The following is a 53,646-nucleotide window of genomic DNA, read 5'->3' as shown; positions in this document are numbered from 1 at the left end:
CTTAAGATCCTGTCTATGAGAACGGTTTAGCTCTATTTCCACGACTTCCAAATAAGTACGCTCTTGTACATACGCATCACGAAGCTTGTTTTGTTCTGCTGAAGATTCAGTGACATTGTCGTCCAATTCTTCGTTTTCCAATTGTTGTTGATTCATTTCACATTTCGTATCAATGCAGTATCTACATGGGATACTAACTTGAACGGTAAGATAAAAACAATCACACATCAGCGAGAGTGACGAATAATTAAACAACCTTACTTTTGCTTTGATCTAAAGACTGTTACATCATCAATTGATGTGCTTTAATCAGAAGCAGACAACGTATTTGACGAATAGGAAAAGGAATCTATGAGCAGCGTATTTGAAATTGTTAACCAAGCACGACGTAAGAACAAACTTAAGCGTGAACTTTTAGACAACGAAAAGAAAGTTCGTGACAACCGTAAGCGTGTCGACCTTCTTGATAACCTACTTGATTACATCAAGCCAGAGATGACTCACGACGAGATCCTAGGCATTATCAAAAATATGAAAGCTGACTACGAAGACCGTGTTGATGACCACATCATCAAGAGCGCTGAGATTTCTAAAGCTCGCCGTGACATCAGCCGTCGCATTCGTGAACTGACAGAAGAAGACAAGCAAATCCAAGGTAAGAAGTAATCTAACCTCGCTAATTTACTTGTAACAATGTTAGTAACCCACTCTTAGTAGTGGGTTTTTTTTACCTAAACTCCAGCGTCTATACTTAAGCATCTAAACCTAACCGTCTAGGCTTAAGCGTACCTAAGCAAAATGAATGAAACTCAACAGCAGTATCAAACTAAATAACGAGTGTACACTAGCGATGGAGAGACTTTATGTACGGAAGTATTCTGATTACCTTGGCGTTATCAACGACACAACCTTACCCTGAAAAATTTGAGAAACTTTATACCGAACAAACCGAAATCACTTATGACGATCTCGTGGTGGATGTTCATGGCTACAAGGTACCGACTCGCTCGGCATTTCGTGGCTGGATGTTGCTTAATCACGCCGAAGACCAAGTAAGAGAGATCGGACAACAGCTCAAAGATGCGGGAATCACACAAAGCATGCCTTTACATCTGGTGTTGTTGCAAGGGACAGACTGGGCAATGAGTAACACCACCTTGTTTACCCTCCCCAACAAAAAACATGTACACAACATGATCAACACCTTGAAGTACATTCAAGAATACATCGAGCCTGAAATCGGTGTGGTTATTCCTGTTTCTGGTGAACGTTCAAAACTCTACAATCAACAAGCTGGCGGTGCCCTGCAAAGTAAACACTTAGAGTTCTGCGCCTTAGATCTTGTCCCAGCCAACGGTATTTCTCGAGCAGATTTGCACGTTAAACTCAAAAAAATTCACGCTGAATACGGGCAGAAGAATAACGTAGGGTTAGGCCTGTACGCCGGCGTTCGATTCCATATCGACACTTGCGGCTTCAGAAACTGGTAACTTAAAAAGACACCAAAAAGTCAAATAGACACATCAATTGATCATGTCCTTTTGACACCACCCATGTCTGGATTTTGATTAAACCATTGATATTTATTTAAAGTTAAATATGGAACGCTAATTGCTATTACTAAGTATCAAAAGAAAATAATAGCAATTAGGAATTCAATATGAAGACGATGACTCAACGCTTTCAAACTCTGCTTTCTGTTTCAAACTTCAGTCTAGCTATCACAACCTTGCTTATGCTTCTCAGTATTATAGTTGCTTATCCAATGGCCAATCACTTCTCACTGCCGATTCAAATTGTCGCCCACATCAGCACCATCTTAGTCGCAGCCTTGTTGAAAATCAGTTATGTAGGTCGCTGTCTTGCACAATACAACCTTGGCTTAGAAGTCCGCTAGACGATATCAAGACTACTGAAAAGATCGTACAACTGGTGAGATTTATAAGGTTTGGGCAAGTAGGCGTTCATGCCCGCTTCAAAACAATCTTTGATGTCTTCTTCCAGGACACTAGCGGTCAAAGCAATAATGGGTAGTGGCGCAGCTTGTTGAGTGGTTTCCCACTGTCGAATCGCACGAGTCGCCGTTATACCATCCATAACAGGCATCATGCAGTCCATTAAGATGGCATCAAACTGAGCACCTTGAGTGATGACGTCCACCGCTTCTTGGCCATTACTGGCAATCAAATATTCATAACCCGCTTGCTCAAGGAAGAAGCTCGCTATTTTTTGATTCATCAGATTGTCTTCAACGATCAAAATGCGTCGATTCAGAGAGCGAACTTCTTCATCTTTTGCTTCCACTTGAGGCGTTTGCTCTTCGCCCACATCGAGAGATTGTAAGCTGGTTAAGAAACGTCGGCCCAAGAATGGCAAGGTATGAGTCGAGTGGACCGTTTCTCTGATTAGGTTGGTTTTAAATAGGTGATGCTGACAAACGATGACGCGAGCAAGAGGATATATCACCTTCAACGTCGCAAGATCTTTTTCCATAGAGTGGTGCAAGGTATGACAATAAAGTATGAAGTCACTTTCTTTTACACTTTCACTAAGGGCAGCAATGGATGACACCACATTGGCTCGAACATTCAAACGCTCACACTCTTTAACGAGCTGATCGAGGTAATTGAAAGAGTTCGAGATGATGGTCGCTCGGCTCAGGTTATCGAAAGTTTGAACAGGCGCTTCTACAACATCGACATACAAACAAAAAGTGAATGTAGAGCCCTCTCCTTTCACTGAACGCGCGGTAATGTAACCACCCATCAAATCAACAAGCTGTCGACAAATCGCAAGCCCTAACCCCGTACCGCCAAATTGACGGGTAATGCTGCCATCTTCTTGAGTGAAAGGTTCAAATATGGACTCTAACTTCTCGGTCTCAATCCCAATCCCGGTATCAGACACGCTGCATTCAAGCTTGCCCCTGCCCATAGATATGGGTGTATAAGCAATGTCAGTTGTAATTGTGCCCTTAGACGTAAATTTGATGGCATTAGAAAGCAGATTGGTCAGCACCTGTCTCACGCGGTACTCATCGAAAAACAGTTGTGACGGCGTTTGATAATCGATATTGATGTCGATCTCAATATCCTTACTTATCGCTTTCGACTGAATCACACTCACAGAGTCATAAACCGCTTCTCGCAAATCAGCATTGTGTGGTGACAACATCAAGTTACCCGACTCGATTTTAGACAGGTCGAGTATGTCATTCAGCAGCACCAGTAAAGAGTGAGAGGACGATTCGATATCCCCCAGTACTTCTTGTTGATTTGGGCTCAGTTGGCTTTGAGATAAGATCTCAGCCATGCCAATGATCCCGTTAAGTGGCGTGCGTATTTCATGTGACATATTTGCTAAGAATGCGCTTTTGGCTTTGTTAGCCGAAATCGCGTCTTCTTTTGCTGTTATCAACTCTTTGTTGTGCAGATAGTTGCGTTCCATCACTCGATTTAGGGTTTCAGTGAACTCGGCAAGCTCATCGTTCCCTTGGATACGAATCACCTTTGGCTGGCCGTAGCTATCAGCGCATTCCGACACACCTTTCAAGATAATCGACAGGTTTCTGTTTAAGCGCAGAGATGTCGCAACCCCAAGCCACATCAAAACACCAGAAGCGATGAGTATAAGCAACGTCATGACCAAGGTTTGCCTTTTCTGCAACGCGATATTCTTGGTCAGTTCAAACTGTATTTGATTGGTGTAAGCGCCAATCGCGTCTGAAATAGCCCGTTTTTTAACCTCTAAGCTTTTCAAGTGTTGATATATTTCGGGTGATGAAAAGTCCCCTTTGAGGATTCGAGATATAAATTTGTCTTGAAAATCATCTTTGGCGACCGCGTTTAGCAGTTGCCTAATTTCAGGTGAACGAGTATCAGAGCGGAAAAATGTATCAAGCAACTGTTGCTGCCTCTCTAGCGCACCTACATAGCTCAATAAATATTGATTTCTTAGCTCGGGCGAGCGATACAAACTGAAGCTTAACCACGCTTCTCTCTGAGTCCAAAACACATAATGCGTAAGATTGATAAACATCGCGTCAGCTTGACTGATCTTTTCGTCCACGATGTTAATGCGATATTCAGATAGCTCCATTAACACGCCTTTTAGCAAGTCGAAAGCATGCTCTGCCAGTTGCGTGTTGTTGTCCGTAATCTGTGTTGCGTCGTTGTTCATACTGGAGGTTACGCGAGCGAGTTTCGCTAACACACTCTTAAGCTCAACCAACTGTGGTTCAACAGTCCAATTGCTGTCGAACTGTCGAAGCTGTTTCTCGTACTGAGCGAGTCTAGCTAAATCAGCTTGCAGCTTTAAAAGCAGCAGCTCTTTCTCTGGAGAGTCATTAGACAGAACCAACCATCGATAAGCATCGCTGGAAACGGTATTAAAAGATTGAAGCGCTTCAACCTTAATACGCGTTGTTTCAAGGTGATTCATCTTCTCATCGTTCTTAAGCACTTCATTCACTGTAAACCCGAACATAATGAGTACCGAAACCGTGGAAAGAAAAATAAGACGCCATCTAATTGACATATTTATCATTTTTATAACGACTCCCTTCCCGAAAGTAATTTACCTAGCCCAAATTAAGAATAGGACATTAACAGGGGGTTATTGATCAAATTGGATATGAACAAATGATACTCTGAGCCCAGAACGAAAAATTAGAATCAACAGGCATCCAAAACAGGGCTTTAAAGCGGAGGAGTCTGCTTTACTAAGTGAGATTGAGACAAGCCGATTTTAGACAAGTGAACGTTACGTGAGAGAGGTCTACTCGAGGAGGTTTCTACAAATGAGATGTAAGCAAGCGAGGTTTTAGTGAGCAAAATGTAAACAAAAGACGTTTTCTCCAGTTATTATCACCGGCATAACAAGTACACATCCACATTCTGCGGCTCAACTAGACTGTGAATAATGACTCTGCGTGCTAACAAAGTGGATAGTTAGGTTAAAATTGTGACATCCAATCGTTTGCGTGATGCACTTTTCACACTCAAGCTAGGCTTATTCAAAGGTCAAACATCAATACTCGTTAATTCCCTTATTTATCGTTTACTGTTTACGTGTAACTTGAGTTAGCGATCACACCTTTAATGTTCAATATGACCTGTATTACATATTATCCTTTGAATTGAGTATTTTTTGACGAAAAATAAGTGCTACAGATTATTAAAGTCAATAGTCTTTATCGACGTTCAAATCTTGATTTATGGCTAATATAAAGCCAATTTACAGACATTTTGTCTGCATTTATTTTTCCTAGCAGAATAACCCGTCGTACCTTACAATCCTGCCACATAAAAATTACAAGTTACACACAAGGTATATCAGCACATTTAAGTGGCAATAAAGACCACAGACTGATGCCTCAAATCCCCTATGCTGATTGGCTTCCCTACAACCGCCATGAATGCAGAAACTTAACGTGAAAGGTCCCGAGTAAAGATGAGTCCCGAAAAGCACCTCCTAGATTGGCAAACTAGTCAAACCATTGCTGAATCCATCGCTCCAACTTTAGGTCAGTTATACCGTCAAAAAGGCGTAGAAGTTATCCTCTTTGGTAAGACCTTAGTTAACGCGACAACTATCGACATCATCAAAGCTCACCGCATCGCAAAACGTTACACTGGTTCTCCTCTTACAGCAGAACAGACTCAACCTATTATTCAACACCTTCTCTCTATGGACTTATCTCCATGTCGTATTGATGTTGGTCGCCTTGCGCATTCATTCTGGCAAGATCGCGAACACACACATGGGTTGGATGATTTCCTACAAACTGCACTTATCGAATCGCTTGAAGGCGATGCAATGACAGAACCTCGTGACGTTGTATTGTACGGTTTTGGTCGTATTGGCCGACTGCTCACTCGTCTGTTGATCGAGAAAAGTGGCCCGGGGTACCCACTGCGTTTACGTGCAATCGTTGTACGCGGCGGCAAAGATGGCGACCTAGAAAAACGTGCAAGCCTGCTTCGTCGTGACTCTGTACACGGCCAATTCAACGGCAGCATTGTTGTAGACCAAGAACGCAAAGCGATCATCGTTAACGGTAACTTCATCCAAGTTATCTACGCAAACAAACCAGAAGAAGTGGATTACACGGCTTACGGTGTTGAAAATGCACTTGTGGTTGATAACACAGGCGTATGGCGTGACGTGGAAGGCCTGAGCCAACACGTTGCGTGTAACGGTGCGAAGAAAGTGCTACTGACTGCACCTGGTAAAGGCGACATCAAGAACGTGGTATTTGGTGTGAATGAAAATGTTATTCAGCCAGAAGACACCATCATCTCTGCAGCAAGCTGTACTACTAACGCAATCACGCCAGTATTGAAAGCGGTTCACGACAAGTTTGGCGTGCTGTCTGGTCACATCGAAACGGTGCACTCATTTACCAATGATCAAAACCTAATCGATAACTTCCACTCGGGTGATCGTCGTGGTCGTGCTGCATCATTGAACATGGTACTGACATCGACTGGCGCTGCTAAAGCAGTATCAAAAGCGATGCCGGAAATGGAAGGTAAGCTAACAGGTAATGCGATTCGCGTTCCTACGCCAAACGTTTCAATGGCAGTTGCGAACCTAAACCTTGAGAAAGGCACAAACAAAGAAGAGTTGAACGAGTACCTGCGTGAAATGGCGCTGTCTTCTGCTTTGTCTGCACAAATTGATTACACAGACTCGACTGAGATTGTATCTACCGACTTGGTTGGCTCTCGTCACCCAGGTGTGGTTGACGGTGTGGCGACTATCGCACAAGACAACCGTGCCGTGCTGTACATTTGGTACGATAACGAGTTTGGCTACAGCTGCCAAGTTGTTCACTGTATGGAACAGATGATGGGTGTACGCTACAAGACATACCCAGAAGTTTAATTAACTTCGCTCTTGTAGATACGTCCATCGCAACAAGCTCCACAACATAATAACTATATCTGCGAAGTCTGTATGGACTTCGCAACCCCTTTTGTTTTACTCCCCCGTATAAACAGGAAGGTTGCCACTTAGATCTGCTCTCTCTATCTGATCTAAGTGGCCTTTTTACATCTGGCAAGCTAACTTTTATCGCTATGATAAGAACTTTATCCTCGTCACTCTTGGAAAGCTTCACTTCACGTCTGTTACAGCTCAACCTCAACATCTGACTGAATCGCACTCGAACACGCGAGTACATAACCTTGCTCAATCTGTTCTGGCGTCAAAGTCTCTTGGCTGCTTGATTCCACCGAACCTTTGGTTACTTTACACTTACACGAACCACAAATCCCACTGCGACAAGCAATAATAATCGGAACACCAGCTTTCTCTAATGAATCAGCGAGTGGTGTGCCAGTTTCCGCTTCAACTTCAGCGCCGAACGCAGGCAAAAATACCTTAACAGCACTATTCGTATCGTCAGCAATTTCAGCGTTTGACGCTTCTGATTGAGCATCCTGAGTAGCAGGAGTAAAGCTTTCTTGGTAGAAGTTATCCATGTTGAACTCAAGTTCTTTCAGGTAGTTCTCTATGTCTTGCATAAAGCTAACCGGCCCACACAAGTATACGGTTCTGTCTAAAATATCTGGGCTGAGTGTTACCAACCAGCTCTTGTCTAGACGACCTTGGGGAGCAGTTGTTCCTTCACTGTCTTTCAGAAGCAACTTAAGGTTAAAGTTAGCGTGTGTCTCATCGAGTTGGTTGAGCTCTTCAAAGTAGATGGTCTCGCGTCGATTACGTGCCATGTGAACAAAATCGATTTCAATATCACTGCCTTGAGCCAACCAATACTTTGCCATCGCCATCACAGGAGTGATACCGCAACCCGCACTCACTAACGTTACTTTTTTTGTCGTCGTTGGCATGCAATCAATACAGTTAAACGCACCAGCAGGCTTCAATACAGAAACCTCATCACCTTCATCAAGTTCATCAACAATAAAGTTCGAAACCAAACCACCTTCCACACGCTTTACCGTCAGCTTCAGGCGGTTATCTTCAGGACAAGACGCTACAGAATAAGCACGGTAATCCGTTTTCGCCGGCATATCCAAACCCAGAGTAATAAATTGCCCCGGCTTAAAGTTGAAATGTAAGTCTTGTGGAACGCTGCCAAGCTCAAAGCTGACCGTATCTGGCGTCTCGTGCCATTTCTTTAAACACACTAAATTGATTGAATCGCTATCCGACCATGCATACATAGTTCGTGTACCTTGCTAATGACTAGATGATTAAATGACTAAAGATTTAAATCGAAAAAGCCCCGCCGTCGTCTGTTTTAGAAAAACGTCACAACAACGGGGCTTAGAGCTGGCTTAAATTAAGCCGCTAAGATTGTTTTAAGATCTTGCTCTGGCGTTGAGATAGAACGCATATCGAACTCGTCTTGCATAATCTTTAATAGGTTTTCTGTTAGGAAAGCTGGCGCTGTTGGGCCCGTGTAAATACCTTTCACACCAAGAGCGAACAGGGTAAGCAGGATAACGATCGCTTTTTGCTCGAACCAAGATAGAACCAGCGTTAACGGAAGTTCGTTGATACCACAATCAAACTCTTGAGACAGTGCGATAGCAAGCTGAATCGCAGAGTAAGCATCGTTACATTGGCCAACATCTAACAGACGTGGGATACCGTTAATGTCGCCGAATTGGTTTTTGTTGAAACGGAATTTACCACATGCAAGTGTCAGAATTACTGAATCTTCTGGCGCTTGAGCTGTGAAGTCTGTGTAGTAGCTACGTTCAGATTTGTCACCGTCACAACCACCGACTAGGAAGAAGTGTTTGATGTTGCCTTCTTTTACTTGCTCGATAACAGCCGGAGCCGCTTCCATCAGTGCGTTACGACCAAAACCGACAGTGATCATTTGCTCGATCTCGTCGTGTTTGAAGCCTTCTTGCGCAAGAGCACAATCGATTACTGCGCTGAAATCGTCGCCTTCAAGGTGATCAACACCCGGCCAGCCTACGATGCTACGTGTAAATAGACGGTCTGCGTAAGAACCTACATCAGGGTTAAGCAGGCAGTTAGATGTCATTACGATGGCACCAGGGAAGTTAGCGAATTCTTTTTGCTGGTTCTGCCAAGCGCTGCCGTAGTTACCCGCAAGGTGTGGGTACTTGTTCAGTTCAGGGTAACCGTGTGCAGGTAGCATCTCACCGTTGGTGTAAACGTTGATGCCCTTGCCTTCAGTTTGTTGAAGGATCTTTTCTAGATCATGCAAGTCGTGACCAGAAACAAGAATACAGTGGCCTTTCTTAGTTTTCACGTTCACGGTTGTTGGTTGAGGGTGACCAAATGTATCAGTCTCACCTTTATCCAGCATTTCCATGACTTTGTAGTTCATCAAGCCGATCTGCATAGACGTATCTAGCAGTTGTTTTAGGTCAGATGGGTCTGTACCTAAGAAAGCCATGATTTCATGGTATTCAGCAAAGATAGCATTGTCAGTTTGACCAAGAACACGCGCGTGCTCCATGTAGGCTGCCGCACCTTTTAGACCGTATAGGCAAAGAAGGCGAAGACCAATCACATCTTCATGTTGAGAGTCGTGACCACGGTTTACCGCAGCTTGAGGGGCAAGTGCCAATAGCTCTGAAGAATCTGTAGGAAGATCGAATTGCGCAGCAGCCGAAAGTGCTGGGATTTCAAAACCGATCAACGTAGCAGCCGCACGTACCTGTTGCTCTAAACGCTGCTTAAACTCGTGAGATTGTTGTGCAAACTCGATAATACGAGCAGGGTCGAAGTTAACGTTAGTCAGTGTTGCGAAGAACGCTTTTGGTGCCCATTCGTCAATTTCAGTATCAATAACATCGCAAGCGCGGCCTAAATTGGCCCAGAAAGAAACACCTTGAAGAGAATGCACCAACACGTCTTGAAGGTCGGATACTTCCGATGTTTTACCACACATACCTTGTGCGAAAGAACAGCCTTTTACGGTTGGGGTTTGAATTGTTTGTTCACATTGAATACAGAACATAAGGGCTCCAGTAATATTTTAGTTAACTGTAAGTACTTTGCTTACAGTGACTTATTCCAAACCCTATAGAGCATCAACCGTGCCAACTTTTAACCCATTGATTTTATTGATCTTGCCTTTATTCCCTTATTTTAGTGCGTGATTATGACTACATATAAACTCTCAATCCACACACACCTGTGTCATAGTGACTCTCTAGAATTATTTGGTGGTGTTCATGTTTCGTTCAGAATAGAAGCGATATAGTAACAACATAGAAAAAGAGGAATGAATATGAAAAATATATTAGTTACGATTGTTGCGTTGTTTACTGGCCTATTGGCGTTATTCACTAGCTTGATCCTTGCTATTCCTTTAGCTATTGCAGCTTTAATCACTGGCAAACGCATTCAGAATCAAATGAAGAAACAGGGTTTCGCAGCTCACATGAACACACGTCAATCATCAACCAGTGATGCCGGTGTTATTGAAGGTGAATACGAAGACCTTTCAAGCAAAAAGTAATCTAAACTTAAGTTTCAAACACAGTGAAAGCACAACAGAGACAACATTAAAAAATGCATAGAAATACCATTCTAACGCTGCTCGCCTTAACGACTTTAAGTCTCGTTGGTTGTTCCAACGAGACAACTATACCCGCTTACGAAACATCTCCAGACTTGCCTAGCTATCAGCAAGATAGCTTTGATGCCTACGTCAATGACACCCAAGATTGGCTGCTGAAAAACCGCGTGTTCATGACAAAAGACAAGCAGCTTGAGATTCAACTGAACTCCCCGACTGAATACAAACCTACCGAACCTAATGGCAAGGCAGTGTTATTGGTCCATGGACTAGGTGATTCACCCTATTCGTTTAAAGACATCGCTACCCATTTGGCCGAACAAGGTTATTTGGTAAGAACGGTTTTACTTCCTGGTCACGGCAGTCGTGTGGGTGACCTAATGCAACCGAGCTTAGAAGATTGGCAAGGTGTGGTCGCTCACCATACCAAGTTACTTAAGCAAGAGTATGATTCTGTTTGGCTAGGCGGCTATTCAACCGGCGCGAACCTCGTGACTTCACAGGCGATGAACGATCCAAAGATCTCTGGGTTACTGCTGTTCTCACCTGCGTTTCAACCGAGCTCGTCTGCCGTTCAATACGCGGGACTAGCAAGCTACTTTGTCACTTGGGCGGATCAAGATCCTGAAGACAATGTGTTGCGTTACAACTCGTTGCCAATGAATGGTGCATCGGTTTACTACGAGACATCAGAAGTCGTACGTGGTGACTTACAAGATAAACACTTCGATAAACCAGTTTTTATTATGATGAGTGAAGGCGACAGCGTGATTGACACCAACTACGTTCAGCAAGCCTTTACTGAATCTATGCCGAATCCAAACAATGTGTTGGTTTGGCAAGGAGAGACGACTCTCGAGGATCCTCGCGCTGTTCAGTACAGCATGAAGATCCCAGAGCAACGCATCTCGAACGGCTCTCACATGGGCTTACTGTTCTCACCAAACAACCCTTATTACGGAATCAATGGTAGCGAGAAGATTTGCTCCAATGGTCAGGCAGAAGGGTTTGAAGAACAATGCAATGCAACCAGTGAGGTTTGGTACTCAGCTTGGGGCTATCGTGAAGAAGGGAAGAACCATGCGCGTTTGACCTACAACCCCTACTTCTCAGACTCGATGGCGAAGCTAGATACCGTACTGAACTCTGAAGGCTAATAAGCTCAAGTCTTCCAAAAGCTAATCCAGAGAAATCAAAAAGGCTCACTAGATAACGTCTAGTGAGCCTTTTTTAATGAGTGTCGTTTCTGGTGAACGTCTAGGGTCTGTTGACCTTTAGAGCTGATTTTTGCAGCACTTTGTGGGGAATTTCTACAAGGCAGAGGCTTTGAAGTGTAGCTAGCCTACATGAGAAGCCGATAACGCAGTAGAAATGAACCACAAAGGCTGCCCGAAGGGTTCGGCTAGAATCGTTTTATGCTTTGTTAAGAAGTATTAACTTAGAATGACTAGGCTACATACTCCTTGCCGCGCCTAAAACGATTCTATCTCGAACAAAATTTAACCACTAAAAGTTAACAGACCCTAGTTACTTATTCTTATCGTTTACTGCTATATCGTCCACACCACGCGAACAGCAAGCAGGATCAGCACCACGCCAGATAGTCGATCAATCAACTGAGCTTTCGAGCGAATACGTTCAACAATCAACGGGCTAGACAGTACCAAGGTGATAAAGGTGTACCAAAGGCCGTCGACAATCAGCGGCGTTGAGACAATAATCACTTGATTGGTCAGTTCATTACCTAGCGCTACAAATTGGCTAAACAGAGCGATGAAGAACAATGCGATCTTTGGGCTCAAGATAGAGATCAAGAAAGCCTCACGAGCAGACTGCATGTAACTCATCTTTTCACCCGCTTCTAATTTCGCGGCAACACCACCTTTCGAACGTAACGCATTAACGCCAAGATAAAGCAGATAAGCAGCCCCCGCTAAGCTAATACCTTTAAATAACATTGGGGATTGCTCAAGCACAACGGCTAAACCAACAATGGTTGCGAACGCATAAATACCGATACCAGCAGCGTGTGACCAAGCTGCGATAAGCCCGTTCATACGGCCACCAGCCAAACTGTGTTTAGCGATCATCGCCAAGCTTGGGCCCGGAGACATTGCACCCAACAAGCAAATCGCTAATAAAGAAAACCAAATTGTTACTGTCATCATTCCATTCCTAATAAAATAAAGCGTTCCAGCTGAACGCTCTACGCTTAATACTCAATACTTGGCACTTACCATAATTCGCAGGAGGTATTATTTGAAATCAAAGATTATCATCACACCTATGATTTCAAGTCATACTGATATTGTAACTCGACTTTTGCATGGCTTGGAATGCTTTTTCTCGCGCCCATTTGTGGGCAGAGTCGTTGTCATATTTAGGATGCCACATTAACCAATAGGTATGCATTTCCGTATCAAATGGCAACGAAAAGTAGGTAGTATCGAGGTGTCGACCTAGGTTATAGGCGATATGTTCTGGCACGATCATCAGATAGTCGTCTTGCAATAACACAGTACCAGCAGATGAAAAGAACGGAACCTGTAAAGCCACTCTTCGCTTCAGCCCTCGCTTCTTCAATGCTATGTCCGCGTAACTGTCTTTATCTCCACCACCCGTCACTTTGATGTGAGAGTAGTGAACAATATCTTCTGCACTCAAAACCGCTTGTTGAGCCAGCGGGTGCGACTTTCGCATCAAACACACCGACTTATCTTCACCAAGTTTGATACTTGAGACATGTTCTGGCTTTATGGGAAACATACTGGAAGCCAAATGAATCCCAGACTCGTTCAGTGCTTCAAGGTAGTTTGGCTGCCACAATCGATAAGCCAAATTAATGTTCGGCGCTTCAGCAGACACCTCTGCCACAATCACAGGAAGAATATACTGAGCGACATAATCACTCGAAGACAACACCAATTCACCCTGCCAGTCTTGCGGCTCGAAGGGTTTATCATCTAACAGGTGGTCAAACTCGCCAAGCAGGTCGTCGAGTTTACCTTTGAGTAGCAATGCACGGTTGGTCGGCACCAGTTTGTTGCCGTCACGGACCAGCAAAGGGTCGCCACACAAATCACGTAACTGGCTGAGCTGACGGCTCACCGCGGATTGTGTGATATGCAAACGTTGGGCGGCACGGCTCACATGACACTCTTCAAGAAGTACATGCAGTGAACGCAGTAGGTTTAAGTTGATATTGCCTAACATGAATGCACCGTCGCATTCTGTTTGTTGAAAAACTCGGTCAAAACCGTATGAGTCATTAAGTGGCGAAGATCCGGGTAACTTTGCAGCTGATCGCGAACTCGGTTCAAGCTCTCCATGCTTTCCACTTCCACGTACAACATCATATCTGTCTCACCGCTAATAGAGTGGCACCATTGCACCTCATCAATACTCTGGATTTGTTTCGCGTAAGACTCACAACTATGGTCACTACTCGACATGTCGAACTTCAACAAGATATAAGCGCACACATTCTTCGTTTGGTTGGGTTCTGCCACTTGAGCGCAGTAGCCCGTAATCACTTTGTCGCTTTCCAGTTTCTTGATTCTGGCGTTCACCGCTGAGCGCGAGAGGCTGACATCTCGGGCGATATCGCTCACTGAGCATCGTGCATTGGTTTTGAGAATATCCAAAATCTGGCGATCAAATTTATCCATGCTTCTGATTCTTTTCATTTATTGTTCTATTTATAACGCCTAATTTGACACAACTTTCCTACTTATAACAGCCATTCTGACAGCCGACACTTTCACTCTGAATCGGATTAATACCGTTAAAATGACGGTGTCTTACGACGTTTCGCTAGCTGTATTATTGATGTCAACAATGTATGCTCTCAATCATAACTTCTCACACACCAGAAGAAAGTTACTGGAAGACCGTGACCAGAATCAAATAGCTAGGAGAGCGAATGACACAACTCAAACAAGAAATCACGCTTATTTCAGGAATCGGACAACTCTCGACGACCTTGCTAGGCACTGGATTATTTATGATCCCTGCGATCGCAGCAGGCATTGCAGGACAGTTGTCTCTTCTCGCTTGGTTAATCCTGTTTATCGCTATTTGCCCGATTGCACTGACCTTCGCATCATTAGGAAAACGCTACCCGAATGCAGGTGGTACTGCCTATTTTGTGCGCCAGGCGTTTAGCGAGCGATTAGAAACAAGCGTGGCGTGGTTGTTTGTGAGTGTTATTCCTGTCGGTATTCCAGCGGCCATTGCACTGGCTGGTGGTTTTGCTCAACAATTGTTACCCGCACCTCTCGATACACCACTTGGTGCTCAATCCTTTACCGTCGCCCTGCTTATTGCCGTCAATTTGATGGGCAGTAAATCTTCTGGCCGACTGCAAACCGTGATCGCATTGTCGATTTTTGCCTTAGTCAGCGCTTTTGTTTGGAAAGCCGACATCACGGCAACCGATGTTGCTCTTCCTGCCATCTCATCCAATTCAATGTGGTCTATCGGCGCTGCTTTAGCTGTCATGTTTTGGTGCTTTGTCGGAATAGAAGCTTTTGCTCACATGGGAGAGGAATTCAAAAATCCACAACGTGACTTCCCAATCGCCATCATTGCAGGCTGTTTTGTTGCGGGGCTAGTGTACTGGGCTTGTTCAGTAGTGATTCTTAAGCTGGGTGCTTTCGGTTCATCTGAATTCGATGCCGCATCCATCCCTTGGGTAACAGAACAACTGTTTGGTAATGGCTTCAAAACCGTCATCAGCGTGCTGGGGTTCTTTGCTTGTTTTGCTAGCCTAAACCTTTACACACAAAGCTTGTCTCGTATGATCTGGGCTCAAGCTCGCCAACACACTCCTACCAGTAAAATGGCGCAGCTCAACAGCCGTGGCGTACCACTTTATCCAACCTTAGCAATCGGCTTTATTGCGCTTATTTCATGTGTGATTGGTGAGTTGTCTAATCTCGATCTCGAATTCTTTCTTAAACTCGCCAACGGTATTTTCGTTCTGGTTTATCTGCTTGCAATGTTAGCGGCTTGCCGATTACTGACTGGCGCATCGAGATACACCGCCATGCTCTCACTGGTCATCTGTACCTTGGTGTTTATCTGTTTAAGCTGGTCGATGCTCTATGCCGTCACTATTTTTGTGACATTGTCACTCCCTTGGCGTAAGTGGCTAGGTAAAGGTAAAACCGTTTCTGTCGACAAGTTATAACTCGATTAATGATGAATCGACACACTGTAAGCAAGCCCTACCAATATTACTGATAAAAAAGCCGAGCGATCTGTTTGATCTTCGGCTTTATCTCAACCAAACGGATATTTCCAAACCCCAACACCGCCCCACTCCAATCACGAGCATCACTTGACCCATATTCATAAAAGTCAAAAGGACGAATGATGATATTTTCAAGCTCTGCTCTACGGCTCCACTCATGTTCAGATATGCCTTGATACCACTTTACGGTCACGTGTAGCCCTGCCGCTTGACTGATCACTTCAAGATCGCCATGGAACTCACTTTTAATCGCTTCTATCATCGCTTCATGCTTGAGTTTGTATGAACGACGCATCTTTCTAATATGACGCAATAAATCGCCTTCGCGAACAAAATCCGCCAAAGCTTCTTGTGTATGAGACGCCGTGTCTCCCGTGAGCGCGTCTTTAATCTCAAGACACTTCGCCACCAGACTTTCTGGCACTACTAAATAACCTAATCGGAGGCCATTGAACATCACCTTACTCAGAGAGCCGACATAGATGATGCGATCATCGAACCCTAACTTACCCGCCAAACCTTGCATGCTGGTATAAGGGCGATGAGCAAACTGGAACTCACTGTCGTAGTCATCTTCAATGATCCATGACTGATGTTTGTTAGCCCAATCGATCAACTTGAGGCGTTGCTCAGTATTGAGGGTCGTGCCCATTGGGTATTGATTACTCGGCGTGACATAGAGAGCTTTAGCATTACTGGACAACACTTTTTCAATATCTAACCCAACCTTTTCACCCACACTCACACCGTCTAGCTCTAGCCTCAATAGATCGATAATTTTATGCACTTGTCGATAGCCGGGCTCTTCCACAAGGATTTTGTCGCCCATCTCTAACGTTGCCATCAAACCAATTGAGATGGCTTGCTGCGCACCAGCGGTGATGATGATTCTATCGGCACTGCAATGAACGGAACGACTGCTTGCCAGATACCCGCTCAGCGCTTCCCTCAAGACCAAGCTTCCCTGAACCTCTTGATTGCCTGCAATGTTCTGACGTGTAGAGTGGCGTTGCAGCAACCTCTGCCATTTCGCATAAGGGAATGCATCTAAGTCAGGCACTCCGGGGGCAAAACTGCGGTTAATGTCGTTAGGTGTCACTATGTTTGCACTCGGCTTACTTATTACGTGCCTAACCTGTGCATCCTGAACACTGTTTGGCTGAGACAAACTTAGGAAGTGCTCGGGCTGTTCAACCGACACATAAAACCCTGAACCTTGCTTGCTCTCGATATAACCTTCGGTAACCAGTTGTTCGTACGCGTAGATCACCGTATTTCGACTCACCGATAACTCGACGGCCAACTTACGTGTTGAAGGTAACTTACTGCCCTTACTCCATAAATCGTGAACGATCTTCTCTCTGATCGCGTGAAACAAGGCGGTTTGGCGCGTGTCGTGTTGTTCGTCTAACTGTAGATCACCGACATCAATAGGCTGCATAACTGGATCCAAATAGCGTTTAAAAGTGGCTCTATTTAAGAGACCAGTTAATCGCTACATTAATCAAAAGGCAATGATTAAGGAGCGATTATGTTATCTAACACGAAAAGAACCACGATTAAAAAAGGGGCTCACAAAGCCGTATTTGAACAAGAGAAACTGCACCAAATTATTGATGAGAGCTTAATCGCACACATTGCATTGCAGGGCGAACAAGGGCCAATGGTTATCCCGATGCTCGCGTGGCGAGTCGATGACATGGTCTACATTCATGGGGCCAAAAACAGTCGCTTATTGAGAGGTCTGAAAAAGGGAGATCCAACCTGCTTGACGTTCACTTTGTTCGATGGTTGGGTGTTGGCCCGTTCGGCATTTCATCACAGTGCGCATTATCGTTCTGCTGTGGTATTGGGGTCATTTTCAGTCATCGATGACAACCAAGAAAAGGATCGCTTGTTAAATATCTTTATTGAGCAAATCGCGCCGGGCAGAACCGATGAAGTAAGGCTCAGTAATGAGAAAGAGCTCACCGCAACCGAGCTATTGGCGATACCTTTAACGGAAGCCTCCGTGAAGATTGGTAAACATGGCGTGAATGATGATAAGACTGATATGGATATCCCAGTATGGGCTGGCGTATTACCTTATCGAACGGTCGTAGGGCCATTAGAAACGGTTCCAGAGCAAGAAGGCATCATTGAAACACCAGATTACCAACAAGCCTATGGTGAGCGCTGGTATCAGAATTGATACACAAAGATGGTGAACTTGATAAAATTGTATACAATCTGACTTACAAAAATTTAACATGACTCAATAATGTAATCAGACGATGAGAACGAATAAGGATATTCAACCATTTCAAGGCTTGCTCAATGGCATTGGGCAAGTCTATTTCACACCGTCTGTTATGACGTCGCTTCTGCTATTACTTGCCATTTCTATTGAGTCACTTGCACTGGCTTTTCTTACCTTATTCGGTGCGAGTTGCAGCTACGGATTTGCCTTACTGACCAATAAACCGTCTCATGATATTGAGAATGGCATGTATGCGCTAAATGGTGCACTGATTGCTTTGTTCATCGGGAATTTTTTTGAAGTCAATGGGTGGCTGATTATAGTAGTAGCCCTCGGCTCGCTGATAACCGTACCCATCGCCAAGATCGTGTTTAGCTTTAAGAAGTATCGCGGTTACACTAGCGCCTTTATCCTCACCTCTTGGCTGATTTATGCTATCCAATCAACCTTGGATCTATCGGCATTTTCTGCACCTGATTCCGCACTGACACCACTAATCAGTATTGAGGCTAACTCGTGGTTTAAACTGCCGCCAGTGATTATCCCGTTGTTAAAGGGAATAAGCCAAGTCAGCTTCATCGAAAATGCATTGTCGGGGCTCGTTATCTTAGTCGCCATCGCACTCAACAATATCAAGCATGCCATTTGGGTTATGCTCGCAGTAATAATTAGCACCGTATTTAGCGGGTTGATTGGCGCTTCTAACGAACTGGTAGCCCAAGGTCTTTACGGGTACAACGCCATTCTTGCCACTTTAGCACTTGTGCCCTATCCGCGAATCCGTTGGCCGTTAATCCTATTAGGCATGCTGTTAAGCTGTCTCATCACACTTGGTTTTCATGAACTGTCACTGTTACCACTCACCGCCCCTTTCATTTTGAGTACTTGGGGGATGGTTTACTTGTCCAGCCTGATCCATAAACGAACCATAAGTTAGCTCTGAATAGTTACAGGCCAGTTTTTAGGCGCTCAAGATATTGCTTGGGTGTCAAACCTCGATGTTTCTTAAACATCCGATTAAAGCTCGCGACATTGGTATAGCCGAGCCTCGTCGCGACTTTATCTATTGGCACTGAATACATCAACAACTCCACCGCCACATTACTTAACGCATAGCCCATAATGGTAGAAAAGTTGATGCCTAAGTTATGCAATCGACGTTGAAATTGCTGTTCAGATAACCCAAGCAAACTCGACACTTTATGCAGTGTTGGCAGGCCGAAATGGCGACTGTAATTGATCATCTCATAGGTCACCTTATGCTCATCCGCGGCATCAGGCATGTTGAGGTAATTATCTAAGTCATGAAAGTTCATTGCCAAGCTCATCTTGCCGCTAGAAGGGGCTTGATTGCTCGATAACCTCGACTGGCTTGGTATCCAGATTTCAGTTCGTGGCTGGCCCCACTGAATATTGCACCCAAAATACTCTTGATAGAGTTGAGTGTTCTCGCGATAACCTGCGATAGAGACGGCTGCGGGAGTAAAGTCGTCTCCCAAGTAACGCCTTAATATCTTCATCATAAAGATGGCAACTCGAATTGAGTCATGAACTTTACCCACCTCAGTATAAGCAGGATTGTCGTAGCACCATTTGATGAAATTACCGACTTGAGCGCCATATAGAAAAGCCCCGGACTGCAAACAGTGCAACCCGATGTTAACTCGGCGTATAGACGACGCCAGATCGTGCCCCGAGAAAAACCAGTTAGAGAGAGGACCTAGCCTTTCAATATCCACTCTATCAGCCAGCTTCAAGATAATATCGGGAGGCTCAGTGGTTCAATCTCCACATATTCAGCTGCGTCCAGATTCAACTAATGTGTCGGGAAAAACGTCCAAAGTCCACATCCACCCGAACCAGGATGTGACTGAAGGACAACTAATTTACGAAATTGATGACACCAAATATGTCATCGCAAGAGACAAAGCCAGCGTTCAACTTGAATCTGCAGAGGTCGCTTTAGACACAGCTCGTCAAGAAGTGAGCATTGCAAAAGTCAGCTATCAATCGGCGCTTGAAGACATCAAAGCTTCAGTCGCACAAATAGATTCGGCTAAAACAGACTTAGTACTGCAGTCAAAGACGCTTGATCGTTACCAGAAGCAAAACAAAGTGGTAGAACATACGATCACTGAAACTGACATCGACCAACAAACAGCAAAGGTAGACTTAGCGACGTATAACGTTACGACATTGGAATCTCAGCTTAGCAAGAAAGAAGTCGATGCCGAGAATGCGAAGTTGAACATCCACAAAGCTGAAACCAATGTGAGCAAGAAGCAAACTGAGGTCGATTCAGCAAAGGCAACACTGGCACAAGCACAATGGGACTTGAACAGCACCAAAGTCACGGCACCGACTGACGGCTTTGTAACGAACTTTATTCTTCGTGAAGGTCAGCGTGTTTCAATGATGCCTCGTATACAGATGTATACCGAAGAGAAGTACGTGCTGATGCGAGTTAACCACCAAGCGATTCGTAATATTAAGGTCGGTCAACCTGCGGAATTTGCGACAGCGGTATACCCAGGAAAAGTGTTCTCTGCAACCGTAGAAGGCATTGTAGAAGCCACTGGTGAAGCGCAAGCAAGTTTGCTGGGTATCGATGAGCAGGTTCGTGTTACCACAGGCAAAAACCTTCAGAACAAGCACCACTTTGTTCGTTTAAAAATTGATGAGGCAGAGGGTTACGATATTCCTGTTGGCTCTGTCGGATTAGCGTGGGTAAGCGGTGAGAAGCCTATCAGCTTTATGGCGTTCCTAGACGTAATACGCGGGATCATCATTAGAATGAAGTCTCAACTGTACTTCTTCTACTCCATCTAATACTTCCTATTGGTGAAACAATACCCAAGCCCGTGCGCTCTTAGATCGCACGGGCTTTTTGTTTATTTCACCATTCGTCGCCAGAAAGAACACAAACCCAAAAAACGAATAAACACTCTAAAGTTGCAAATCGCAATTGCATTTTGCAATTGGGTATTTCAAAAACGCAAATTAAACGCTCAAATACGCACCAGATTGCTATAAAACTGCCGTTTTACGTGGTTTTAAAAGTTGGCACACTAACTGCAATGTATATATTGACCCTTCTTAAGCCGAGGGTCACCTAGCCAACTGACGTTGTTAGTGAACCTATTCTTGTTCACAAAATATATAGGCCAATTGCGATTATTGCGATTGGCTATTTTTTTGCCTGCAGTTTGGCCAACCGCCCTCTTTTTCGATACAGACACCCATTCAGACGTATAATAATAAGCATTCATAGCCAACCAAGAACAGCAGATAACCAACGCATTATAGAAAACGTTTTCTATTTGTTTTTTTTAAATAAAGACAGAAAATAACCCTATGTTTTACAAGATAATTACTGCAATAACTGGTTTTTATGGGCAATTATTGACAATAATTAGCATTGACTATGTGATTTATATCACCATAATGCGCAAGTTTGCCTGCAATACGGCGACCGTTAATTTTAATTTTGATCATTTGCGGAGGTAAAAAATGGCTGCTGATAATAACTACAGTCTAGGGCCGGTTCCTACATCGGCTAGGAAAGGAGTCGCTTCACTCACCATGGTAATGCTTGGACTCACTTTCTTCTCTGCAAGTATGTGGACAGGTGGTTCACTCGGGACAGGTCTTTCATTCAACGATTTCTTCCTCGCCGTTCTCATCGGTAACCTAATCCTCGGTATTTACACTTCTTTTCTTGGCTACATCGGCTCATCTACTGGCCTCTCTACCCACCTCCTTGCTCGTTTCTCTTTCGGTACTAAAGGCTCATGGCTTCCTTCTGCTTTACTTGGTGGTACACAAGTCGGTTGGTTTGGTGTGGGTGTTGCGATGTTTGCTATTCCAGTACAAAAAGCAACGGGCATTGATACCAACACCTTGATTATCGTATCTGGCTTATTGATGACGGGTACAGTGTACTTCGGCATTCAAGCGCTAATGGTGCTTTCAGCGATTGCAGTGCCTGCGATTGCGATTCTGGGTGGTTACTCAGTACTGACTGCGGTAGACAGTGTTGGTGGACTAGAGCAATTGCAACTTATTAAACCAGAGACGCCAATGGACTTTTCAATGGCTCTTGCAATGGTTGTAGGTTCGTTCGTAAGTGCGGGTACGTTAACGGCCGATTTCGTTCGCTTTGGTAAAAAGCCAGCAAGCGCAGTATTAATTACTATGGTTGCGTTCTTCATCGGTAACTCGCTGATGTTTATCTTCGGCGCAGCAGGAGCAGCAGCAACCGGTCAGGCTGATATTTCAGATGTGATGATCGCGCAAGGTCTGCTGCTTCCAGCCATCATCGTGCTTGGCTTGAATATCTGGACAACCAATGAAAATGCACTTTATGCATCCGGTTTGGGTTTATCTAACATCACTGGTCGCTCAAGTACTACAATGTCAATCATTAACGGCATTATCGGTACGATTTTCGCACTTTGGTTATACAACAACTTCGTTGGTTGGTTAACCTTCCTTTCGCTGGCGATTCCACCCATTGGTGGCGTAATCATCGCCGACTTCTTCGCGAACCGTAAACGTTACAAAGATTTTGCAAATGCAGAGTTCCAAACCGTTAACTGGGCTGGCATTATCGCGGTAGCAACAGGCGTAGCCGCTGGTCACTTCCTACCTGGCGTTGTTCCTTTGAACGCAGTGTTAGGTGGTGCAATCAGTTACCTCGTGCTTAATCCTCTATTGAACAACAAAGCTCTGAAATCTCAGGCCGCTTAAGGACACACTATGACAACCTTATTAATCAAGAACGCGAAACTTCAAGACCAAGAAGGCTTGAAACAGATTCTGATTGAAAATGGTCAATTTTCTCGCATTCTCGATAATGGCGCGCAAATCAATCATCAAGGCGACATCCTTGATGCTGAAGGTGGCATTGCAGTTACTCCTTTCTGTGAACCGCACATCCACCTAGATACTACTCAAACTGCTGGTGAGCCTAACTGGAACATCTCTGGCACTTTGTTTGAAGGTATTGAGCGTTGGGCTGAGCGCAAAGAACTGCTATCAATCGAAGACGTAAAGTCTCGTGCCAAGCAAACACTGAAATGGCAGATAGCTAACGGTGTTCAACACGTTCGTACACACGTTGATGTGTCTGACCCAACACTCGTTGCGTTAAGAGCGATGGTTGAAGTTCGTGAAGAGATGAAAGAGTGGGTCGACATCCAGATCGTTGCATTCCCTCAAGAAGGTATTCTTTCATACCCTAACGGCAAAGAGTTGCTTGAAGAAGCAGTGAAGATCGGCGCTGACGTTATCGGTGCTATCCCTCACTTCGAATTCACTCGTGAATACGGGGTTGAATCTTTGCATTATGTGTTCGAGCTTGCACGCAAGTACGACTGTCTGATCGACGTTCACTGTGATGAAATCGACGACGAACAGTCTCGCTTTGTGGAAACATTAGCAGCCCTTGCTCATAAGTTTGAAATGGGCGAGAAAGTAACTGCTAGCCACACCACTGCAATGGGTTCGTACAACAGTGCTTACACATCTCGCCTGTTCCGTCTATTGAAGATGTCAGGTATCAACTTCGTGGCAAACCCGCTAGTGAACATTCACTTACAGGGCCGTTTCGACGATTACCCGAAACGCCGCGGTGTAACGCGCGTTAAAGAGATGCTAGCAGCAGACATCAACGTTTGTTTTGGCCACGATGATGTGTTTGACCCATGGTACCCACTGGGCACAGCGAACATGCTTCAAGTTCTGCACATGGGACTGCATGTAACACAGGTTATGGGCTACGACCAAATCAACAACTCACTTGATTTGATCAGCAAGAACTCTGCTCGCACATTGAACATTCAAGACAACTTCGGTATCGAAGAAGGTAAGCCAGGTAGCTTGCTGATTCTTCCTGCTGACAATGGCTTTGATGCAGTACGCCGCCAAGTACCAGTGCAGTACTCAATACGCCACGGTAAGGTGATTGCAGAGACTCAACCAGCGAAAACAAAAATAAATTTAGATCAAACTGAAGATATCAACTTTAAGCGTTAATATCGTCTATACTAATGATCAAAAGGAAGCTGGGATGCTTCCTTTTGTTGTGTTGGACGAAGCGACAAAACTATCACTAAATCAGTGTAAATCTTGTACATTCGCACGGTATGACAAAAAAAGCACAAATTTCTTAAGCAATGCGTGTACATCTCAAAAGACTGTGTTAACATGCTCTCGCTCTGTTAGCCGGAGTTATTTAAGTTAGATGAATAGTAAAAAATTGACATGTAAAATCGTTACCCGTTTTTGTAAGTAGTTTTTCCTTATTTCTTAGCAATATTAAATAATTCAATTATCAGCGCATTGCATTAAATGCAATCAACAACTTAGAAAATTTATGAATAAGGGACAAATTATGTCTAACACAAATACTGGCACTGTAAAATGGTTTAACGAAGAGAAAGGTTTCGGTTTCATTTCTCAAGACAACGGCGGCGCTGACGTATTCGTACACTTCCGTGCAATCGTTTCTGAAGGCTTCAAAACTCTGAAAGAAGGCCAAAAGGTTTCTTTCGAAGTTGAAAATGGTCAAAAAGGCCTACAAGCAGCAAACGTTGTTGCTCAATAATTAGCTCTTATAGCTAAAAAGAATTTTAAAGCGCTGATTTTTATCGGCGCTTTTTTATGCCTGCTTATAAACATTTCCCCTCTCGATACAGGCTTTCCCCCGTAAACTCTGAACAAATGCAAATCACCAGCCAAGCGTCCTCAACCTAGACTTTCTCAATTAAAGCTCAACGATCAATTTACGTCACTTTTTGTATGCACTTCCCTAGACAACACTTAATTCTCAGTAATCTTTTGATACTAACTCACGCTACGCCGAAAGTTTGATAAGCCCAAATATGGTTAAAGAACAATCCATTAGATTACGCTTATGAATACGCAATCGATATTCATAATAAAAATGAGTTATTTATCCAACCCTCATCCACTAATCATATAATTTTTAAAGCAAAGACCTTCGAAATCCGCTAACCTTGTTCGCAAGTGGCTTAGTTGTTTTGGTATCTGCAGTAAAAATAATGAACAAAGACGAATTTCAGAAATCCACCGCAAATCTAAAAAAAGCGGTGCCTCTTATGATGAAGAACAGGGTGTCAACGACACCTGCAAATTACGCACTTTGGTACACCTATGTCGATAACGCTATTCCCCAGCTGACTCAAGACATGGATGGTGTTTTAGAACACTACGGTATTTGTCCTCCTGCCGTTGGTGAGCAGCTATACAACAATTATGTTGCCAGCAAATCCGAAACCAATATCAATGACCTTCGCGCTAATTTGGAACTGTTAGTTTCTGAAGTTTCCAATTCAATGAATGACACCCTGACCGACACCTCCGCTTTTTCTGACATGATCGATAAAAGCTTCGAGGACTTGGCTCGTGTTGATAATGAAAGCCTATCTATTGATGAAGTCATGTCCTTAGTTCGACAGCTGGTGTCTGAATCCCGTCATATTCGTCACTCTACTCAGTTTTTAAACTCTCAGCTAAACTCTGCAACCTCAGAGATCACCAAGCTAAAAACCCAGTTAGTAGAAGTTCAGAAAGATGCGCTTTTCGATAGTACAACCACACTCTATAACCGTCGCTCTTTCGACCGTGACATAGAAACCCTGTGTGAAGCACAACAATCTTTGTGTCTGATTCTTCTCGATATCGACCACTTTAAAAATTTCAACGACACCTATGGCCACTTGTTTGGCGATATGGTGCTTAAAGCGATCGCTCGCAAGCTGAAGTTAAGTTGCCGTGAAGGTATTTCTGCCTATCGATTTGGTGGTGAAGAGTTCGCGCTGATTGTGCCTAACAAGTCTTTGCGTATTGCTCGTCAACTCGCTGATACCAATCGTCGCTCTCTAGAAAAGCTGTCGATTAAAGATCGCCGCAGTGGTCAACAAGTCGGCAGTATCACTGCATCGTTTGGTGTCGCTGAACTTGAACCCGGCGAATCAGCTCAATCGCTGATTGAACGTGCTGATAAGCTACTTTATGAAGCGAAATCACTTGGCCGTAACCGAGTCATGCCTTTGTAAAACACACCAACAATGCTCTTATCGACATATTAGTCGGCTCGTATTGAGACTAGAAAGCCCCAAAGTTCATTATCTTCGGGGCTTTTTCTTTAGTTGTATAAATTACTTTAGCTAACTAGGATTCACCGTTAGATCTGGAAGCAATAATTCAAGCAGTAGTCTTCACCACTCTTTGCTCTGAACTCTTTATCTTCACTGCATGCCTTTGGTTTACCCTTTGCGTCACCTTGAATCAAACTGATCCAGTGGCGCATCGCTGCAATGGTCTCTTCACGCATTGTGGTTGTTGCTTCCATTGGTGATTGGCCAAACGTGGTGCATGATTCCAACTGAATATCATCAATTTCTACTAGCTCAATACAACCTGTCCCTTTGTGGCAACCAAACATCACCTCTAGGTGGCTGCCACTGCCATCTCGAAACAAGATAGAGTCTGGGTCGTTCTTCTCACCCATGTACGCTACAAACTGCTTAGGGTGCTTCAGACCGCTGTGCTGACCGTCTTTAAAGTAAGCCATAATATGGCGGTAATCGACTACGTAGCTAGTTACGTCTTGATGTGAGCCATTCTCTAGTGGGAATAGTCGATCAAGCAGCTGCTTTGCTTTCACTTGCTTTTCAGTTTGCTGATTAGCATTGATTGTCTCCACGGCAAAGACAGCTTCAGCGATAAATGGCTTTGATTGTTTTTGGATTTCTGTTTTATCGAATGTAAGCATATTCATAGTCTTTCCCTCTTGACCAGTCCGGTGATAACCACCGATTTCTACAGCAAAAATGTGTCCTAGAGCAATTATTCCAAACTAACGTTTAATTTATTTGTCATTTTGTGAATTGCTTAGTTTGTAGATTAGCGCTTTTTTACATACAATTTCACAACAAAAATTTTACAATGTGAATTTTACAAATATGGCCTTGTCAAAAAGTTTAGTTCGTCAGTCACATTTCCTAGGTACGAAAATACGTAACCTAAGAAAACGTAACCATTTAACGATGGAAGACCTGTCTGCGCGTTGTATTAGAATCGACCCAGAATGTGCTCCTTCCGTTTCTTACCTTTCAATGATTGAACGTGGAAAGCGGGTTCCGAGCATCGATATGCTGGAAGTGATTGCACAGGTCTTTCAGAAGAATCCGACGTGGTTCCTCGACGACGAATCTGAACAACAAGCCATTGCTCCTGATAAGGGGAATCGTGGTGGGATAAGTGGCATGGCGCTCGAGCCGAGCTTCCTATTCTCAAACGACATCCTGCAAATTGCGATTCCTGAGATGCTGTCACAAACGGGCATTTCAGGCCGCCAGTTTGCGCACCTCTTGATTCGAGCACACCAAGAGAGCAACCAGAACCACTTCCCTGACCTTGAGCGCGCTGCGGAAGAGGTAGGCTTAAAACGTCTTAACCTCAGCGTAGAAGACCTGATAGACATCGCTAGAAGCCTAGGAATCAACATCCGCTGGGTGACGCGCACGCCGCAAGACGTCGTCGATGAGCTCGGAATTAACGCTAAGCAGTTAGTGACCTCCTTCTTTGAGCCTCCCGGTACTATCTTCTTAAACGAGATTCTTAAAGAGTATCCAACTCGTCTGAAATACGACCTTTCGGTTTATATCGGTCATTGCATTCTGCACAGCAAAGAAGGCCTAAAGAGTGTGTTGTCGGTCGGTAACAACAACACGTGGGACGACAACCAGGTATCAGGCTCTTCACAGCTCAACTCCCAAGATATTCTTCAAGCATGGCGAGACTTTGAATCCAGCTTCTTTGCTGGCGCACTTCTGTGCCCGAAAGTCCCGTTTAGGCAGCTACTTGACCGCACTGGTTACGAAATCGACGTTCACAAAAGAGCAGGGGTTTCCCCCTCTGTTGCGATGCGTCGAATGACTGTAGTATCGCCCTACCCTCACTGGCACTACTTTGATGCTTATGGGCCGGGGAAACTCAAGGCGGTATATCGCGGGAACGGGATTCCGCTACCTTGGGGAAATATGAGAACGGTCGCTGACCCATGTCAACATTGGGCTGTGTTCCGTCGATTATCCGAACCTCGAGCGGGAAGCTCGGCTCAAATCTCCATTTTGAACGTGGGTGATGAGCCAAGAATCTACTGCTGTGAATCCATCAATATGACGGATCCTGCGGGTAACAATCGTGTGTTGTGTGCTGGTATAGATCTCAACCCTGCAATTGATGCTCAAGGCGGTAATTCAAGAGACATAGCAGAGCAGCTTAAAGCGTCATGCGTTAACAATGGTGGCTCTGTGGCAATTCCGCGTAACATCAAAAAAGATCTCACGACAATAGCCAAGATTCTAAATATAAATTGGATTGAACGTGGGATTGAGACAGAGGCGAGGCTTATCTGCTCCAGAGGTGGAGAATGCCCACGCCAACCAAGCTGTTACTCTAAGTGTGGTGAGTAAAAAAGTAATAACAAAAAATAGAACCTAAATTTCAGGCAAAAAAAAACCAATCACAATAAGGGTGATTGGTCATATATTTTGTGTGAACAAAAAAGGTTCACTAACAACGTCAGTTGGCTAGGTGACCCTCGGCTTAAGAAGGGTCACCATTACTAATGCAGCATGCGTGCCAACTTTTAAAACACGTATTTACTACGCATCTGGACACGTATTGGCCGGATATCCTTGTTTGTTTTGCAAACTGGAATTGCAAATTGCAAAATTCAACAAAAACGCTAGTGATTATGTTATTATTAATGAATAATTAAAGATTCATTACCCTTCCCAAAAATGTCATATTTCCCTTAGATTCAATCACTTTAAACAGCAATAAACCTCCCCTAGCTTACTCAAGCTATACGGTTACTCAACATAAACAACACCCTAAACAACGCCCATAAAAAAACGCGAACATTGAGATTCAATATTCGCGCTTATTCGATTTCTATGACAGAAAGAACTTAACCCACGAGACGCCTTTTTATAAAGCGACTCATGTTCGTTGCTCTTTCAATATCTCAGAAAAGATTACTTCTGAGGAGCTGGCTTAGAACGGCTTCGAGACGGTTTGTTTGTCGAAGGTTTGTTGCTTATCGGCTTATTTGACGACTTGCTTGGGCCGTAGCTACCGCCGTAACCAGACTTCTTAGGTTTGCCTGCAGGTTTACCCGCGTTGTTTGGCTTACCAGTACCGTTAGATTTACCCGCACCGCTTGGTTTGCTCAGAGTGTTCTGAGCACCTGCGTTATTTGCAGCAGGTTTATTGCCCGCACTACCGCGTTTAAAGTTGCTGCCGTTGTTTCTTACTGATTTATCTTCAGTTGTCGCAGCTGAGTTGTTTTCAGCAGGTTTCTTACCAGATGTCGGCTTACGCTTTGGAGCCGAACCATTACCAGCTACATGACGCTTGTTCTTACCTGCTGGCTTGTGCCCGCGAGCGTTATCACCAGAGCGTTGACCATCAGCATGTTCACGTGGCTGTTTTGCTTTCTTCGGTTTCTTAGGCTTGATTGGACGTGAATCCAAGCGAGACTCAGGTAACTTATTTACTGGAGAGAAACCTTCCAGTTCACGACGCTCTAGCACTTGTTGAATCAGGCGTTCAATACCGAACAGCTCACCCACTTCATCAGCACAAACCAATGAAATCGCTTTACCTACTTCACCTGCACGGCCAGTACGACCGATACGGTGTACATAGTCTTCTGATACATGAGGAAGATCGAAGTTAACTACTTGAGGCAGTTGCGGGATATCGATACCACGAGCGGCGATATCAGTTGCAACAAGTACTCGTACCTTACCTGTTTTGAAGTTCTCTAAGGCTTTAGTACGTGCACCTTGGCTCTTGTTACCATGGATAGGTGCAGCAGTGATGTCTTGCTCTTCAAGGAAGCGAGCAAGCTTGTTCGCACCGTGTTTCGTCTTGCTGAACACCAACACTTGTTGCCAATCGTTATCTTTGATTAGCTTCGCTAGCATTGCGCTCTTTTTCTTTTTGTCTACTGGGTAGATGCTTTGCTCAACCGTTTTTGCCGTTGAGTTTGCAGGGCTTACTGAAATCTCAACAGGATTGTTCACCAAGCCTTTCGCTAAGCTGCGGATATCATCAGAGAACGTCGCTGAGAACAGTAGGTTCTGACGCTTCTTAGGCAAGAAAGCTAAGATCTTACGAATATCGCGGATGAAACCCATGTCTAGCATGCGGTCCGCTTCATCTAGCACTAGGATTTCTAGTTGGTCAAAACGCACTGCATTTTGGTTGTATAGGTCAAGTAGACGACCAGGTGTTGCCACCAACACGTCACTACCTTTACGCAGTTTTTGCATCTGAGGGTTAATCTTCACACCACCAAACACTACCGTCGAAGTCAGCGGTAAGTTAATACCGTACTTCACTACGCTGCCATTCACTTGCGCAGCAAGCTCACGAGTTGGCGTTAGCACGAGCGCACGAACTTGGTTCTGACGTACGCGAGTACCTTTCGATAACATTTCAAGAATAGGTAGCGTGAAGCCTGCAGTTTTACCTGTACCTGTTTGAGCAGCGGCCATAACATCTTTGCCCGTTAGGACAGCTGGCACGGCTTTCTCTTGTATTGGTGATGGCTTATCGTAACCTTGTGCTTCAATAGCTTTAAGGATCGGTTCAGAAAGGCCAAGGGAGGTAAAACTCATAGATTATTTTCTCAGTTGAATAACATTTAGTATGAGCAACACGTTAAAAAGTGCGTTGCTTCAGCTTTTGCTCATCAAATACATTGATACGGAGCAAAGCGCGGTATTCTGAGGCTTTTCCCCCCATTCAGCAACTAAATTCTAATCGCAGCTAAAATTCAACCTAGATAACTTGTCGCTTCTGTTCGTACATTTTTTCATCAGCGGCTTTCAAGAGCGCATCGACATCATTGTAGTTACTATTGTGAATAACCCAACCCACACTGATTCTGAGATAAATAGAGTGCGCTTCGTACACAACTGGCGCCGAGCATATCGCCTTTCGTAGTTTAGTCACGATTGAAGATACGTGTTGATCATCGATAATGCGTGGCAACAAGACCAAGAACTCATCACCGCCTATCCTTGCAACGATATCTGAAACACGCAGCTCACTTCTTATGCGGTTAGCACACTCGATCAATACCTGATCGCCTGCCGCGTGACCATAAGTGTCGTTGATTGCTTTAAACCCATCGAGGTCGATATTTACAACAGCAAAGGTTCTCGCTCTCTGTTTTTGAGTGGTTTTGAAGGCCTGCTTGAGGCTATACATGAAGTATCGACGATTCGGTAACATCGTTAGCTCATCATGCATAGAGCGGCTATCTGCAATCCGGTACAGACGATAAATAGTAAAGAAGGCAAACGCCAACACTAATATAATGGAGTAGCCTACCAGCCTTACCGCTTGGATTCGATACCAAGGCTCATCCATCAATACATGTTCGTTACCGGAGAGAGCAAGGTACCAACCCCCGTATGGGAAACTCACCTGTTCAGTGGCGAACGCATTATCGAACACATCCTGAGTGCCATAAAAGACAGCGCCATCTTTCCCTGAACTGTTTGCACCACGAATTGCTAATTCATACTTGTTCTCTATCTTGCCGATTCCAACATCTTCAAACAGCTCATCTAAACCGATAACAGCACTGGAGACACCCCAGTAATCTTGATTGAAAGGCGGGTCTCGGAAGATCGGAGTGCGTGCAATGAGGGCTTGTCCACCTTGAAACAGCTCAAAAGGACCGGCAATAAAGGTGTTGCCAAGATTACGGGCTATCTCAACAGACTCCCATTGATTTGGGTGATCACGATAATTAATACCGAGAATCTGCTCATTACCTTCCATCGGGTAAACAAAGTTTAGAATGTCGTCTTTGGCGAGTCCGATAAGTCGAATATGGAAGCCATCTTGAATGATATTCTCAGCAATCTTATCCCAATTTTTCACCTCACCATCGGGGTTGATGGTCACTAAGGTCGAGAAATTATTGAGGATATACATATCTGACACGATCGCGGCTTCAATCCGAGAACGAATAATGGATAGTTGCTTTTTTGCCTCTGAATACGATTCGTTTTTAAGAAAAGTTAATTGCTTGGCATGAAAGAACTCAATTGCGCTTACTATCGCAAGGAAAAAAAGAAAAGATACTACTCTGGCAGACCACTGCTTGCTAGAACCACTTGGCATTTACGAACCTCTAACACTATTGTTCTATATACTGCCTTATAACGGCTCATTTCTGGCTTATTGCCCCAGTATGCCGCTAAGTCATTAAAAATCCATACTGACGTCGACTATCTATCAAATATTGAGTGATCCATCACTTCAAACTTCTTTACTAAACGAATGGTTTAATCAAAAAGGGTTAGTGAACCTTATAAAGCTTACATTGTATTGACTCACGCTTACATTGAAGGATTCATCAATGTTATTTTACATAGACTAATAATCAGCTTGGTACCTCACGACATGAAGTTAAAAACTATCACACTGTGTACATTGCTATCAGCCTCGGTTGCCGTTCACGCACAAGAAAACGTTCAAGCGCCAACCGCAGTGAACGTTCAATCCCAAGCAGATTCGCTCAATTCTCAAGAACAATCTTTCAAGCAATCTGCAGACCTAATTCGCACCACCTACGAAAGCCAGCTTTACACCCTGCCTGCATTCAAAGAAGGTCACTACGGGCTGCGCATGTATCGTCAAACATTAGACGATAAGTATTCAGCGGCGGTGTGGAGCGACATGGCTCGAGTGGCAAGCAAGCTCAGCACCCTGTCGAATGACGTTCAAACCATGGAACAAATCGTACTCTACTCAGAGAAGCGAGTTGCATCTTATATTGGTGATAACGATGAGCGCAGTATTCGACGCTACAACATCACCAAGCACATGCCTGAATACCTTTACCTTGGTGTTGACCTTCTAGGCTCTATGGCTCGTGCTAACGAATACGGTTTAGAACACAAGAACGATGCCAAGCTACGCGAAATCATTCGTCGCTATGACTTCTCACGATACGTGACCAATGAAGACATGGTGAAAGCGTGGGCCGCTCAATTAGCGAATCAGGTTTACTGGTTGCGCCAACTGGGTGAGCAGGATGTCGTTGATGAGTTTGTCGATACCTTCAAAAAAGCGTATCCAGACGATAAAGACAAAAAACTCTCAAGCCAGCAATTCGGCAATAAGATCTATGGTATGACACACGTCATCTTCGGCGACTCAGAATATTACCAACATCAAGTAAGCGAACAAGACCATCAATGGATCTACGATTACTTTAGAGAAAACATCGATACGATTCTGCTGCGTGCGAAAGAAGATGTGATTGCTGAGGTTGGATTAACCTTCTTATTGGCAGGTTTAGAAGATGACCCAGTTCTAGAGAAAACTCGACTCGCGATTCAAGCTTCAATCGATGAGAAACAAGGCATGATCCCTTCAATTACTGGCGATTTTGACCTTGAGTACGGTGAACACCGCAACGTATTAGCAATCATGCTACTCGATTGGCAGCAAGTGAATGAAGCGCCGACTTATGAAGGCAACCCTAAGGTGTTTACTAACATCCCTTACGGACTCATTAAAAACCAACCACCGAAGAACTAGCAACATACCTAGCCTAGGTTCATCATAGAACCCAAAAAGCCTCATACCTTTCAAGGCTGCGGCTTTTTGCTGTTTACTACGTCAGTACTCGTATCAAAAGTTGTTAATATCAAAACCTGCGTAAAGATAAAAACAAAGACGACATCAAGCTCCTGACACGGCTTTGTTCATCACTATCGTAAAATCCCCTTCTGCGTAGCCCTCCGTTAAAGAGACATCATCGCAGAGCGTTTTACAGAAACGATAGACACCTTGAGGGTGATAACTCATCAAGGTATTACGCGAAGGATACTGGCTTGAGTTGAGAAGATTAAAAATCACCGTCTGATTCGCCAGTTCATACATGCGAGTAATCATGTTTGTCAGATAATCAGAATCACGAGAGATGTAGTTCAGTGAACCACTAGCGATGACAATGTCGTGCGCCTCAAGGTTCATTTTGCTCATATCACCCGCCAAAAACTGACAACGATCTTCTGTGTAGTTTTGCTTCGCCTTCTTAAGAAAGCCTGCGTGTTGGTCAACGCCGGTATAAGATTGAATACGATAGATGCTGTCGAGCAGTTCAAACAGCTCGCCATAGCCGCAACCCAAATCTAAAACACTCTTCTTTTCGAAGTCCGCCGCACGAGCGATTACTTCAAAGCGACACAATTGACTCTCTTCGCTAGTCCAACCTAAAGCTTTAGCCTTGTCGCCATTCGAGCGGTTAGTCTGTTTTCGATGATAGCGATACACCTTCCAACGATCGAGCCAGTGCATTAAGAGAAATCCACCCACACTTCACGACCACCAGCCAGCTCTTGGTTATGGTATTGCCATTGATATTGCGCGAGCAGCTTTTCGGTGAGCTCTAACCCTAGACCAAAGCCCAAATGATTGTCTTCTATCGTGCCGTCAGTGTTGTGATTAACAATGGTGACTTTCGAGCCTACCTGAACGATACCCACGGTACCGCTTCCTGTGTGTTGGAAAGCATTGCGAATCAAATTGGTCAGCACGATGCGAGTGAGTCCGACTGGCAACTGGCATTGTGTATCGTCGCTTTCAAGGTTCACAGCCACGGCTTTGCCATTCAATAGATAGCTTAAATCGTGGTTTATTTGTTGCAGCAGTTCGCCGAGATGTACGTTTTCCAGAGGCAGATCTTTGTCTTGTTGTCGGGTAAGCCACAACAAGGTTTCTGTCAGGGCTGTCATGGTGAAACCCGCGCGCTTGATTCGGTCTATCACTTCAAGCTGCTTTTCTGGGCTCTTACCCTTTTGAATCAGCTTCTCTAGCAGTTCACTATTTGTTCTTGTGACCGCAATAGGAGTACGTAATTCGTGGCTCGCGTAACCCAAAAATTTCTGCTCTCGTTCTAAGCTGTTTTGAACCGAACTCAAACTATCACGAATGATGTTAGCCAAGGTGTTCAGTTCACTGAAGTGAAAATCAGGTGTCGGTTCATTGAGGTTATCTTTATCTAGCGATTTGGCCCAGTTCTTTAGCTGCTCAACAGGCGATGCCACCTTACGTAACACCAAAACCAAGATAACGAAAAACAATACAATCGCACCCAGTGCGGTCAAAAGAATCGTGATAAAGTGCGGAAGCCCTTCATCATTAATGAAAGGGTCATGTTTTTGAGCAAACACCGCAGAAACATAACGAACCTCATTACCTTTCATCACCTTCATGGCGAAATAGCCTTTCTCGGGAGGTGAAAATATAGATTTGCCAATGATTATTTTGGTCATGCGGTTAAATTGCAGTTCGCTCTGGTTAAGGTTGTTCTGAATGCTTTGTGGCAAGTCGGTCCATTGGGTCGCCACCGTAAATTCTTGATTGGTCATAGGCTTACCCGGCTTTACCGCATCTTGTTGCGCTTGGGCAATCATAGAGCCACGCATAGCGATATCCATCCCAGAGACAAAGTAATTTACGCTCAAGGCAGAAAGAACCAGAATCGTCGTCACACCTGTAACCAGAATCGCCAATAAAACGTAGATCCTTAGACTTGGTCTGATCTTCATTCTTGTCGTAACTCCTTAATCGCAAAGCCTTTGCCCGCAATGGTGTGCAGCAGCTTATTGTCTTGTTCAGCATCGACTTGTTTACGCAGATTGAAGATATGCACTTTTAAGCTATTACTGTCTGGTTGATCGTCGCCCCACACGCCCTGCATGATGGTCTCGCGAGAAACAGGATCAGGGCTAGAACGCATCAAGATTTCCAGTATTTTGAGTGCGGTAGGCGAAAGCTTTAAAGGGGAATTATCGCGATAGGCTTGATGCTGTTTGAGATCGATTTCCAAATCGCTTACCGACAAGCGGCGAACCTGACCACTGCGTCGCTTCGCCAACACTTGCACTCGAACAATCAACTCTTCCATTGCAAAAGGTTTCACCAGGTAATCATCGGCCCCTTTTGAAAAGCCTGTCAGCTTATCATCAAGCGTATCACGTGCAGTGAGCATCAAAACGGGTGTATCAATGCCCTGCGCTCTGAGATTCTCACATACCTGCAAGCCGTTCATTTTAGGCAAATTGAGATCGAGAATTACCGCGTCATATCGGTTTGCTTCGATGAGGTTGAGTCCAGCTAAACCATTCGCTGCATGATCGCACTGGATATCTTCTAAATCGAGGTAATCAATAACCGCAGTGGCTAAATCGAGGTCGTCTTCAACCAAAAGCAATTGAAGCTTATCTGTGAATTTATTAGTGACGGATTCTGCCATCGTGACGACCTCTATTGTTAGTTGTAGTGTAGCTTTATAGTGATCTTTAATATCTTGTTCGGTAATGAACCTAGACCGAAGTTGCTGAGCCTCGCTCGGCAATCATCAGCCTAGATATCATTAGCTTAGCCATTGTTAAGCTGTTTGTTCAATGCCTTTGACGCGATTTGTGATTTTAAGAATCAGAGACTTAATCTCACACTGAATCATTAACAATGCTGGCGTTAGAATCAGTGTAATAAACGTCGCAAACAAAATACCGTAGCCTAGCGCCGCTGCCGCAGGGATCAGGAACTGAGCCTGCAGAGACGTTTCACTTAATAGTGGCGTCAAACCTGCGAACGTGGTGACCGATGTGAGTAACACGGCTCTTAGTCGACCAGAACACGCTTCAACAATCGCATCGTGAACCGACTTACCTTTCTCTTTGATTAGCTCGTTAAAACGAGAAACCAACAACAAGCTGTCGTTCACCACCACACCGCTCAACGCAAGGATACCGTTTAACGATAGGATACTGATTGTTAAGTCATTCCACCAGTGCCCTAAGATTGCCCCAACAATGCCAAATGGAATCGCTGTCATGATGATCACAGGTTGAATGTAAGACTTCAGCGGGATAGCAAGCAGCGTATAAATCGCTATCATGGCAAGTATGAACATACTCATCATTGAACTAGCCGTCTCTTCTTGTTCTTCCGTTTCGCCAGCAAAGTCGACCGTTAATCCCGGGTATTGCGCTTCTAAATCGGGTACTAATGTGTCTTGCAACTGATGAACAAGCTCAGCAGGTGCAACCACGTCTTTATCTAATACTGCACTGATGTACACCGCTCGTTGGCTATCAATACGTGTGATCTCTGATACTTGGTAATCAGAATATACTTCAGCAACGGTGCTCAAAGGCACCACGGTACCGTCGTTGGTTCTCACGCTCGATTGCTTGATATCCGCAATGGTTTGGCGATCCGATTCTGGGTAGCGCACTCGAACTTTTACCTCATCCTTACCACGTTGGAACTGCTGAACAATATCACCACCAAACGCTTGCAATACTTGCTGTGAAAGACTTGCAGTATCAAAGCCTAACGCACGGCCTTGCTGTGTTAATTCAAAACGATACTGAGGCTCACCAAGATCCAAGTTATGGTCAATACCACTCACACCTTCAATCGCTTGCAGCTTGGTTAAGAACTCATTACCCGCCGCAGTCACTGATTCTTCGTTCCACGCTTTCAATTCTACTTTGAAGTTGTCGACCATCTCCATTTTAGACAAGACTTTGAGCTTCTTAACCCCTTCCATCTGGCCCACAGTCTCTTGCCAAGCATCAGCAAACTCATTCGATGTGTAGACACTGTCGCTGTCCAATTCAATTTTAACTTGACCAGAGTCATCAGCATCCGCGATAACTTGAAGACTCAGCAGTTCAGATGCTTCATCTTGAGCACCGTATTGCGCTCTCAGAGTTTCATCCGTTTGGGTTGCCGCCGCTTCAAGCACCAACAAGTTTTGTTGTGTTTGACCAAAGCTCGCATCGTTTTGCATCGACATATCGGCAGTTACCGTATCGCCCGGCATATCAGGGAAGAACGCTACACGAACCGCCCCCGTCATTGGTAACCCAGCAACTAAAATAAGCAATGACAAGAAAACCATCACTACCGCATAACGCAGTTTCAACGCCCATTCAATTACGGGGCAGTAGATACGCTTATTAAACCAACCTAGCCCAGTATCGGCAGCATGTTGAACGCGAGCCCACAGCCCCTTCTTCTCACTACGCTTAGTATTAATATGAGCAAGGTGCGATGGCAGAATGAACTTAGACTCAACTAAAGACAGCAACAAACAGATAATCACGACCGTGCCGAATTGAGCGTAAATTTGCCCCATTTTACCGTCAACATTCGCTAACGCTAAGAAGGCAACAACTGTCGTTAACACACCAAATATAGTTGGTGATGCCACCTTCATGGTGCCTCGTATAGTACTGCCTATCGAATCGCCTTCTTCTTTGCGCGTGGAATAGATACTTTCCCCAACCACCACCGCATCATCGACTACTATCCCGAGCGCCATAATGAAACCAAAGGTGGTCATTTCATTGATGGTTAACCCCATGAAAGTATCTGTCATGAAGAACATGGTGCCAAAAAAGACAAACGGTAAGCCAGCTGCTACCCAGAAAGCGACACGCACGTTTAAGAATACCGCTAACACCATGAACACCAATGCAATACCGGTGAGCGCGTTCTTCATCAATAGGCTTAAGCGGTCTTTGATCATGGTACTTTTGTCGTACCAAGTTTCGATTTCGACATCGCTCGGCAGCATGTTGCTGTTTTCCCAGCGTTCTACCACTTTCTCTGCTTGTTCAACAATGCTGACGACGTCTCCGTATTCATCCATCACGATCTGAATTGCCATCGCATTCTGTTGGTTATAACGAGAAAGCATGAAGGTATCATCAGCAAACATGTCTTCAACGTTGGCAATGTCACCCAAGGTAATTTGCGTACCATCAGTCGTCGTCATCACCGGAATCGCGTTGAAATCTTGGATCTCATACGCCTGTTCAGAAACCTTCAAACGAACCGTTTTTTCGCCATTACGAAGGCTCGTCGAGATAGCCGCAGAAGATTCCGCATTGATCGCTTCAGAAACGTCAGTCAGTGTTAAGCCGTATGCCTGTAGCTTGTTCTCATCAACCTCAACTGAGATCATAGGGTCAGCCTTAGCCTTGATTTCCAAATCACGAATTGATGACTGGCTCAATAGATCTGATTTCAATTGCTCGGCTAAGCTTTGAAGCGTTGCTCGGTCTGCGTCACCATAGATCTGCACCCATAAGGCATGATCTTGCATGCGAGCTTTATCAATCACAGGATTATCAGCGCCAGAAGGCAGGTTATTGATCGCATCAACCTTAGTTTTAACGTCAGTTAACAGGGTATCAAGATCATAGGTGCTCGTTTTTTCAATCGAAACATGGCTACCATTCGCATCAGAAGTTGACGTAATACGCTTAATGCCCGGTACGGTTTCTAACGCATCTTCAATCTTAATCGCTAGGCCTTCTTCCGCCTGAATAGGGTCACCACTGTCATAGGTCACAGACACTGTCACCACATCGGGTTCAAGGCTTGGAAATGCTTCTTTACGCAATGAGTTCAGTGATAACAGGCCTATGATGATCACGCCCACTAACAACAAATTCGCTGCTACAGAGTTATTCGCGAACCATGCGATTGCGCCAGTGTGTGGTTTAGTTGGCTTCTGGTTACTGTCCGCTTGGTTATTCGGTTTCAACTCATGAGACATGACTACCCCTCCGCCTTAGCCAGAACGACCATGCCCGCTTTAAAGCTACTTAACGGACGCTTAACCACTTGAACACCGTCACCAATTTCCAAGTTCAATTTGGTAGGATCGATGTAAATAAAACCACCCTTTTCAAATTCAACATTCGCGTTTGATTTAGAAAGCAGACCGTTGTCATCCACAAACCACAGGTCACCTTGTTGCGAAAGTGCAGAAGCCGGAAGCTCCCACAATTGAGTTATTTGCTTACCCGAGATCGTCGCTTGCACGAACGTGCCTGGATAAAGATCTTTCTCTTGCTCCAAAGGGTTATCGACTTTCACGATCAATGAGCGCTGACGCGTATCTTGTTGTAAGTGCTGCTCAACACGCTCGACATAACCTTGCCATTGGAATTGACCGTCAGAACTCGATAGAGTCACTGGCCACGGCTGCTCTTTCAGTTGGGTGTTATCGCTGTTGGGTAGGCTCAACCATTGGCTTTCAGAAAGGGGGACAGAAACTTCAACCTCATCAACGCTGTATAACGTGGCTATCTGAGCGCCCGTTTGTGCGTAGCTTCCCGGTTGAACATCACGGCTCACGACCAACGAATCAAAAGGGGCAACCAAGGTTGTTTTTTCGAGGTCTTGCTCAGCCTTCACCAATTCAAGCTTGGCGTTCTCCAAGGCTGCTGTTACTTGTGCCAGTTGTGGTTCGCGTAATACTAAAGGTGAATCCGGCTCGCCAGACAAACCAGAGCGTTGCCATTCAGACTTAGCTTGTTCGCCTTGTCTCTGCTCTTCCAACAAATCCAGTTGAGCTTGAGCCACATTTGCCTTCGCTTGGGTTACCGCTTGTTGGTAACTGGTCGAATCGATATTAGCGATCACTTCACCTTGGCCAATCACTTGCCCAGTTTCAAACTGCGAGCTGATCGTTTCTACTCGGCCACCAACTTCCGTCGAAAACATCAATTCGTAACGCGACTTCGCTTCCCCGTAACCCACCACTTCTGCTTGGTAGTCACCGAGAGTGGCAAGTACCACAGACACTTGCTGTTGTTGTGAAGCAGGTAAGGTCGTCGTATCAATAGACTTGGTTTGAATAGGCGTAGCTTGAGGTTCTGAAACCGTTAGTTCATTCGTCTTTTGAGGAGCAGGAGCCACTTGTGAATCGTTGTAAGCAAGGGCAGCAAAAATGCTTGAACCAGCCACTAAGGTGATTGCAATTGTGATGGTGTTCAGTTTCATGAAGATACTCCCAAGCCCAGAGCTAGGCCTAAATCAATTCGGTTTACGAGACGGTTATAAATGGTTTGTGTTAACTGCGCTTCAAGGTCATAGGTTTGCTGCTGAACAGTAAGTAGATCAAAAATGTCGACCAAACCCTGACGGTATTTCTCTTCATAGCTAGTGAAGCTGCGTTGTGCGCTTACCAAGGCGTTCGTTAGGTGTTGCTGTTGAAGCGTTAATGAGGACTCTTGCCCCATTGCATTTTCCACTTCATTCACCGCATTGAGCAGTGTCTCTTGGTAAGCCCAGTAGCTGGTTTCTGTGGTTAGGTCAGCAATTTCTGCCTGTGCTTTTAGCTTGCCACCTTGAAACAGTGGTGCTGACACTTGGCCAAGCGCACTCCACAAAGGTCCGGTAAGCAGCGCTTCGCTCGGAGAATCCGCCATATCGGTTAGGCTGGCAGATAAGCTGATCGACGGCAGCATCGCTTTGTACGCCGCGTCAGCACGCAATGTTTCTGCTTCGATATTGAAGAAAGCCGCTTGAAGATCGGGTCGACCTGCTAGATCTTGTGTCGGCATATTGTCTAGTGGATTAATGATGGTTGGAAACGAACCTAGCTCAGCAAGGGATAGCTCATCAGATTCACCACTCCACTGACCCGTTAATAAAACCAATTCACGTCGGCTTTGTGCAAGCTGCTCACGGTAATCAGCTAAGGTTGCTTGAGTCGATGCGCTGCTCGTTTTTGCATTATCTAGATCTTCAAGGCTACCTAGCCCTGCGCGATAACGTTCTAAAACAAGTTCTTCATTGTTTTCTAGAATCACCAAACGTTGCGATTCGATATCGACAAGCTGTTGCTTCAAACTGATATCAAGCCAACCTCTCATCACACTCGCGATCAAAAGATCTTGAGCGCCCTGAAGGTTAGCCTGAGACGTCGCAATGTCTTTCAAAGCGGCGTTGTTTGTGTCTGCAAGCTTCTGCCATAGATCGAGCTCCCAACCAACCGTGACATCAGTGGTGTAGGTTTCAGTCGTGCTTGAGCCGTCAGTGCCTTCGTCAGCTTGACCAGAAAAGCTCGCATCGACAGTTGGTAAGCGATCACCTGAAGTTACACCTTGCAGCGCATAAGCTATTTTGAGTGCTGTAATGCTTTGTTGGATGCTTGGGCTGTTCTGCAGAGCGCGCTCGATATAGAGGTCGAGCTCCGGTGCATTCACTAAATCGGTAAGTTGTACGTTCTCTGCGTCTAGATCTTGTTGAGTAGAAGCCTGTTGAATCAGCTCTGCGAGTAAGCTTTGTTGTGTCTGATTAGTGCTTTGCTCAGCGAGTGAAACATAGTCGGCCTGACTGGTTGTCGTGCAACCCATCAATCCGATTAGAGCAAGTGAAATAAGGGAATGTTTTAAAGGAAGATTCAATTTCATCTTCTTGTCTCCTGTAAGAATGGAGACAAGATAACGAGCTGGGGGTTAAGAGAGGGTTAAGGCGAACGTTAACCCCAAAAGAAAATACAAAAAGCGTACGTTTAAACTTCAGCTTTACGCTTCTGACTTGCTTGAAAAGAGCCCACCGATTTTATAACCGATCGCATAGCAAACCACGGCGACAGTAACAAACACCAATGCCGAGAAGAAATACGCTACAGACGCTGCGACACCAGCCCCCCACACCACGCTGAACACCAAACCGAGATAAGCCTCTTTTGGCCACTGGTCGATAGGAAACTGAGCGCCGCCAGCAATTAGGTAAACCATCGAAAACAAGCCAATGAAGGTAACAATAAGACCGATGAGAACGCGAATGTTCATGGAGAGACCCTTGATTAATTTAGCTTGGTTGCCATTGTTCCTAATCGAAAGCGGATATGCTTAGTCGGAACCGAATATTCTCAATCGAAATCGAATGTTATTAATCGCAACCTGATGATATTCAAGTATATCGGATAAAAGGAACTGGCTCTATTACTCTTCCGAGTGAGCTTTTACTCACTATAGACAAATCACAGTCGACGGCCAAAACCCGATTTCGCCTGATTAACAGGCACAAAAAAGCGGACACCCTTCTTACGTTAACTCCGTAAGCAAAGTGTCCGCTTTAACTGAATCTAGCTTAAAGCAGGATGAAAATACCCGCTAAGCATGCACTCATTAGGTTTGCTAGCGTACCAGCAGCTACAGCCTTCAAACCTAAGTTTGCAACTTCAGCACGGCGCTCTGGTGCCATAACACCGATTGAACCTAACTGAATTGCGATAGAACCAATGTTAGCAAAGCCACACAGAGCAAAAGTCACGATTACTTGGCTGTGTTCAGATAGTAGCGCTTTGTTCTCAACGAAGTCGATGAAAGCAACAAACTCGTTCATAACGATCTTCTGACCGATGTAAGAACCTGCCATCAATACTTCATCACTTGGGATACCGATTAGCCATGCAAGAGGCGAGAACAGGTAACCGAAGATAGCTTGCAGCGTAATACCCGCAAAACCGAACGTTTCACCTAGGCTTTCTAGGCCAGTGTTGACCATCGCAATCACACTCACGAAGGCAACCAACATAGTACCAACCGCTACCGCAACCTTCATACCGTTCATCGCGCCGCTTGCCAATGCATCAATCACGTTGCTTTGGTCAGCTTTATCTAGTTCGATATGGTCGTAATCACTTGGTGTGCTGCGCTCAGGAACGATGATCTTCGCCATTAACAGACTGCCCGGAGCCGCCATAAAGCTTGCAGCGATAAGGTATTTAAGCTCAACACCGAGGCCAGCATAACCACCAAGTACACTACCCGCTACCGACGCCATACCACCGGCCATTACAGCAAACAGTTCCGAACGAGTCATAGACTTTAAAAAGGGACGAATTAGAAGAGGAGACTCACCCTGAGAAAGGAAGATATTACCTGTAGCAACCAGAGATTCAGCTTTACTTGTACCCAGCAGTTTTTGCACCGCTCCGCCCAAGATTTGAATCACTTTTTGCATAACGCCTAAGTAATAAAGCGCAGAAATCAAAGCACTGAAGAAGATAATGATTGGAAGCACGCGAACCGCGAAAATGAAGCCTTCAGTAGCAAGGTCACCGAAAAGGAATGCGATACCAACGTCTGCAAAACCAAGCAGGCTAGAAACACCATTACTTAGGCTTGTTAGCGCCAATTGTCCCCATGGGAAATACAATACTAAGGCTGCAAATCCGATTTGAAGTAATAGTGCACGAGAGACCGTTTTCCAGTTAATTGAAGAACGACTTTCAGATAGCAGGTACGCGCAAGCAATCAGTGCAAGAACACCGACAAAACCAAATAGAATATTCATAATGTGTCCTAGTAATCCTTAAAGAGTGAACATGAGCCAAGCAAATGACATCAAAGGAACAGGACAAAGAACCGCAAGCAAAACGCTACGCGATGAAGGAGCTAACAGGGTTAGCGAATGTAACAACGAGTTGTTCATGTAAAAAATCACCTTATACAAGCAGTGGAACGTAGCTGGTCCGGTCCGTGGGGTCATTCACATATCCATGTGACGGCTTGTATTGGCTAAGCACCGGCTTAAAACCGGAAGAGAAGTATAAACAGTTAAGTGAGACTTTCATCACATTTTTTGACGCAAACGATCGCGCGGTCAAGGATTAAGCAAAATGTATTGTTTGTCGTCATTTTCGTGCTTCAAAACTGTAAACAATCTGTAGGGAGTTGAATTTGTAATGTTAAGTCTTTAAGTGTGTGAGCGTAATCACTCGGTTAATTCTGTGTGATTCTTACTGCTTTTCTGTGCTCTGCCTCATTTCCCGAGACTTCAAGATTCATCTTAAGTTTAGATGCGTATATACTTTGTGTGATCTCACCAAATAATTATCTATAAAATACCAATAGAGCTGATTAGATATAACAGCCATCGAGACTAAGAGAGGAAACACGTGAAGAAAATGGAAGCTCCGCACGACATGAACAATGGAGCTAGATTCAAAACAAATAGACACGGCTATGTGACAGTAGTTGAATATTATAATACCTATACTGTTATTGTCGCGTTCGAAAATACCGGAAATATCCGCGCTATCAGTGCGGCGAAATTACGTACAGGTCAACTCACCGATCGTTCTGTTGCGCCTGAATCAATTATGATTGGTGAAAAGGTTGAATCGGTTAAACACGGGATATTAACCATTACTCAAGTTGAATCTGAAAATATTGTCGTCCTGACCAATGCCAATAACGAAGAAATTAGAATGTTATTGCCTGCCGTACAGAAAATGAAAGATAAAACTGAAGAAGTCGACAGTGAAAATATTGCCTCGCCAAAACCAACCTCTCTTAGCCAACTGACTAAAAGAAATAAAAAGACCAAAGACGTTAATAGCATGCTTAAGAAAATGCTTACTGACTACGGTCGATACGATTAATTCTCTGTTTTCAACAATAAAGCCTCTATAGATTTATATTCTAATATAAAAACTAGTTAAGCCTGCCTTTCTCAATAAAATACGTTGCATATTCGAGTGAAAAGTTAAATTTGATCAAAGTCTCACTCTGGATCTTTACTACAAATTAACGAGATCTCCATCACAATCTCATTTTAGTTTTGTGATGGGGATCTTATTGAAATCTGAATACTTCCATTACTATGCTCTCACACAATAAGAGAACGAAGTTTCTCAACCCCTAAAATCCAATTGAGACAAATATTATGAAAAAGATTCTTGTAGTTTGCGGTAACGGCCTTGGTACTTCTCTAATGATGGAAATGGCAGTAAAAGAAGTCGCTAAAAAAATCGGTTTCGAAGCAGAAGTTGATCACGAAGATCTATCATCTGCAGCATCAAGCAATGCGGATATTTGGGTTGCAGCAACAGACGTTGCAAACCAACTAAAAGACGCTGGTAAAGAGAATATCATCAGCCTTAAAAATATTTTTGACAAAGCATCTATTGAAGAACAACTAAAAACTTTCATGTAAGGTCAAAATTATGCAAAACTTTTTCGAGTTCATGCTCGGCTTATTAAAAGAGCCGGCGATCATGGTAGGTTTAATTGCTTTTATCGGCCTGGTTGCACAAAAAGCAGATGTTTCTACCATTCTAAAAGGCACAATTAAAACCGTAATGGGTTTCCTAATTTTAGGTTTTGGTGCTGGTGCTCTTGTTGGCGCACTAAATAACTTCTCAGTTGTATTTACTGAAGCATTCGGCGTAAGTGGTGTTATTCCAAATAACGAAGCAATTGTTGCATTAGCACAAGAAGCATTCGGTTATGAAATGGCTCTAATTATGTTCTTCGCATTCGTTGTGAATATTTTATTGGCTCGTATTACTCCTTTAAAATATATTTTCTTAACGGGTCACCACACAATGTTCATGTCTATGCTGGTAGCGGTAATCCTGTCTACAGCTAACATCGAAGGCACTGCTCTAGTCGCAATCGGCTCGATCATTGTAGGTTCACTGATGGTTATCATGCCTGCACTTGCTCAGAAATACACAGAGAAAGTGATGGGTACTGATCAGCTGGCGATGGGTCACTTCTCAACATTCTCGTACTTAGTATCGGGTTACATTGGTAGCAAGTTTGGTGACACTTCAAAATCAACAGAAGACATCAACGTACCTAAGAGCCTAATGTTCCTGCGTGATACGCCCGTTGCTGTAGCAACAACAATGGCCATTTTCTTTATGTTTGCTTCAATTGTTGCTGGCGGTGACTTTGTTGAAACAGTATCAGGCGGTCAAAACTGGGTAGTATTCACCTTCATGCAGTCTCTTGTGTTTGCCGGTGGTGTTTACATCGTACTGCAAGGTGTGAAGATGCTGATAGCTGAAATCGTTCCTGCATTCAAAGGTATCTCTGACAAACTCGTACCGGGCGCAAAACCTGCTCTAGACTGCCCTATGGTATTCCCTGTAGCACCAAACGCGGTACTTATCGGTTTCCTTTGTTCTTTCGCTGCTGGTCTACTAGCAATGGCAGTTCAAGGTGCACTTGGCTGGACAATCATTGTAGCTGGCGTCGTTCCACACTTCTTCGTAGGTGGTGCAGCAGGCGTTTACGGTAATGCGACAGGCGGTCTACGTGGTGCAATTCTAGGTTCATTCACGCAAGGTCTGTGTATCTCTTTCTTACCAATGCTACTGCTTCCTGTACTGGGTGGCCTTGGTCTTGAAGCGACAACGTTTGCTGACTTCGACTTCGGTGTTGTTGGTCTTATCCTAGGGTGGATTGTTTCATGAGCTTATTCGATTTAATTGGTAACCAAGGCGTTATCATCAACTCTGAAGAAAACCTAACGGTTGATGCAGCAATTGATGTGACTTGTTCAACACTGCTAGCAAGCAACAAAATTGAAGCAAGCTATGTTGAAGCTATCAAGCAAAAGCATAAGGATATTGGCGCGTACTATGTTCTAGCACCTAAGATTGCGATGCCTCATGCTCGCCCTGAAGATGGTGTAAACGAAGCATCACTGCAAGTAACGGTATTCAAGAAGGGTGTTGATTTAGAGTCAGAAGACAACGGTGACGTTTACCTTTCGATTACTCTGGCAGCGATGGACTCAGATAGCCACATCCATACGATTATGGCGCTATCAGAGTTGTTCCAAAATGATGATGACATTGATGCCATCATCGCAGCGGAAACAGAGCAAGCGATCATCGAGATCTTAAAGCGATACTAATCTCGATCTAAAGATCCTGATAAGCCCCCATGAAAAAAGCGATAGCCTCGGCTATCGCTTTTCTGTTTCTGGTGCTTGGTCATTTCTCATCGAATATGAGTTAGGGCATCACACCTCGAAAGCATCCAGTGGCTTTAAAACGCGTACATTCTTTTATCGGTCGATAGTTCAAAGCAATATTGCGCGTGTTTATTAAGGCACTCAAACACTTCTCGATCCAACTTAAAGTTATCAACGTAGTCCGTCAAAATAGCGAGAGTCTCTTCTAACGTCATACCTGCACGATAAGGGCGAGACTGAGTTAGCGCTTGAAACACATCCACCACAGCAACAATTCGACTGGGTTGATCCAGCTCTTCAGCCGTTTTGCCCATCGGGTAACCCGAACCATCTAACCTTTCATGATGATTAGATGCCCACTGACAAACCTGAGGTGAACTGAACAACTCCTGCAATGCGAATCGAGTGTCCGTTGCATGGCGTTTAATACAGCAATACTCTTCTTCAGTAAGTAAATCCGGCTTATGCAGAATGTCATTAGGGGTTTGCAGTTTACCGATATCATGGACCAATCCAGCCAGATAGAGTTTGCGCTGAGTGGTGTAGGAATAGCCCAATTGTTTAGCGAGGTATTCTGAAAGCTGCCCAACCTTCAACGAGTGCTTAAAGGTAAACGAACTTTTGGTATCAACAACGTTGGCAATAAATTCGGCAAAGGCCACCGTCTCATCCAACGACATCTGTTGAGAGAAAAAGGGCACAGGCTCAAAATTATCCCTCATGTTCTCGATGTATGGGATCTCCATAGAAAACCAGAAATCATCTAGGTCGACCAACTCACACATGTGTTGAACAAGGTTGGTTTCGAACATCTCATCGGCTTGTTCAGTCAAACGTTCAATGATGCTCGCTTTGCCATCGGGTGTTAGGTTTCCATAACGATCAGAAGAAGTTATGCCGTATAGATAATCGACCCTATCGGCAAGCATCACGATGGCAGCTAGCTCTTTTTCTAACTCGCTGATATGAATAGCCTTTAGCTCAGACCACGGAGTATGATGATAAAGTACCGGCTTAGCGAATATAGAAAGAACCGGGCACTCTTTTAAGATTTGGTAGCCCTTTTGACAATGGTGGTAGCTCGAGTCGGGTACAAACCCAGACGTTAAGCTGAGCTGTTCATCAATTTGCGAGACACCACAGTCGTGAATCAAGCCTAACGAAAACGCGAGCTGCGCTTGCTCTTCTTCCCACCCCACACTCAGAGCACATCGATACGCGATATAGCCCACTCTCTGTCCATGATTTTTACTTTCGAAACCGACGTTATCAAGCGCCTTAGCAATACCGAATAGAGCCTTCCTTAAGTCCACGGTCACGTCCTGGCAATGTTGATTCATTATTTAAGCCTAGCATTTTTATATTTTTTATATATTTAGGCCGCTAATACTAATGCATAGCTAATGATTATATACACAACTATTGTAAGGTTTAATGAGTTTCGTGATAGAACCAACGTATCACGAAAAATCCGTGCTACAAATGGTTGCATATTAAAAATCATGCGACATTATAGCCTGCCGACTAAGATTCGCTTAAATAAGCAGCCATAAGAAAAGGAAAGACATGTTTAAAACGGTTATCGACAACGAACTCTCCATCGCATTGGTTGAAGAGAGCTTCGCTTCTCACTACGCGGAAATCTCACAAAGCCAGAATGAGTACCTAAGTCAATGGCTCGTGTGGCCGCCACATTGTAAAACCGAGCAAGACTTTAGGATCTTCATCCAACGCTCGCTACACGATTATGCCGAAGGTAAAAGCATGACTTGTGCAATCGTGTATCAAGACAAGGTCGTCGGTAACTGCAGTTTCAATACCATTGATCATGATAAGCAAAAGGTGACCATAGGTTATTGGTTATCTGAGACATACCAAGGAAAGGGGATTGTGACGCGCGTTGTCCAGAAGCTGATTGATGTTGCTTTCAATGAGTTAGATATGGAAAAGGTAGAGATATCAGCCGCAACCGGTAACCAAAGCAGCCGCAAGGTTTGTGAGCGCTTACATTTCACGTTAGAAGGTATTATAACTCGTAACGAGAACTTGAATGGCCGCATCGTAGACCACGCTATTTATGGACTTCATCGCTCTAAGCTCTAAGCTCTAAGCTCTAGGCTCTAGGCTCTAGGCTCTAGGCAGTAGTAACTAAGAAGTCACTCGCTTGTAAATCGGAATATAACAAAGCCACGGTATTAGTCGGTGGCTTTGTTATTTGACGAGCCTGAAGAGCTCTTGAAGCTGCAGCTTATGCGATCTTAGGAATCACGATACTGAACTTGGCGCCACCATAGTTGCTGTCGTCGATTTTGATATCCCAAGAAAGTTTTTTAGCCGCCGATAGAGCAATCGCGAGGCCCAACCCCAATCCACCGTTGGTCGACATTCTGCTTGAGTCTAGTCGAGAGAACGGAAGGAATACCTCATCACGCCTATTCTCTGGTATTCCAGAACCATTGTCTTCAATCACCACCAGCCAGTTTTCTGAGTTCTCATCCAGCGTCATCCACACTTTGTCTTGTGTGTAATTACCCGCATTCTTGAGAACGTTATCGAACACCAAGCGTGCCATTGAGCAATCACACTTAATCTTGCACTCTAGCTGTACCTTAGATTCAAAGGTGGCATTGTCTAGTTTCGAGTAACGAATTCGGTCTAGGCAATACTCACGAAGATCGGAGGTCACTTTAACGAGCTCAAAGAAAGAGTTATCCATGACATTCAACTTCGACAGCATGATGATTTCTGACGTGAGCTCGTTGATATCCTCAATGTAGGTATCAATGTCATCGAAAAGAACCTGATGATTATCGGGGGCTCCCCTTCTTAGGATATCGGTCGCCAGTTGAATACGACTTAGCGGAGTTCGTACTTCGTGTGGGATAGCTTGAGCGAAAATATGACTTTGTTTTACTTTGCTTTCGATCTCTTCAGCCATGAAGTTAAAACTGCTGGCCAAATCAGAAACAGGATGGATGTCGTCCATGTCAGATCGAGTACTAAGCTTGCCCTTACCAAACTGTTTCTGCTTCTCGACGAGCAACTCTATTCTTTCTTGAAAACGCCTCACAGGTAAGTAAACACTTGCTCCAATCGCCACAATCACAGCCAACAACAGCCCTAACAAAAAGTGTCGTTCTGAGTCTTCGTACCATTCAATGTCAGGAGAGAAAAAGTCCCCTACCTCACTGAACCCAAAACTGAATTTAGAGTTTGGTAGCTGAAACACGGTCGAATAGAGGTTGTCATCACTTAGATATATCGGCACACCGTTTAAGGTTGTGTATAACTCACATTGTTGGCAAGGCGCCTCGCCCGACCAATTCTCCAACAGGCGTAAATTGAAGATATAAAATTGTTGGTAGCCTGTTCTATCGAGCTCTTTATAGAGTGAGTTTTCTTGATTGTGTTGACGAACATACTGCTCCGCAAAGTAGATGCCATCATTGAGGAAGGTTTCGATCTCGGTGCGTCGCATGTACCCCTCACCAAGGTTCAAGAACAAAAATATCGTTGCCGACATCCCAGTCACAATCCCAAGGTATAAGCGAGCAAACATCGAAACCGAGCGAAGCTTCGTAGCAATGAACTTACGCAACCAGCATGTACCCCTTGTTGCGAACCGTACGAATCAACTGTTTGTCTTTTGCGTGAATGCGCAGCTTTCGGCGTAACCCAGACACGCGCATATCAATCGAGCGGTCGTTGAACGCGTAATCTATCCCTCTAAATAACTGACAGCACTGGTCTCGAGTCACGACCTGACAGATGTTATTAACGAGAAGGTTTAAGATTTCAAATTCAGCAGAAGTAAGCTTGAGGTTTTGGCCGTAGAGCGTGGCACTTTGAGCAGAGCTGTTGATTACAATATCGCACTGTTTTTCAGCCGTAGTTTCTTGCGCAGTTTTTACGGGAGTCGCTCGACGCAATAACGCTTCAATTCGCGCTAACAAGGCATGGCCACGAATCGGTTTGGCAACGTAATCGTCCGCACCAAATTTAAACAAGCTGACCTCGCTCATTTCATCGGCGGAAGCCGTTAGCACTAAAATCATTCCATTGTAAAACTCACGGGCTTGACGGCAAATTTGCGCGCCGCTCATCCCTGGAAGCATCAAGTCCAACAGCACTAAATCAGGTTCAATACTACGGATCGCTTCAAGTGCCAAGTTCCCTTCATGAACAACGCTAACATTGTAACCTTCAGCTTCGAGGTAAAGCGTCGTTAGACGAGCTATCTCTTGGTCATCTTCAACAATGAGCACTTTGGTTTTCGACATTCCTATCACCAGTATTTATTAAAAGCGAAGGCAGTATATATACTGATCATAGATCATCAATATTGGAATCAGAGCCCTACATTTACCGTACGCAAAACATAGTAATCACTTTTGTACATACACGTTTACAGAATAGAGAACCAACAACCGGTGCGCCTTGGTTTATCAAGGTTTCCTCCTTCAGAGCACACCATTTTGATGTGCAAGGAAAGTGGCTCTTTGATAAAAGCGAACTGCTGCTAAACCTAACCTGTACAACAAAGCAAAAAGAGAAGCTGATAAAAGCCAGATACAACGCAGAACACGACTGTTTAACGGAGCTTTATAATCGCCGTGGGATCAGCAACCTTCTAGAAACCAGCATTGCCTATCGCTCACCGTTTGAATTGATGTTTGTCGACCTTGATGGCTTCAAATTAGTTAATGACACTTATGGGCACACTGTCGGAGACCAACGACTCAAACGGGTTGGTGAACGCCTTAAACAGTTGGTTGATGAGAAATGCATGATAGGGCGATTTGGTGGCGACGAATTCATTGTGATTGCCCACACCTGCCGAAATCAAAATATCCCACTACTTTGCTCTCGCATCATTGATGCCTTAAACCGAAGTTTCCATATCAGAGGCATCGGCAGTTTATCTGTCGGTTGCAGCATAGGTACCGCGCATTTCCCTGATAACGCGGCTGACCAAGAAACATTGCTAAAGCAAGCGGGTATGGCGATGCATCTTGCAAAAGCGAATGGTCGAAACCGCTTCCAAACGTTTACCCCAGACTTAGCACAAACCCTGCATCGCAAAGTAGAGATCCGCCATCGACTGGCACGCGCCATAGAAAACGACGATCTCAACCTTCACTACCAACCGATCATGAACACCAACAGCGACAAGGTGAAAGGGTTTGAAGCCTTGCTTCGATGGTCAGACAAAGAGCTAGGTAACATAGGCCCTGATGAGTTTATTAGCTTAGCGGAGGAGACGGGGCAGATTGTACCGCTCGGGAAATGGGTTCTGAACTCTGCACTCAAACAGCTATCGATATGGCAACGTGAGTTTGATAGTGAGTTGATGATGAGTATCAATATTTCGAGTATTCAGATGCACGCGACCTTTGCCGAGCAGCTATTAGCAATGTTGAACTTCTACAATATCCAACCTCAAAGCATCGCCCTTGAGATCACCGAATCTTCCATGATCTTCAAGCATGGTGAAGTCAGGCAAGCGTTAAGCGATATTTCTAAATTGGGCGTAGAGCTTCACCTTGATGACTTTGGCACAGGCTACTCGTCACTGTCGATGTTGCATGACTTACCGATTAGCACCGTGAAACTCGATAAAAGCTTCGTCCACGGTTCACACAAAGGGAGCAAAGCGATTGTCCAAGCCACCCATGCTATCTGTGAAAAATTGGGGCTAAAAGTGGTTGCTGAAGGTGTCGAAACCGAAACGCATAAAGCGTTCTTAATCGATTGTGGATACCAGTATCTTCAGGGATTTTTATTTAGTAAACCAATTCCCTCAAATGAAGTCGAAAGTCAGTTTTTGAATGGTCGACAATCCTACAATTAAAGACTTATTTATCAATAAATTAAGTCGTTTGAATGCTTCCTAAACAATCGGCTGCTGTGGGTGTGTACGCTTACGTATGCTCATAGACAGGATCTTAA

42 protein-coding genes and 2 pseudogenes are annotated in these 53,646 nt (G+C 44.5%); 22 read left to right on the top strand and 22 right to left on the bottom strand.

The features are described from left to right. The first annotated feature begins 351 nt into the window (after positions 1–351). The 3 genes from AB4371_RS12355 to AB4371_RS12345 all read left to right on the top strand — a co-directional run bounded on the left by AB4371_RS12355 (position 352) and on the right by AB4371_RS12345 (position 1,897). Positions 352–666: a DUF496 family protein gene (locus AB4371_RS12355; protein ID WP_004742367.1), complete on the top strand. Its 315-nt coding sequence runs from the start codon at positions 352–354 to the stop codon at positions 664–666. Between the two features lie 197 nt (positions 667–863). Further along, positions 864–1,490, top strand: a complete 627-nt coding sequence (locus AB4371_RS12350; protein ID WP_372149860.1) for a D-Ala-D-Ala carboxypeptidase family metallohydrolase — start codon at positions 864–866, stop codon at positions 1,488–1,490. 170 nt (positions 1,491–1,660) lie between these two features. Beyond that, positions 1,661–1,897 carry a hypothetical protein gene (locus AB4371_RS12345; protein WP_048659065.1) on the top strand — a complete coding sequence of 79 codons (237 nt, stop codon included), beginning with the start codon at positions 1,661–1,663 and terminating at the stop codon, positions 1,895–1,897. On the opposite strand, the gene AB4371_RS12340 is transcribed toward AB4371_RS12345, so the two are convergent. Continuing rightward, positions 1,894–4,485, bottom strand: a complete 2,592-nt coding sequence (locus AB4371_RS12340; RefSeq protein WP_372149856.1) for an ATP-binding protein — start codon at positions 4,483–4,485, stop codon at positions 1,894–1,896. The two genes, AB4371_RS12345 and AB4371_RS12340, sit on opposite strands and share 4 nt — an antisense overlap. 966 nt (positions 4,486–5,451) lie before the next feature. On the opposite strand from AB4371_RS12340, the gene AB4371_RS12335 reads away from it, so the two are divergent. Next, a complete protein-coding gene (locus AB4371_RS12335) occupies positions 5,452–6,888 on the top strand; it encodes a glyceraldehyde-3-phosphate dehydrogenase (protein WP_372132503.1) in 1,437 nt (478 codons plus the stop codon). A 245-nt stretch (positions 6,889–7,133) separates the two neighbouring features. Here the strand turns inward: AB4371_RS12335 and AB4371_RS12330 are convergent, their stop codons facing one another. Beyond that, on the bottom strand, positions 7,134–8,189 hold the full coding sequence (locus AB4371_RS12330; protein WP_372149853.1) for a 2Fe-2S iron-sulfur cluster-binding protein: 1,056 nt from the start codon (positions 8,187–8,189) through the stop codon (positions 7,134–7,136). 119 nt (positions 8,190–8,308) lie between these two features. Further along, on the bottom strand, positions 8,309–9,970 hold the full coding sequence (gene hcp, locus AB4371_RS12325) for a hydroxylamine reductase (RefSeq protein ID WP_004730037.1): 1,662 nt from the start codon (positions 9,968–9,970) through the stop codon (positions 8,309–8,311). A 273-nt stretch (positions 9,971–10,243) separates the two neighbouring features. On the opposite strand from hcp, the gene AB4371_RS12320 reads away from it, so the two are divergent. Continuing rightward, positions 10,244–10,474, top strand: a complete 231-nt coding sequence (locus AB4371_RS12320) for a hypothetical protein (protein WP_004730036.1) — start codon at positions 10,244–10,246, stop codon at positions 10,472–10,474. 53 nt (positions 10,475–10,527) lie between these two features. Next, the gene (locus AB4371_RS12315; RefSeq protein WP_372149851.1) at positions 10,528–11,691 is read left to right on the top strand and encodes an alpha/beta hydrolase; all 1,164 of its coding nucleotides are present in this window, start codon (positions 10,528–10,530) and stop codon (positions 11,689–11,691) included. Positions 11,692–12,084: 393 nt separating this feature from the next. Here the strand turns inward: AB4371_RS12315 and AB4371_RS12310 are convergent, their stop codons facing one another. From AB4371_RS12310 to AB4371_RS12300, 3 genes are all read right to left on the bottom strand, one after another. Further along, a complete protein-coding gene (locus AB4371_RS12310) occupies positions 12,085–12,699 on the bottom strand; it encodes a LysE family translocator (protein ID WP_017061779.1) in 615 nt (204 codons plus the stop codon). 127 nt (positions 12,700–12,826) lie between these two features. Further along, a complete protein-coding gene (locus AB4371_RS12305) occupies positions 12,827–13,747 on the bottom strand; it encodes a LysR family transcriptional regulator (protein WP_372149848.1) in 921 nt (306 codons plus the stop codon). Next, the gene (locus AB4371_RS12300) at positions 13,741–14,202 is read right to left on the bottom strand and encodes an Lrp/AsnC family transcriptional regulator (protein WP_017061781.1); all 462 of its coding nucleotides are present in this window, start codon (positions 14,200–14,202) and stop codon (positions 13,741–13,743) included. Before AB4371_RS12300 ends, AB4371_RS12305 begins: the two co-directional genes overlap by 7 nt. A gap of 254 nt (positions 14,203–14,456) precedes the next feature. On the opposite strand from AB4371_RS12300, the gene yjeH reads away from it, so the two are divergent. Beyond that, positions 14,457–15,725 carry an L-methionine/branched-chain amino acid transporter gene (gene yjeH / locus AB4371_RS12295; protein ID WP_136978699.1) on the top strand — a complete coding sequence of 423 codons (1,269 nt, stop codon included), beginning with the start codon at positions 14,457–14,459 and terminating at the stop codon, positions 15,723–15,725. Positions 15,726–15,771: 46 nt separating this feature from the next. Here the strand turns inward: yjeH and AB4371_RS12290 are convergent, their stop codons facing one another. After that, a complete protein-coding gene (locus AB4371_RS12290) occupies positions 15,772–17,229 on the bottom strand; it encodes a PLP-dependent aminotransferase family protein (RefSeq protein ID WP_136978701.1) in 1,458 nt (485 codons plus the stop codon). Positions 17,230–17,319: 90 nt separating this feature from the next. On the opposite strand from AB4371_RS12290, the gene AB4371_RS12285 reads away from it, so the two are divergent. Next, on the top strand, positions 17,320–17,979 hold the full coding sequence (locus AB4371_RS12285) for a pyridoxamine 5'-phosphate oxidase family protein (RefSeq protein ID WP_004730023.1): 660 nt from the start codon (positions 17,320–17,322) through the stop codon (positions 17,977–17,979). 82 nt (positions 17,980–18,061) lie between these two features. Beyond that, positions 18,062–18,964 carry an urea transporter gene (locus AB4371_RS12280; RefSeq protein WP_136978705.1) on the top strand — a complete coding sequence of 301 codons (903 nt, stop codon included), beginning with the start codon at positions 18,062–18,064 and terminating at the stop codon, positions 18,962–18,964. 10 nt (positions 18,965–18,974) lie between these two features. Here the strand turns inward: AB4371_RS12280 and AB4371_RS12275 are convergent. After that, positions 18,975–19,805: pseudogene (locus AB4371_RS12275) on the bottom strand (helix-turn-helix domain-containing protein); the annotation flags it as partial. Here AB4371_RS12275 and AB4371_RS12270 point away from each other — a divergent pair. From AB4371_RS12270 to AB4371_RS12250, 5 genes are all read left to right on the top strand, one after another. After that, on the top strand, positions 19,804–20,856 hold the full coding sequence (locus AB4371_RS12270; RefSeq protein ID WP_017064862.1) for an HlyD family secretion protein: 1,053 nt from the start codon (positions 19,804–19,806) through the stop codon (positions 20,854–20,856). The pseudogene AB4371_RS12275 and the gene AB4371_RS12270 sit on opposite strands and share 2 nt — an antisense overlap. Before the next feature lie 681 nt (positions 20,857–21,537). After that, positions 21,538–22,776: a cytosine permease gene (codB, locus tag AB4371_RS12265; RefSeq protein WP_136978707.1), complete on the top strand. Its 1,239-nt coding sequence runs from the start codon at positions 21,538–21,540 to the stop codon at positions 22,774–22,776. Between the two features lie 9 nt (positions 22,777–22,785). Beyond that, the gene (locus AB4371_RS12260; protein WP_102332003.1) at positions 22,786–24,063 is read left to right on the top strand and encodes a cytosine deaminase; all 1,278 of its coding nucleotides are present in this window, start codon (positions 22,786–22,788) and stop codon (positions 24,061–24,063) included. Positions 24,064–24,421: 358 nt separating this feature from the next. Further along, positions 24,422–24,634, top strand: coding sequence for a cold-shock protein (locus tag AB4371_RS12255; protein ID WP_004740083.1), 213 nt, complete (start codon positions 24,422–24,424; stop codon positions 24,632–24,634). A 457-nt stretch (positions 24,635–25,091) separates the two neighbouring features. After that, positions 25,092–26,108 carry a GGDEF domain-containing protein gene (locus AB4371_RS12250; protein ID WP_017060611.1) on the top strand — a complete coding sequence of 339 codons (1,017 nt, stop codon included), beginning with the start codon at positions 25,092–25,094 and terminating at the stop codon, positions 26,106–26,108. Positions 26,109–26,236: 128 nt separating this feature from the next. Here the strand turns inward: AB4371_RS12250 and AB4371_RS12245 are convergent, their stop codons facing one another. Then, positions 26,237–26,833 carry a malate synthase gene (locus AB4371_RS12245; RefSeq protein WP_017060610.1) on the bottom strand — a complete coding sequence of 199 codons (597 nt, stop codon included), beginning with the start codon at positions 26,831–26,833 and terminating at the stop codon, positions 26,237–26,239. Between the two features lie 169 nt (positions 26,834–27,002). Here AB4371_RS12245 and AB4371_RS12240 point away from each other — a divergent pair, with 169 nt between their 5' ends. Then, a complete protein-coding gene (locus AB4371_RS12240) occupies positions 27,003–28,532 on the top strand; it encodes a DUF3612 domain-containing protein (protein WP_081090203.1) in 1,530 nt (509 codons plus the stop codon). A gap of 567 nt (positions 28,533–29,099) precedes the next feature. Here AB4371_RS12240 and AB4371_RS12235 read toward each other — a convergent pair. Beyond that, on the bottom strand, positions 29,100–30,749 hold the full coding sequence (locus AB4371_RS12235) for a DEAD/DEAH box helicase (protein ID WP_136978709.1): 1,650 nt from the start codon (positions 30,747–30,749) through the stop codon (positions 29,100–29,102). Positions 30,750–30,912: 163 nt separating this feature from the next. Beyond that, entirely contained in the window at positions 30,913–32,268 is a 1,356-nt protein-coding gene (locus AB4371_RS12230) for a diguanylate cyclase (protein WP_102398618.1), read from the bottom strand. A gap of 282 nt (positions 32,269–32,550) precedes the next feature. Between AB4371_RS12230 and AB4371_RS12225 the strand changes: the two genes are divergently transcribed. Continuing rightward, positions 32,551–33,693, top strand: a complete 1,143-nt coding sequence (locus AB4371_RS12225; RefSeq protein ID WP_017060606.1) for a DUF3541 domain-containing protein — start codon at positions 32,551–32,553, stop codon at positions 33,691–33,693. Between the two features lie 144 nt (positions 33,694–33,837). Here AB4371_RS12225 and AB4371_RS12220 read toward each other — a convergent pair whose 3' ends face one another. The 8 genes from AB4371_RS12220 to AB4371_RS12185 form a co-directional block, all read right to left on the bottom strand. After that, the gene (locus AB4371_RS12220) at positions 33,838–34,455 is read right to left on the bottom strand and encodes a class I SAM-dependent methyltransferase (RefSeq protein ID WP_017064868.1); all 618 of its coding nucleotides are present in this window, start codon (positions 34,453–34,455) and stop codon (positions 33,838–33,840) included. Next, positions 34,455–35,708: a HAMP domain-containing sensor histidine kinase gene (locus AB4371_RS12215; protein WP_136978711.1), complete on the bottom strand. Its 1,254-nt coding sequence runs from the start codon at positions 35,706–35,708 to the stop codon at positions 34,455–34,457. Before AB4371_RS12215 ends, AB4371_RS12220 begins: the two co-directional genes overlap by 1 nt. Continuing rightward, complete coding sequence (locus tag AB4371_RS12210) at positions 35,705–36,415, bottom strand: response regulator transcription factor (RefSeq protein WP_136978713.1); 711 nt, start codon at positions 36,413–36,415, stop codon at positions 35,705–35,707. Before AB4371_RS12210 ends, AB4371_RS12215 begins: the two co-directional genes overlap by 4 nt. Positions 36,416–36,550: 135 nt before the next feature. Further along, positions 36,551–39,739: an efflux RND transporter permease subunit gene (locus tag AB4371_RS12205; RefSeq protein ID WP_136978715.1), complete on the bottom strand. Its 3,189-nt coding sequence runs from the start codon at positions 39,737–39,739 to the stop codon at positions 36,551–36,553. 2 nt (positions 39,740–39,741) lie between these two features. Then, positions 39,742–40,971, bottom strand: coding sequence for an efflux RND transporter periplasmic adaptor subunit (locus AB4371_RS12200; RefSeq protein ID WP_136978717.1), 1,230 nt, complete (start codon positions 40,969–40,971; stop codon positions 39,742–39,744). Next, complete coding sequence (locus AB4371_RS12195; RefSeq protein ID WP_136978719.1) at positions 40,968–42,386, bottom strand: TolC family protein; 1,419 nt, start codon at positions 42,384–42,386, stop codon at positions 40,968–40,970. Before AB4371_RS12195 ends, AB4371_RS12200 begins: the two co-directional genes overlap by 4 nt. A gap of 114 nt (positions 42,387–42,500) precedes the next feature. Beyond that, positions 42,501–42,770 carry a hypothetical protein gene (locus AB4371_RS12190; protein ID WP_136978721.1) on the bottom strand — a complete coding sequence of 90 codons (270 nt, stop codon included), beginning with the start codon at positions 42,768–42,770 and terminating at the stop codon, positions 42,501–42,503. 301 nt (positions 42,771–43,071) lie between these two features. Then, positions 43,072–44,280 (bottom strand): NupC/NupG family nucleoside CNT transporter, encoded by a 1,209-nt coding sequence (locus AB4371_RS12185; protein WP_017060598.1) that lies wholly within the window; start codon positions 44,278–44,280, stop codon positions 43,072–43,074. A 613-nt stretch (positions 44,281–44,893) separates the two neighbouring features. On the opposite strand from AB4371_RS12185, the gene AB4371_RS12180 reads away from it, so the two are divergent. The 4 genes from AB4371_RS12180 (at position 44,894) to AB4371_RS12165 (ending at position 47,637) form a co-directional block, all read left to right on the top strand. Next, positions 44,894–45,370: a hypothetical protein gene (locus AB4371_RS12180; protein ID WP_048613010.1), complete on the top strand. Its 477-nt coding sequence runs from the start codon at positions 44,894–44,896 to the stop codon at positions 45,368–45,370. Between the two features lie 284 nt (positions 45,371–45,654). Continuing rightward, entirely contained in the window at positions 45,655–45,924 is a 270-nt protein-coding gene (locus tag AB4371_RS12175; protein ID WP_017064872.1) for a PTS sugar transporter subunit IIB, read from the top strand. A gap of 10 nt (positions 45,925–45,934) precedes the next feature. After that, a complete protein-coding gene (locus AB4371_RS12170) occupies positions 45,935–47,191 on the top strand; it encodes a PTS ascorbate transporter subunit IIC (protein WP_048612870.1) in 1,257 nt (418 codons plus the stop codon). Next, a complete protein-coding gene (locus AB4371_RS12165) occupies positions 47,188–47,637 on the top strand; it encodes a PTS sugar transporter subunit IIA (protein WP_017070990.1) in 450 nt (149 codons plus the stop codon). The genes AB4371_RS12170 and AB4371_RS12165 overlap by 4 nt, the downstream gene beginning before the upstream one ends. Before the next feature lie 134 nt (positions 47,638–47,771). Here the strand turns inward: AB4371_RS12165 and AB4371_RS12160 are convergent, their stop codons facing one another. Next, entirely contained in the window at positions 47,772–49,037 is a 1,266-nt protein-coding gene (locus AB4371_RS12160) for an HD-GYP domain-containing protein (protein WP_050644072.1), read from the bottom strand. A gap of 226 nt (positions 49,038–49,263) precedes the next feature. On the opposite strand from AB4371_RS12160, the gene AB4371_RS12155 reads away from it, so the two are divergent. Then, a complete protein-coding gene (locus AB4371_RS12155; protein ID WP_017069226.1) occupies positions 49,264–49,800 on the top strand; it encodes a GNAT family N-acetyltransferase in 537 nt (178 codons plus the stop codon). 145 nt (positions 49,801–49,945) lie between these two features. On the opposite strand, the gene AB4371_RS12150 is transcribed toward AB4371_RS12155, so the two are convergent. Together AB4371_RS12150 and AB4371_RS12145 are read right to left on the bottom strand one after the other, a co-directional pair. Continuing rightward, entirely contained in the window at positions 49,946–51,295 is a 1,350-nt protein-coding gene (locus AB4371_RS12150) for a sensor histidine kinase (protein ID WP_372149841.1), read from the bottom strand. Beyond that, the gene (locus tag AB4371_RS12145) at positions 51,288–51,977 is read right to left on the bottom strand and encodes a response regulator transcription factor (RefSeq protein WP_017060591.1); all 690 of its coding nucleotides are present in this window, start codon (positions 51,975–51,977) and stop codon (positions 51,288–51,290) included. Before AB4371_RS12145 ends, AB4371_RS12150 begins: the two co-directional genes overlap by 8 nt. 182 nt (positions 51,978–52,159) lie before the next feature. Here AB4371_RS12145 and AB4371_RS12140 point away from each other — a divergent pair. After that, a pseudogene (locus AB4371_RS12140) lies at positions 52,160–53,548 on the top strand (putative bifunctional diguanylate cyclase/phosphodiesterase); the annotation flags it as partial. Positions 53,549–53,646: the final 98 nt, after the last annotated feature.

The sequence above is a fragment of the Vibrio sp. 10N.261.51.A3 genome (genome assembly GCF_041471965.1).
In the GTDB taxonomy this organism is placed as follows: Bacteria; Pseudomonadota; Gammaproteobacteria; order Enterobacterales; family Vibrionaceae; genus Vibrio; species Vibrio crassostreae_C.
The sequence above is the reverse complement of the archived record's forward strand: the minus strand, read 5'-3'. Positions and strand labels throughout refer to the sequence as shown.

Coding starts and splice junctions, on each gene's coding strand:
- AB4371_RS12355 (WP_004742367.1), top strand. CDS start 352: ATGAGCAGCGTATTTGAAATTGTTAACCAAGCACGACGTAAGAACAAA.
- AB4371_RS12350 (WP_372149860.1), top strand. CDS start 864: ATGTACGGAAGTATTCTGATTACCTTGGCGTTATCAACGACACAACCT.
- AB4371_RS12345 (WP_048659065.1), top strand. CDS start 1,661: ATGAAGACGATGACTCAACGCTTTCAAACTCTGCTTTCTGTTTCAAAC.
- AB4371_RS12340 (WP_372149856.1), bottom strand. CDS start 4,485: ATGTTCGGGTTTACAGTGAATGAAGTGCTTAAGAACGATGAGAAGATG.
- AB4371_RS12335 (WP_372132503.1), top strand. CDS start 5,452: ATGAGTCCCGAAAAGCACCTCCTAGATTGGCAAACTAGTCAAACCATT.
- AB4371_RS12330 (WP_372149853.1), bottom strand. CDS start 8,189: ATGTATGCATGGTCGGATAGCGATTCAATCAATTTAGTGTGTTTAAAG.
- hcp (WP_004730037.1), bottom strand. CDS start 9,970: ATGTTCTGTATTCAATGTGAACAAACAATTCAAACCCCAACCGTAAAA.
- AB4371_RS12320 (WP_004730036.1), top strand. CDS start 10,244: ATGAAAAATATATTAGTTACGATTGTTGCGTTGTTTACTGGCCTATTG.
- AB4371_RS12315 (WP_372149851.1), top strand. CDS start 10,528: ATGCATAGAAATACCATTCTAACGCTGCTCGCCTTAACGACTTTAAGT.
- AB4371_RS12310 (WP_017061779.1), bottom strand. CDS start 12,699: ATGACAGTAACAATTTGGTTTTCTTTATTAGCGATTTGCTTGTTGGGT.
- AB4371_RS12305 (WP_372149848.1), bottom strand. CDS start 13,747: ATGTTAGGCAATATCAACTTAAACCTACTGCGTTCACTGCATGTACTT.
- AB4371_RS12300 (WP_017061781.1), bottom strand. CDS start 14,202: ATGGATAAATTTGATCGCCAGATTTTGGATATTCTCAAAACCAATGCA.
- yjeH (WP_136978699.1), top strand. CDS start 14,457: ATGACACAACTCAAACAAGAAATCACGCTTATTTCAGGAATCGGACAA.
- AB4371_RS12290 (WP_136978701.1), bottom strand. CDS start 17,229: ATGCAGCCTATTGATGTCGGTGATCTACAGTTAGACGAACAACACGAC.
- AB4371_RS12285 (WP_004730023.1), top strand. CDS start 17,320: ATGTTATCTAACACGAAAAGAACCACGATTAAAAAAGGGGCTCACAAA.
- AB4371_RS12280 (WP_136978705.1), top strand. CDS start 18,062: ATGAGAACGAATAAGGATATTCAACCATTTCAAGGCTTGCTCAATGGC.
- codB (WP_136978707.1), top strand. CDS start 21,538: ATGGCTGCTGATAATAACTACAGTCTAGGGCCGGTTCCTACATCGGCT.
- AB4371_RS12260 (WP_102332003.1), top strand. CDS start 22,786: ATGACAACCTTATTAATCAAGAACGCGAAACTTCAAGACCAAGAAGGC.
- AB4371_RS12255 (WP_004740083.1), top strand. CDS start 24,422: ATGTCTAACACAAATACTGGCACTGTAAAATGGTTTAACGAAGAGAAA.
- AB4371_RS12250 (WP_017060611.1), top strand. CDS start 25,092: ATGAACAAAGACGAATTTCAGAAATCCACCGCAAATCTAAAAAAAGCG.
- AB4371_RS12245 (WP_017060610.1), bottom strand. CDS start 26,833: ATGAATATGCTTACATTCGATAAAACAGAAATCCAAAAACAATCAAAG.
- AB4371_RS12235 (WP_136978709.1), bottom strand. CDS start 30,749: ATGAGTTTTACCTCCCTTGGCCTTTCTGAACCGATCCTTAAAGCTATT.
- AB4371_RS12230 (WP_102398618.1), bottom strand. CDS start 32,268: ATGCCAAGTGGTTCTAGCAAGCAGTGGTCTGCCAGAGTAGTATCTTTT.
- AB4371_RS12225 (WP_017060606.1), top strand. CDS start 32,551: ATGAAGTTAAAAACTATCACACTGTGTACATTGCTATCAGCCTCGGTT.
- AB4371_RS12220 (WP_017064868.1), bottom strand. CDS start 34,455: ATGCACTGGCTCGATCGTTGGAAGGTGTATCGCTATCATCGAAAACAG.
- AB4371_RS12215 (WP_136978711.1), bottom strand. CDS start 35,708: ATGAAGATCAGACCAAGTCTAAGGATCTACGTTTTATTGGCGATTCTG.
- AB4371_RS12210 (WP_136978713.1), bottom strand. CDS start 36,415: ATGGCAGAATCCGTCACTAATAAATTCACAGATAAGCTTCAATTGCTT.
- AB4371_RS12205 (WP_136978715.1), bottom strand. CDS start 39,739: ATGTCTCATGAGTTGAAACCGAATAACCAAGCGGACAGTAACCAGAAG.
- AB4371_RS12200 (WP_136978717.1), bottom strand. CDS start 40,971: ATGAAACTGAACACCATCACAATTGCAATCACCTTAGTGGCTGGTTCA.
- AB4371_RS12195 (WP_136978719.1), bottom strand. CDS start 42,386: ATGAAATTGAATCTTCCTTTAAAACATTCCCTTATTTCACTTGCTCTA.
- AB4371_RS12190 (WP_136978721.1), bottom strand. CDS start 42,770: ATGAACATTCGCGTTCTCATCGGTCTTATTGTTACCTTCATTGGCTTG.
- AB4371_RS12185 (WP_017060598.1), bottom strand. CDS start 44,280: ATGAATATTCTATTTGGTTTTGTCGGTGTTCTTGCACTGATTGCTTGC.
- AB4371_RS12180 (WP_048613010.1), top strand. CDS start 44,894: ATGGAAGCTCCGCACGACATGAACAATGGAGCTAGATTCAAAACAAAT.
- AB4371_RS12175 (WP_017064872.1), top strand. CDS start 45,655: ATGAAAAAGATTCTTGTAGTTTGCGGTAACGGCCTTGGTACTTCTCTA.
- AB4371_RS12170 (WP_048612870.1), top strand. CDS start 45,935: ATGCAAAACTTTTTCGAGTTCATGCTCGGCTTATTAAAAGAGCCGGCG.
- AB4371_RS12165 (WP_017070990.1), top strand. CDS start 47,188: ATGAGCTTATTCGATTTAATTGGTAACCAAGGCGTTATCATCAACTCT.
- AB4371_RS12160 (WP_050644072.1), bottom strand. CDS start 49,037: ATGAATCAACATTGCCAGGACGTGACCGTGGACTTAAGGAAGGCTCTA.
- AB4371_RS12155 (WP_017069226.1), top strand. CDS start 49,264: ATGTTTAAAACGGTTATCGACAACGAACTCTCCATCGCATTGGTTGAA.
- AB4371_RS12145 (WP_017060591.1), bottom strand. CDS start 51,977: ATGTCGAAAACCAAAGTGCTCATTGTTGAAGATGACCAAGAGATAGCT.